This is a genomic window from Edwardsiella piscicida, from assembly GCF_001896205.1.
Lineage (GTDB): Bacteria > Pseudomonadota > Gammaproteobacteria > Enterobacterales > Enterobacteriaceae > Edwardsiella > Edwardsiella piscicida.
The window spans coordinates 788660-846330 of sequence record NZ_MPNU01000001.1 but is presented as its reverse complement, the minus strand read 5'-3'; the positions used below and the strand labels follow the sequence as shown (position 1 = coordinate 846330).

Below are 57671 nucleotides of genomic sequence, written 5' to 3'. Positions count from 1 at the left end.
CCCAGGCTGCGCTGCGCCAGCAGATAGTCACGGCGGCGCCGGCTTTGCAGCCGCGCCAGAAAGGCATAATCCTGAATATCGCCCCAGTAGTAGCGACAGGGGTTAGTGAACATCAAATGCACATCGATGTGCTCACCCAGCGCGCGTAGCGCCTCAAGATAGACCGGCGGCAGCGCCGAGATCCCGCAGATAAATACCCGGCGCGGTAGCCCCGGCGGGGCGCGATCGCTCACCTTCAGCGCCTGAATGAAGCGCTGATACAGGTTAGCGCGGTGCCACTGGGGCTGGCCCAGCTGCTCGGTATAGTCACGCAGCGCCACCCACAGCGGCGCCTGCCACTGCTGCGCGCTGTCCAGCCCCTCTATCAGTCCCCCCTGCTCCCAGCGCTGCAGCCACTCGGGGCGGTAGACCAGATACTGGTCATACAGGTCGGCAATCCGCGCCGCCAGCTGAAAATGCTTGCGCCGATCCGTATCGTCGCTCAGATAGTGCGCCAGCGGGGCAAACGCCGGGCGATCGAGGAACTGCGGTAGCAGCCACATCAGCTTCCAGGTCATGGCATCTTTGCTAAAGGCGCTGCGCTGCGGAATATCCGGCAGCACCCGGGTAAACAGATCCCAGATAAAGGTGGCCGGCAGCGGAAAGTCGATATTGGCGGCGATGCCGAAGCTGCGCGCCAGCTCCATCTGCAGCCACTGGGACATCCCCGGGCTTTGCACCAGGATCACCTCGCGTTCAAAGGGCGTCTCCAGCGGCTGCCCCTGCATCAGCGCCGCCATCAGCTGCGTCAGAACATCCAGTTGATTGGAGTGATAAACGGTAAACATAGCCTCTCCGGTGGGGCCCGCCCTGCTGCGCGGCCAGTTGGGTGTGCGCCAAAGCTACCGCGATCGCCCGCTAAGGGCAAATCAACTTTGCCAGGCTGACAGGGCGCCCCCGCGGCGGGGAGAGATCGCACACCAGCAGACGACAGGATCCGGCGTCGCGCAGCCCCAGCGTCCGGCTCCACCCCGGCGGTACCCCCTCTTCCGACGGTGTCTGCAGCGGCAGCGTCGCCTGTGCCAGCGCGCCGCGCGCATAGCGCCAGGCCTCCAAACGCTGCTCCTGCGCCCGCTGCGCATGCAGCAGCGTGCGCTGGGTCTGCACCAGCCCCATCAGTCCGACGCTGGTCAGCAGCAGCGCCAGCATCACCTCAACCAGCGCGCTCCCCCGCTGCAGGACAGGCGATCCCCGCGGGCAAAAAGTCGATCCAGCCGTCGGGCAGCGCCCGATATCGTTGCGCCCGCTCATGCGTCTCTCCCTCTAGATAGCGTACCCGAATCAGCGAATAGGTCAGCGGAGACGGCTGACCAGACACACACAGCAGCGCCCGCTGCACATCCAGCGCGCGAATGCAGGCGTGCCACGACGGCGCCAGCGTCCGGCATTGCCAGTGCGGGCTGGCCTGCCAGAGCAGGCGCTGCGCCCGCGCCAGCCAGAGATCGGCCTGTGCCTCGGCGTACCAGTATCGCTGCTGCGCCGCGCTACGCTGCAGCAGCGCCGTGGTCTGCGCCTGCTGCGCCAGCACCCAGCCCAATGCCAGCGCCAGCGCGGCCAGCAGGGTGCCCAACAGCGCCGCGCCGCGCTGACGCCTCACGGGGCAGCGATCCGCGCCAGATTCGGAGCGGGCAGCCACTGCCGCAGCACCAGCGGCGCATCGGGGTATCGCCGCTCCGCCAGGCTCAGGGTCAGGTGGAAGGTCGCCGCGCGACGGACAATATGCAGCGCGTCGATCCGCCAGCGCCGCTCATCGCTCACCCGCTCCCAGCCGCCGTCGTCACAGTGCGTGACGCCGCGCCGCGCCTCCAGCGCCCCCTGTCGCAGACGCCAGCCAAAGCGCTCGGCCGCCTCGACGGCGCCATCGCCGTCCAGATCGTAGGCCAGCAGCACGCAGGAGCCGCCCGGCTCCCCACGCATGGCGGCGATCTGCACCGGCGGCGCCGGACGGCGACAGGGCGATGCGCAAAATCCGCTGCGGCGCAGATCCTTCTCCAGCCGATCCAGCAGCCCCTCGGCCTCCGTCATGCGCTGCAGCTGACGCTGAGCGACCAGCCCCTGACGCCGCAGTTCACTGACCAGGCGCAGGGCGGCCGACATCACCAGCGCGCCGAGAAACAGCCCCACCATGATCGACAGCAGGCTCATTCCCCGCTGGCATCGCACGCCGTCAGCGCCGACAGTCCATACTCTGCGCACAGTCTCACCCTCCCCTGCGCCGACCAGATCACCCGAACGGCGTGCCGCTCATCGCTCAGGCTGAGGTGCCCCGGGCGCGCCGTATTGCGTAGGCCGTAAAACCCGGCGTCTGAAGACATCTGCGCCTCCAGGCGCAGCGGCGCGATCGGCATAAAGGCCGCGGCGGCGCGACAGTCGTCCTGCGGCTGCACAACCAGACAGGCCTCGCCCCCTCGGCCGCGACGGAACAGGATAGGACGCACCCCATTGCTGCGAAAGGCCTGCTCGCGCAGCGTCAGCAGATACGTCTGCAGGCGTTGCCCCTCTGCCAGCATCCGCTGCTGATCGCGGCGCGGTAGCCAGAAGGGCAGCGCCGCGGCGGCCAGCATCGCCAGCAGTCCGCAGACCAGCATCGTCTCCAGCAGGGTGTATCCCCGCTGCGTTTCTCCCATGACCGCCCCCGTTCACACGATGGCACGGCGGCCCTCGCCGTGACGGCATCCAGCCTAAGCCGACGACGACGGCGGACCAAGCGCTACTGCGGCGGGATACGGCAGGCGCCAATAAAAAACGCCGGCGCAGGGCCGGCGTTTACAGAGGCGTGAGCGTCGCTGCGCATCACACGGCGACGGGGGCCTTAATCGCCGGGTGTGGATCATAGCCTTCGATGATGAAGTCCTCGAAGCGATAGTCGAAAATCGACGCGGGACGGCGCGCCAGCACCAGGCGCGGCAGCGCACGCGGCTCACGGGTCAACTGCAGCGCCGTCTGCTCCATATGGTTGCTGTACAGATGGGTATCCCCGCCGGTCCAGACAAAGTCGCCCACCTGCAGATCCAGCTGCTGCGCCATCATATGAACCAGCAGCGCATAGCTGGCGATATTGAACGGCAGCCCCAGGAAGACGTCGCAGGATCGCTGATACAGCTGGCACGAGAGGCGGCCGTCGGCGACATAGAACTGGAAAAAGGCGTGGCAAGGCGCCAGCGCCATCTGATCCAGCTCGCCCACGTTCCAGGCCGACACGATGATCCGCCGCGAATCGGGATCCTGGCGCAGCTGCTCCATCACCTGACGAATCTGATCCACCTGGCGGCCGTCGGCGCAGCCCCAGGCACGCCACTGTTTGCCATATACCGGGCCGAGATCGCCGTTCTCATCAGCCCACTCGTCCCAAATGGTGACGTTATTCTCATGCAGGTACTTGACGTTGGTTTCCCCGTTAAGGAACCACAGCAGCTCATGAATGATCGAGCGCAGGTGGCACTTCTTGGTGGTCACCAAGGGAAAACCCTGCTGCAGATTGAAACGCATCTGATGGCCAAAAATCGACAGGGTGCCGGTGCCGGTACGATCGGCCTTGGGTGTCCCCTCTGCCAGCACTTTTCTCATCAAATCCAGATACTGTTTCATGTCACCTCTAACTCTCTACGTAAAAAAATCAGGACGCCTGCGCGCGCGGCGAATGACGATAGGCCCACACCATCATGATAACGCCGACCACGATCATCGGTATGGAGAGAATCTGCCCCATGCTGATCACCCCGTCAAACAGGCCGAGCTGCGCATCCGGCTGGCGGAAAAACTCACAGATAATACGGAAGGCGCCGTAGCCCACCAGGAACAGCCCGGAGACGCTGCCCATCGGGCGCGGCTTGCGAATAAACAGGTTCAGGATAATAAACAGCACGACCCCTTCCAGTAACAGCTCATACAGCTGCGACGGGTGGCGCGGCAGCAGGCCAAAGTGGTTATACACCGCCTGCCACTGCGGGTGGGTCGCCGCCAGCTGCATATCCTCGCTGCTGGAGCCAGGGAACAGCATCGCCCAAGGCGTATCCAGGGTGACGCGGCCCCACAGCTCGCCGTTAATAAAGTTGCCCAGACGCCCCGCGCCCAGACCAAACGGCACCAGCGGCGCAATAAAGTCAGAAACCTGGAAGAAGGTGCGCTTGGTACGACGGGCAAACCACAGCATAGCCAGGATCACCCCGATCAGACCGCCGTGGAAAGACATTCCGCCATCCCAGACCTTAAACAGATACAGGGGGTTATCAATAAACAGCGGCAGGTTATAGAACAGGACATAGCCGATACGCCCACCGAGGAATACCCCGAGGAAACAGGCGTACAGCAGGTTTTCGACTTCGTCTTTGGTCCAGCCGCTGCCCGGCCGGTTGGCCCGACGCACCGCCAGCCACATGGCAAAGACAAAGCCCACCAGATACATCAAGCCATACCAGTGCAGCGCTACCGGACCGATGGAGAAAATCACCGGGTCAAAACTGGGAAAATGCAGATAGTTCGTCATCTGTCACCACAATACTGTCTGAGAAACCGTATAAAATGCTCAAGTGGCGCATCATAACATAGGAAAGTGGGGTGACCGGTGTATGCGTAACGATAAAGTTATGTAAAAAAGCGTATCGCCCCACGACGGATCGCGGCCGAAAGGATCGACTTACCACGCATCATCCGACGCCGTGGCGCAAAAGTCTGCGCGGCCGGGTCGCGATCCGCCGTCGCGCTCGGCGTAGGCTAGATATATACGTCGACCGCACGCCCCGCTCGGGGGCGGTTTACGCCATCGCCGCGCCGCGCAGGATCGGCGCCGTTCTCGGCGGAAAGGCTGCCCGTCATCTGCTGCGCCTCGCTCGCCTGCTGACGCAGACGGGCGATCTCCGCCTGCAGCATCTTGATCTGATCTTGGATCATCTCCTGCTGGCGCCGCTTATCTTCCAGCGGCAACGGTGAGTCCGCCAGCTTGCCCAGCTGTTTCTGTAGCCCCGCTATCGCTTTCTGCAGCTGAGCGATACGTCCCGCAATACCGCCGCCTGCCGCCGCGCTGGCGCCGCTGCCCTGCGTATCCGCCGCAGGCGAAGGGGCCGCCATAGTAATGGCCGTCATGCTCTCTTCCTTATCGTGTTTTGATCGTCACGGGATATATCCATCCCAACGCATTATCGGAAAACGGCGAGAGAACTTGATAGCCGGCGAGCGGCGCGAACGTAGGACAACCTCCCCCGCTTACCAGCCACTCAGCAGAGAAAAGGTTTGCCAGAACAGGGTGACCACCAGCAGGGCGCACAGCGGCACGCTGAACAGCAAACGGCCGGAGAGCAGACGGTGGATCAGAATCCCCACCAGCACCGACACCGGCAGCAGCGCCAGGAAGAAGGGCCAGGTGTACAGCATAAACAGCAGCGTATTGGTGCCGTAAACGACAAAGGGCAGCGCGAACGCCAGCCAATAGAAAACAAACCCCAACACGCCACCGCTGAAGGCGTAAGAGGGCTCTTCGCGTTCGGCGGTGGTCAGTTCATCGGCCGACCTGTTGGCGGCATTAATCAGCATACCCGTATCCTGCGGCAGCAAAGCGTTCACATACGCGGAAAGGCGATCGGCCTTACCGCTGCGCGCCGGGCAAAACAGGGCCGACAGGCGCAACACCGAATGCCAGCGCCGTACGGCCTCAGACTCACGCTGGCATATGCGCTGATGATACCGCCGAAGGCCAAAACGTCTAACATTTGCACGGCCAAATTTGTTACCAATTGTTCCCCTTCGCGCGGCGCCCGGCGGCGGTCTCCGCCGCCTCAACGGTGCCGTACGGAGGCATCGCGCCCGGGGGAAACGCCCTCTCCCCTTTACGCCCGCCCGACGCCCGCGATTTTTCCCTCTTTGTCTGCGCAAGAAATTGTTTAATCCCCTGCCACAGGCGATAATATTTGGCAGATGAATGCCCCTGCCGACGTGTGACGCGCCATCGACAGACAGATACAAAGGACGCCCGACTCATGCTTTCCCGCTGCAGAAACTCTCTCTCCCTGGCCGCGCTCTGCCTGGGCTGCGCGCTCGTCGCGCCGGTCAGCGCCCAGACCCACCAGCCCATTGGAAAAATCGCCGATCAGGAAGTGCGCCATATCGCCACCTATTTTCCCGGCCGCATGGCGGGCAGCCCCGCCGAGCTGATGATGGCCGACTATGTCAACCAGCGCTTCCGTCAGATGGGCTACGACAGCAACCTGCGTGACTTTAAGACCCGCTATCTGTACCGCGACAGCAACGGTAAAAACAGCTGGCACAACGTTACCGCCACCTCGGTGATCGCCGCAAAAGCGGGCCACGGCGATAAGCAGATCCTGATCGTCGCCCATCTGGATACCTTTACCCCGCAGAGCGATGACGACGTTAACCATAATTTGGGTGGGCTGACGCTCCAGGGGGTCGATGATAACGCCTCCGGCGTCGGCGTCATGCTGGAGCTGGCCGAGCGCCTACGCCCGGTAAAAACCCAGGTCGGCATCCGCTTTCTGGCGCTGAGCGCGCAGGAGCTCGGCGGCAAGGGGATCGAAAACTACCTTAGCCGTATGACGCCGGAGGAGAAGAAAAATACCCTGCTAGTGATCGGCATAGATTCGCTGATCAGCGGCGATAGGCTGCTCGCCACCAGCAACAGCCAGGCGCTGGCCGAGCGCAGCCGCGATCGTCTGCTGCAGCTGGCCAAACGCGACGGCATCCGCATCGCGCGCGGCGACAGCGCGGCGCTGGGTCAGTCTACGCCCCAGAACGAGGGGATGGCGCTGTTTTCTCAGGCCGGGCTGCCGCTGCTGCTGCTCTCTGCCGCGGATAGCCAAGATCCGACGCGTCAGACCCGCCACGGCGGCAGCCTGTTTGCGCAGGGCACCAGCTGGCATCAGCCCCAGTACGACAATATGAAATATTTGGATCGGCACCTGCCGGGGCGGATCCGAGCCCGTACCCGCGAGGGGGTCCGGATCCTGCTGCCGCTGCTGGAGCAACTGGCCCGCTGATCTCACCGCCGCGGTATCCGATGCGGGCATCCTAATGTAGAGAAATATCAGGCAGTGTGGCTTTAGGTAAAGAGGGATTGCGTTGCTGTATCTGGGCATTACATTACTCAGAGAGCCGGCGGCCGTTCGCCCCTGAGCACGGTGCGCTGCAATACCGCCCGGATCCGCCGGGAGGTTTTTGTTCGCCCCCTGTCCGCTTTACCGGTCACCAACGTTATCGACCCCGCTACGGCGGGCGCTGTGTTGAGGCAGAGTATGCAAACTGAAGAACAACGTATCATTGAAGGTCTTTTTTCCCGTCTGCAGCAGGCTGAGGCCGGCAGCGGTCCCCGCGACGCCGACGCACAGCGGCTGATCCAGGCCTGTCTGGCCAAGCAGCCGGCCGCCCCGTATTACATGGCGCAGGCGATGCTGATCCAGGAGGCCGCGCTCAAGCGCCTCAATCAACAGGTTGAACAGCTGCAGCAGCAGGTCAGCCAGCTTCAGAGCCAGCCGCGCAGCAGCGGCGGCTTCCTCGCCGGCCTGTTCGGCGGTGGCAGCCAGAGCGGCGGCGATGCGGCGGCATCCGCTGCGCCGGCCCCTGCCCGTACGCCGCTGGGCAGCCAGCCGATCCCTGGCGCAGCCAACTATGCTCAGCCCGGCTATGGCCAGCCGGCGCCTGGATATGGCCAGCAGCCGCCTGCCGCCCCCTCTCGCGCAGGCAGTTTCCTGGGCGGAGCGCTGCAGACGGCGGCCGGCGTCGCCGGAGGAATGGTGATGGCCAATATGCTGACCGGCCTGTTCCACCAGAGCCGTCCGGAAGAGATCGTCAATATCATTGAGGACAACCCCGCGCCGGAGGCCGCCAACAGCGACGCCGATCGGGGCAATGATCCCCAGAACAATGACGCTCAGAACACCGATGCACAGGACAGCGGCCAGGACAACGGTCAGAACGATGCCGATTGGCAGAACGCCGACTGGCGTCAGGATAATAACGGCGGCTTTGGCCAAGATAACGGCTTTTCCGATCCGCAGGACGGCGGCTTCTTTGGCGGCGGTGACGACGACGACTCCTCCTTTTTCTAAGGCATAGCGCCTGCCGGGAAGATCACCCGCTTCCCGGCGAACGCCTGCGCACCATTGTAACAAAATGTAAACTTAAATATATTCACCAGAATTTTAATCATCGACAGAGATAAAATATAAACGCCACATTTAAGCATTACTCAAAATTTATCACCAAAAAATGCGGCAAAATAAAGTATAACATCATCAATCAATCCATTATTTTCATTAATAGCAAAAACCATGGTAATATATACGCAATGACTAAAACCTAATTTTGATATTTAAATATTTATATAATTAATTCATTCAAAAATAGCATTCACCAAAAAATAACCATCCCTATTTTAGCCGCGCCATCAGCGAAACATCCCTATCGACTGGGCGGCCACCCCCACGCCGCCGCGACAAAACAATCAATAAAATAAATCCATTCGAATTTAAATCAATACAATAAATAGATACCCCCAGAGCCACAGGCATATAAATTACATTATGCAATAAGATTGAAGTGAGTCATCGTGCCATTTTTGGTGTCCGGCGATTATCCTGCCCTTGGTTATAACACCCTCATTAACCATCCATTTAAAATAATTATTATTCATCAAGGATAAGATATGAAATATAAATACCTTGCAGTGGTTATTCCGGCATTACTGGCGGCGGGCGTGGCCCATGGGGCTGAGGTTTATAATAAAAATGGCAATAAGGTCGATATCTATGGCCGCCTCGCCGGAGAGTTCTACTCCGGTGACGGCGCGGGAGATGACAGCTATGCGCGTATCGGCTTTAAGGGGGAGACCCAGATTAACACGATGCTGACGGGCTATGCCCGTTGGGAATTCCAGGCGAAAGCCAGCCGCCACGAAGGCGAACCCGAAAGCTATACCCGTCTGGGCTTCGTGGGACTGAATATCGCCCAGTTTGGCTCGCTGGACTATGGCCGCAATAACGGCGTACTCAAAGATGTAGAGAACTTGACCGACGTATTCCCGGTCTACGGCGGCGACTCCTATGCCATGACCGATAACTACATGACCGGGCGCGCCAATAACCTGCTCACCTACCGCAACCGCGACTTCTTCGGTCAGATCGAGGGGCTGAATATCACCCTGCAGTACCAGGGCAAGAACGAGGGGACGATTAAAGACAACGATATTCAGAGCGGCACCGGCAACCGCGGCGACGCCTCTGTGCGGCGCGACAACGGCGATGGCGCCGGGATCGCCGCCACCTATGAACTGCCCTTCGGCATCGGTCTGGCGGCGGGCTATAGCAGCTCCGATCGCACCACGGCCCAGGCATCGGGAACCCAGGGCGGCGCAAGGGGCGAGCACGCCGAGGCTTGGACCATCGCGGCCAAATACGATGCGAATAATATCTACCTGGCGGCCATGTACGCGGAAACCCGCAATATGACCCCCTTCAACAAAAATAGCCTGATCGCGAAGAAGACCCAGAACATTGAGGCGGTGGCCCAGTACCAGTTCGACTTCGGCCTGCGCCCCTCTCTGGGCTATGTGCTGTCGCGCGGCCTCAATCTGGATAGCGACAACGCAGCGCAGAAAAATGCGTCTGGCGATCTGGTCAACTACATCAGCATCGGCACCGAGTTTGCGCTGAACAAAAACATGGTGACCTATATAGAATATAAGGTGAATCTGCTGAAAGATAACGAGTTCAGCGGCTATAACAACATTGATACCGATAACCAGCTGGGCGTCGGCATTCAGTATAATTTCTAATCTCGCCCATGATAAACAAGGCCTCCCGCGGGAGGCCTTATGCTCTTATGCTCTTGTGCTATCCGGCTCAGTTACGACCAAACATATCCTTGATCCAGCTGGCGACACCGTCGCTGCCCTGCCCCTGGCCAGCGGCAGCCGGCGGCGGCGCACTGCACAGCGACTGCGGATCGTCGGTCCAGACCGGCAGGGTACGCCCGCTGCCGCACTGGAAATTACCGGCGTCATCGATCCCTACCATGCTGATCCCCTGCGGCGGCACCAGATCCAGCGCCAGCGGCGTCTGATTCTCCAGATAACGGCGGTACAGGGTCAGGGCACCGCTGGCCCCGGTCAACTTGGAGGGGCCGTTATTATCGCGCCCAACCCAGGTGATCGCGACCTCCTTCCCGTCAATGCCGGCAAACCAGCTGTCGCGCAGATCGTTCGTGGTACCGGTCTTGGCCGCCAGATGGTAGCGCCCAAACTTACCCGACAGCGACCGCGAGGTTCCGCTCACCACCCCCTGCTGCATGGCATACAGCGTCAGGTATGCTGCCTGCGGAGCCACCACGCTCTGCGCCTGGGGCAGGCTCTGATACAGTACGGTGCCGTCCTCGGCGATCACCGAACGCAGCGCCGACAGCGTCGCCCGATTACCGCCGGCGGCGATGGTCTGATAGGCCTGAGCCACCTCCATCGGCGTCAGGTTAATCGCGCCCAGCAGCATGGCGGGAACCGGATCAATGACGCTTTTCGGGACGCCCAGCTGTTGCCAGGTCGCACTGATCTTATCCAGCCCCAGCGCCATGCCCAAATTCACCGTCGGTACGTTGAGCGACTGCGCCAGCGCGGTCATCAGCATCACCTGCCCACGGTACTGACGATCGTAGTTCTTCGGCTCCCAGTAGGTGCCGTTGGAGAGCTTGATCGACACCGGCTGATCCGTCAGCGGGGTATTCAGACGGTAGCTCACCGGCTCACTCAGCGCCGTCAGATAGGTCGGCGGCTTGGCCAGCGAGCCGATCAGACGACGGGCGTCCATCGCGCGGTTAAAGCCGGCAAACTGGGTCTGCGCGCCGCCCACCATCGCACGCACCTCGCCGCTAAAGCGATCGACCACCACCATGGCGGCCTCCAGATCGTCGAGGTGGCGCGCCGCGCGCAGCGCCGGAATACCGGCCTCGACGGCTTTTTCCGCCGCATCCTGCGAGACAGGATCGAGGGTGGTAAAGATCTTCACCCCGGAGAGGTCCTGTACCTTATCGCCCAGCTTAGCCTGCAGCTCCTGACGCACCAGCTGCATAAACGCAGGCTGAGGCGAGATGACGCCCCCCTTGGGCTGGACCCCGAGCGGACGGGCGCTGAGCATGTTGTACAGATCCTGATCGATGATCTTCTGCTCCAGCAGCAGGTGCAGCACCACATTGCGCCGCTCCAGCGCCAGCTTGGGATTGCGCCACGGGTTATACAGCGATGCCCCCTTGACCATGCCCACCAGCAGCGCCTGCTGATCCAGGCTCAGCTCCTCTACCGGGCGGCCAAAGTAATACAGGCTGGCCAGCGGGAAACCGCGGATCTGATCGTTACCGCTCTGCCCCAGGTACACCTCGTTGAGGTACAGTTCCAGAATGCGATCCTTGCTGTAGCGATAGTCGAGGATCAGCGCCATATAGGCTTCGTTAAGCTTGCGCCACAGGGAACGCTCATTGCTCAGGAACAGGTTTTTCACCAGCTGCTGGGTCAGGGTACTGCCCCCCTGCACCGTACGGCCGGCCGTCAGGTTGGCCAGCAGCGCACGACCAATGGAGTAGAAGCTGATGCCGTCATGCTGATAGAAGTGGCGATCCTCCGTCGCCAGCAGGGTATCCACCAGCAGCGTCGGGAAGCCGTTGCGCGGCACAAACAGACGCTGCTCGCCGTTGGGCGACTGCAGCATCGTGATCAGCCGGGGATCGAGGCGGAAAAAGCCAAACTGGCGCTTATTCTCCAGATTGACAATTTCGCTCAGGCCATCCGCGTCAAACACCAGGCGAGCGTGGATCTGCCCCTCTTTTCCATCAGGAAAATCAAAGGGACGACGCAGCATATCGATACTGCTGCCCGAAACGGTAAACTCGCCGGGACGGGTGATGCGGCTCACCTCCCGGTACTGCATGCCCTCCAGCAGATTGACCATCTCTTTTTTGCTGTAGTTCATCCCCGGCTCAAGGCTGACCATCCGGCCATACACGGCGGCCGGCAGCTGCCAGACTTTACCGTCGATACGGCTGCGGATCTGCTGATCGAGATAGACCCCATAGGCGCCGATGACGATCAGCGCGACCAGCGCCAGACGGAACAGCAGCCACAGCACGCGGCGCCGACGGGAACGTTTTACCTGTTTGCGCGCCACATCACCCTCATCATCGTCATCATATCCGTCATCATCACTCTCCTCACGCGCCTGGTCATCCTCGTCGTAGTCATCCTCGTCATAACGACGGCGGCGGCGCGCAGGCTCTCCGCGTGGCGGCTGCGCCGCCCGTTTTTTACCTTTACGCCCGATTGGCTGGCGATCGTCCCCAGACATATCCTGTTTCTCCGGCTGTAATGCGGCCTAAGCCGCCTAATATGCGCCTGTGTCCCCCGCTAACAACAGGGGAACGCTCTGAAAATTAATGTCGCTTGGTGCGCCGGGTCGGCTGCGCGTTGGCCGGATCGTCCGGCCAGACGTGCTTGGGATAGCGCCCCTTCATCTCTTTCTGTACTTCACGATAGGCGCCCTGCCAGAATCCCGCCAGATCGCGGGTGATCTGCAGCGGCCGCTGCGCCGGAGACAACAGCTCCAGCACCAGCGCAACGCGCCCCTGTGCGATACGCGGGCTCTCCCGCTCACCGAACATCTCCTGCAGACGCACCGCCAGCGCCGGCGGTTTATCGCTAAAGTACCGAATCGCCAGACGCGATCCGGTCGGCACAGTGTAATGAGTCGGCAGCTCACTATCCAGCCGCTGACGCGTGTTCCAGTCGAGCAGTCGCAGCAGCGCCCCGGCCAGATCGATCTGACGCAGCCCCCGCAGATCGCGGACGCCGTGCAGCGCGGGCAGCAGCCACTGCGCCAGCGACGCCAGCAGACTCTCATCATCCACCGCCGGCCAGGCATATTCGGGCAGCCAGCGCTGGGCACAGATCAAACGCAGACGCAGCTGCGTCGCCGCCTCGTCCCACCCCAGCGCGGCCACCCCCTGCGTACGCACCCACTCCAACAGCGCCTGCGCCAGCGTCGCCTCATCGGGACGGGCCAGCGGCTGCGCACGCAGCACCAGACGCCCCAGTTGGACGCGACGCCAGGCGCGCAGAGTTCCTTTGGCCTCATCCCACTCAACGCCGGTGCCTTCGCTGACCAGGTGCGGCAGCTGAGCCGCCAGCGACGCCAGATCGCAGGGCAGCGCCAGCAGAATCCGCGACTCGCCGCCGGAGGCTCCCTGCAGCAGCGAGGCGGCGATCAGCCCCGGCATCCGCCCCAGCGCATCGTCCGCCTCCAGCGCCGCGCCCAGTCCGTTGGCCAGGAGATAGCGCCCATCCTGCCCGCGCGCGGCGGCGATCCGGTCGGGATAGGCATGCGCCAGCCACAGCGGCGCCTGCGCCAGATCGGCCTCCGCCGTCCGCCCCCCCATACGCTTAACCAGCTGCGCCGCACGCTGACGCCAGTGCGACTGCGGATGGTAGAGCGCCTGGCGCATATCGGCGCTCCCCTGACGCGGCGGCTCCTCGACAATCGCCGCCAGCAGGGCGGCACAGGCCAACGCCGCATCGCCGGCGTCACGGGCGGCGCACAGCATCGCCGCCAGGCGCGGATCGCTGCCCGTGCGAGCCATCTCTCGCCCCAGCGGACTCAGCGTCCCCTGCGGATCCAGCGCATCCAGCTGTTGCAGCAGGCGCTGGGCCGCCCCCAGCGCCGCGGACGGCGGCGCATCCAGCCACGTCAGCTGCTGGGCATCCCGGCAGCCCCAACTGAGCAACTCCAGCCATAGCGCGCTCAGATCGCTGCGCAGGATCTCGGCCTGGGCATAGTCGCTGGCCCGCTCGGCCTGCTCAGCTGATACCAGATGCCAGCAGATCCCCTCGCTCAGACGTCCGGCGCGCCCAGCGCGCTGGGTCATCGACGCCTGACTCGCCCGCTGGGTCACCAGCCGCGTCAGCCCGCTGCGCACGTCAAACTGGCTGACGCGCTCCAGCGCGCTATCGACCACCAGACGAATGCCATCGATGGTGAGGCTGGTTTCCGCAATATTGGTCGCCAGCACCACTTTGCGCCGCCCCGTCGGCGCCGGCGCAATGGCCAGCTGCTGCTCGGCCAGCGACAGCGCCCCGTATAAGGGACAGATGTCGGTATCCGCGGCGACGCTCTCCTGCAGCAGCGCCGCGCAGCGGCGGATTTCGCCCACCCCGGGTAAAAACAGCAGCAGCGAGCCGCTCTCCCGGTTCATCAGGCTCAGCACCGCGGCGGCGGCCGCCTGCTCAATGCGTTCATGGGGGGAGATGGGATGATAGTGACGCACCACCGGATAGCTGCGCCCCGCGGAGACAATGGTCGGCGCATCGGGCAACAGCGTCTTCAGACGGGCATCATCGAGGGTCGCCGACATAATCAGCAGCCGCAGATCGTCCCGCAGCCCGGCCTGCACATCCAGCAGCAGCGCCAGCGCCAGATCCGCCTGCAGGCTGCGCTCATGGAACTCATCGAGGATCACCAATGCCACCCCTTCCAGCATCGGATCGCGCTGCAGCATGCGGGTCAAAACCCCCTCCGTCACGACCTCCAGACGGGTATGTTTACCGACCCGATGCTCTCCGCGCATCCGGTAGCCAACCGTCGCGCCCAGCGGCTCGCCCAGCTGCTGCGCCAGCCGGTGCGCCACCGTCCGCGCGGCCAAACGCCGCGGCTCCAGCATCACGATACGCCCATTCAGGCAGGGAGACTGCAGCAGCTGCAGCGGCAGCCAGGTGGATTTTCCCGCCCCGGTCGGGGCGTTAAGCAGCACCCGGGAGGCAGACTGCAGGGCGGCAAGCAGATCGGGCAGCACCGCGGCAACGGGTAATAAGGACACTGTGGACTCCACTCTCTTTCGCGACGGGGTAAACGGCGCCGACGCCATTCGCCCCAGCGTATTAACAATTTCTGCCGCGCATTGTAGCATCGGGCGATGCGCTTAACGGGAAACCACCATGCAGCAACGCCTTTTTTTTGCCATTCCGCTACCGCCGCCGCTGCAGCAAACGCTGATCCAGTGGCGAGCCGAGCACTTTTCTTCCCAGGCAGGACGACCGATCGCCGCCGCCAACCTGCATCTGACGCTGGCTTTTCTTGGCGACGTCGGCAGCGCACAGCAGCAGCGTCTGCAGACGCTGGCCGGGCGTATCCGTCAGGCGCCCTTTAGCCTGACGCTGGATGACGCCGGTCAGTGGCCGCGCCCCGGCGTGGTCTGGCTGGGTATGCGCCGGGCGCCGCGCGGACTGATCCAGCTGGCGGAGCTGCTCCGCTCGCAGGCGGCGCGCAGCGGCTGCTACCAGAGCCCGCTCCCCTTTCATCCGCATATCACGCTGCTGCGTCACGCCTATCAGGCGGTCGCGATCCCCGCGGCGACCTTTCGCTGGTCGTTTGACGTAACGCACTTTTCCCTGTTCAGCTCGCAGCAGTCCCAGGGACGCACCCGCTATCAACCGCTGGCCAGCTGGCCCCTGCGGCGCGATGACTAACCCACAGGAGCCCCACCATGCAGTTCACCCCTCCCCTGCAGAGCGCCATCCTGATCAAGCGCTATAAACGTTTTCTGGCCGACGTACGCCGTCCCGACGGCCAAATCATCACCCTGCACTGCGCCAATACCGGCGCGATGACCGGCTGCGCCACGCCGGGCGATACGGTGTGGTACTCCACCTCGGACAACCCTAAGCGCAAGTATCCGTCAAGCTGGGAGCTCACCCATACCCAGGCTGGAGACTGGATCTGCGTGAATACCCTGCGCGCCAACGCGCTGGTGCACGAGGCGATTGCACAGCGGCAGATCGGCGAAGTATCCGGTTACACTAAAATACGCAGCGAAGTGCGCTATGGGGCAGAAAATAGCCGCATCGACTTGTTATTACAGGCAGAAGATCGCCCCGACTGCTATATTGAGGTGAAGTCAGTCACGCTGCTGCAGGCGGCGTGCGGATACTTCCCCGATGCGGTCACCGAGCGGGGGCAAAAGCATCTGCGTGAACTGCAGCATCAGGTGCAAAGCGGTGTGCGGGCGGTGCTGTTTTTCGCCGTGCTGCACAGCGGGATTACGCATGTGCGGGCGGCCCGCCACATCGATCCCCGCTATGCGCAACTATTGGCCCAGGCGAGCGATCTCGGGGTAGAAATTCTCTGCTACGGCGCGCAGATAAGCCCCGCCGGCATCCGGCTCACGCAGCCGCTGCCGGTAACGGTTTAGGCGCGCCACGCGGCGGTAAATCGTCGGCATTACGCGGTGGGAAAGGATGAAACGCGGCTAAATACGCCGCCCTTCACACCCTTGTCAAGCCGTAGACAGGAATAATTGCCAACCTCTACCGCATCTGTTATTTATAGCGGCCTGATTTTTTCCCCCGTTTGGGGATCGCTAATGCGTGTTATTAGGAGAAGCAGCATGCAAGAAGGGCAAAACCGTAAACCGTCGTCCTTGAGCATTCTCGCCATTGCTGGGGTGGAGCCATATCAAGAAAAGCCGGGCGAGGAGTACATGAACGACGCCCAGCTGGCGCACTTTAAGCGAATTCTTGAGGCATGGCGTAACCAGCTCAGGGATGAAGTGGATCGTACCGTATCCCATATGCAGGAAGAGGCTGCCAACTTCCCGGATCCCGCCGACCGCGCGACCCAAGAAGAAGAGTTCAGCCTGGAGCTGCGTAACCGCGATCGCGAGCGCAAGCTGATCAAAAAAATCGAGAAAACGCTGCAGAAAATCGAAGATGATGACTTCGGTTTCTGCGAATCCTGCGGCGTTGAGATCGGCATCCGCCGTCTGGAAGCCCGTCCGACCGCCGATCTGTGCATCGATTGTAAGACCCTGGCCGAAATCCGCGAAAAGCAGATGGCAGGCTAAAGCCCTAACGGGGGGGCCCGCATCTCCGGGCCCCGTTTCCTTTGTACGCTGTCGGCCAGCGGACACCGGCGGGCGGCGTGCGCACCCACGATCCGGAGCGTTTCCGGCGTAAACGTCGCAGTTAACCATGTCATATTCCCTGCCCACTCCCCCGGAGTACGTCGGCCGCTTTGCGCCCTCCCCCTCCGGCGATCTGCACTTTGGTTCCCTGATTGCCGCCCTCGGCAGCTATCTGCGCGCGCGCGCCTGCGGTGGCCGCTGGTTGGTACGGATTGAAGATATCGATCCGCCGCGCGAAGTCCCCGGCGCCGCCGACCGTATCCTGCGCGCCCTGGATCACTATGGCCTACGCTGGGATGGCCCGGTGCTATACCAGTCGCAGCGCCACGAGGCCTATCGCGCCATCCTGGATCAGCTGCACCGCCAGGGGCTGGCCTACTACTGCACCTGTACCCGCCAACGCATTCACGCGCTGGGGGGATTGTATGACGGACACTGCCGCGATCTGGGGCGAGGCGCGCCCGGTGCGGCGCTGCGCCTGCGCCAGACGCAGCCGGTATACGGCTTTCACGATCGCCTGCGCGGCTGGCTCGACGCCGATGCAGCGCTGGCGTGCGAGGATTTTATCATCCACCGCAGAGATGGCCTGTTTGCCTATAATTTAGCGGTGGTGGCAGACGATCACTTCCAGGGCGTCAATGAAATCGTCCGCGGCGCCGATCTGATCGCGCCGACGGTGCGTCAGATAGCGCTGTATCGCCAGCTGGGGTGGCAAGCGCCGGCCTATCTGCACCTGCCGCTGGCGCTCAACGATGACGGCAACAAGCTCTCCAAGCAGAATCATGCTCAGCCGATACCGCTGGGCGATCCGCGCCCGCTGCTGCTGCAGGCGCTGACGTTTCTGGGGCAGACGCCCGACGCGGCGCTGCGCGATCTGAGCACAGAGGCGCTGTTAACCCAGGCAGTCGCCCAGTGGCGACTGGAAAAAGTGCCGCTTCAGGTCACTCAGCCGACAACGATTCCGTCTGCACCATTCTCAAATTCCCCTGCGTGAGCTATGATTAGCCGCTTATTTTTCTGCACACCATGCCCCATCGGCCTCAGCGCGCCCACGTTGGCGCGATCGCCTGAGCGATGACGGAGCTATTTACTAGACACTATCGAGGTGTACCATTTTTACCCGAGTCGCCAACTTTTGCCGTAGAGTGCTAAATCGCGAGACGGACAGCGTACCGGAGCAGGAGTCCGCCCATCTGAGCGTGATCCCGCGTGATCAGCATACAATCTCGCGCCAGCAAATCAGCGAAAATGCGCTGAAGGTTCTGTACCGTCTGAATAAATCAGGCTATGAAGCCTATCTGGTCGGCGGCGGCGTCCGCGATCTGCTGCTGGGCAAACGCCCGAAAGATTTCGACGTGACCACCAACGCCACGCCGGAACAAGTGCGTAAGCTGTTCCGCAACTGCCGCCTGGTCGGACGCCGTTTTCGTCTGGCGCACGTCATGTTCGGGCCGGAGATCATTGAGGTCGCCACCTTCCGCGGCCATCACGAACATGCCGATGAAAGCAAAAACATTGCCCAGCAGGGCAAAAATGGCATGCTGCTGCGCGATAACGTCTACGGCAATATTGAAGAAGACGCCCAGCGGCGTGACTTTACCATTAACAGCCTCTACTACAGCGTGGCCGACTTCAGCGTCCGTGACTATACCGGTGGCCTGAACGATCTGCGCGCCGGGCAAATCCGGCTGATCGGCGATCCCGAGACGCGCTACCGAGAGGATCCGGTGCGCATGCTGCGGGCGGTACGCTTCGCCGCCAAGCTGCAGATGTCCATCAGCCCGGAAACAGCGGCGCCCATCGCCCATCTGGCATCGCTGCTGCGCGATATCCCCGCCGCGCGCCTGTTTGAAGAGGCGCTGAAGCTGCTGCAGGCGGGCTATGGCTATGAAACCTATCTGAAGCTGCGCGAATACCAGCTGTTCCAGCCGCTGTTCCCGGTGATCTGCCGCCACTTTACCCCTAACGGCGATAGCCCGATGGAGAAGATCCTGGCCCAGGTGCTGAAGAACACCGATCACCGTATTCAGAACGATATGCGGGTCAACCCGGCGTTTCTGTTTGCCGCGATGCTGTGGTATCCGCTGATCGAGCTGGCGCAAAAGCTCACTCAAGAGGGGGGGCTGACCTATCACGATGCGTTCGCCCTGGCGATGAACGACATCCTGGATGAGCAATGCCGCTCTCTGGCGATCCCCAAGCGCATCACCGCCCTGATCCGCGATATCTGGACGCTGCAGCTGCGCCTATCGCGCCGTCAGGGTAAGCGCGCCCATAAGCTGCTGGAGCAGCCCAAGTTCCGCGCCGCTTACGATCTGCTGGCGCTGCGCGCCGAGGCCGAACACAGCGCCGAGCTGCAGCGCCTGGCGGACTGGTGGGGCTCCTTCCAGGCCGCCAGCGTCTCCCAGCAAAAGGCCATGGTTAATACCCTGGACGACGATAGCGACGGTAACGCCGCCCGCCGTCGCCGCAGACCGCGCCGGAGAACGCCGCGCCGCGAAGGCAGCGGTGCATGACCCCGGTCTACCTCGCGCTGGGCAGCAACTTAGCCGAACCGCACCGTCAGGTGCGGCAGGCCATTCATGCGCTGGCGGCGCTGCCGCAGTGCCGTCTCCTGGCCGCCTCGTCCCTGTACCGCACCCGTCCCCTCGGGCCGCAGGATCAGCCTGACTACGTCAACGCCGCCGTCGTGCTGGAGACCGCGCTATCGCCCGAGGCCCTGCTGGACTGCACCCAGCGCATTGAGCGTCTGCAGGGGCGGGAACGCAAGGCCGAGCGCTGGGGACCGCGTACGCTGGATGTGGATATCATGCTGTTTGGTGAGCAGGTTATCCACAGCGAGCGCCTGACGGTGCCCCACTACGACATGAAAAACCGCAGCTTTATGCTGGTGCCGCTGGCGGAGATCGCCCCCGATCTGCGCTTTCCCGACGGCGAGGCGCTGCGCGATGTCATCGCCCGCCTGCACGATGCGGATACCCTGATCGTCCTACCCGCGCAGGACACGCCGGCCTGAACCGCGCGGTCCGCACCGCGGGCCGCCTTTCTCTCCGCCTCTCCCACTGCGCGCGCCGCGCGTAACGCATTTGCTTGATCTTCCTCCACCGCAAACGATTTTCTTGCAGTAGAATACGCCACAGTGGTGCCCGCAGTGCACCGCCCAACCTTACCAGTCCGGCCCGCGGCCGGTCGACAATGGGAGAGAGTGATGACGCCAACCACGCTATCACACCTGCGCAAACGTAAGCAGGAGAAGCACAAGTTCGCCACGATCACCGCATATGATGCCAGCTTCGCCCGGCTGTTTGCCGAGCAGGGTATCGACGTTATGCTGGTCGGAGACTCGCTGGGGATGACCCTGCAGGGCCACGAGACCACGCTGCCGGTGACCGTAGCGGATATCGCCTACCATACCCGCGCGGTGCGCGCCGGCGCGCCGGCCTGCCTGCTGATGGCCGATATGCCGTTTATGTCCTATGCCACGCCGGAGCTGGCCTGTACCCATGCCGCGGAGCTGATGCGTGCCGGGGCGAACCTGGTCAAAATGGAGGGCGGCGCCTGGCTGTGCGACAGCGTGCGTACGCTGACCGAGCGCGCGGTGCCGGTGTGTGGACATCTGGGGCTGATGCCGCAGTCCGTCAATATCCTCGGCGGCTATCGGGTGCAGGGGCGCGATCAGGATGCGGCGGATCAGCTGCTCTCCGATGCCCTGGCGCTAGAGGGCGCCGGTGCCCAGATGCTGGTGCTGGAGTGTGTGCCTGCCCAGGTCGCCAAGACGATCACCGAGGCGCTGCGTATTCCGGTAATCGGCATCGGCGCCGGCAGAGATACCGACGGCCAGATCCTGGTCATGCACGATGCGCTGGGGATCAGCAGCGGACGCATGCCGAGCTTTGTAAAAAATTTCCTCGCGGTCGAGGGCGATATCCGCGCGGCGGTGCGCCGCTATATCAATGACGTCGAACAGGGGCTGTTCCCCGCCGACGAACATACCTTTAACTGACCCGAATTCTGGACGGCGGCCCGGGCGGGCCGCCCGACTTTTCTGCTGGAGAACGAGCTGTGCTGATTATTGAGACTGTCCCTCTGCTGCGCCGCGAAGTACGCCGCTGGCGCCAGGAAGGGAAACGTATTGCGCTGGTGCCGACCATGGGCAACCTGCATGAGGGGCATATGACCCTGGTCAACGAGGCCCGCGCCCGGGCCGACGTGGTGATCGTATCGGTGTTCGTCAACCCGATGCAGTTCGATCGTCCGGACGATCTGGCGCGCTACCCGCGCACCCTGCAGGAGGACTGTGAAAAGCTGAACCGTCACGGGGTCGACCTGGTCTTTGCCCCGGCCGCCGAGGAGATCTATCCCCAGGGCGTATCGCAGCAGACCTACGTCGACGTTCCCGCGCTCTCGACCATTCTTGAAGGGGCCAGCCGTCCGGGTCACTTCCGCGGGGTCGCCACCATCGTCAGCAAGCTGTTTAACCTGGTACAGCCGGATCTGGCCTGCTTTGGTGAAAAGGATTATCAGCAGCTGCAGCTGATCCGCAAGCTGGTCGCGGACATGGGCTATGGCATCGAGATCGTTGGCGTCCCCATCGTCCGCGGCGAGGATGGGCTGGCGCTCAGCTCGCGCAATGGCTATCTCGATAGCGATGAGCGCCGTCTGGCGCCGCGCCTGTACAACATCATGATGCAGCTGGCCAGTCAGCTGGAGAACGGCGAGCGCGATCTGGAGGCCCTGCTGGAGCAGACCGCCAGTCGTCTGCGTCAGGCCGGCTTCCGTCCCGATGAGCTGTTTATCCGCGACGCCGACACGCTGGGCGACGTCAACGTCGATACCCGTACGGCGATCGTGCTGATCGCGGCCTGGCTTGGGCAGGCACGGCTCATCGACAACGTGCGCGTTGCCTTTAACGCCGACGCCTAGCGTCCGGCGGCTAGACAGCGACGACGAAATGCGCAACCATAACGTCAACCGCCGCAGACCCGTGGTGGTTGACGTTATGCTATTTTACCGGGCCGCACGTCGGCTCCATTACGATGATTACAGGTATTACACTATGGTACGTACAATGCTGCAGGGTAAGCTGCACCGCGTGAAAGTCACCCAGTCCGACCTGAATTACGAAGGCTCCTGCGCAATCGATCAGGATTTCCTGGATGCGGCCGGTATCCTGCAATATGAGGCTATCGATATTTATAACGTCGACAACGGCCAGCGCTTCTCCACCTACGCTATCGCCGCCGAACCCGGCTCCAAGATTATCTCGGTCAACGGCGCCGCCGCCCGCTGCGCCTGCGTCGGCGACACGCTGATCATCTGCAGCTATGTTCAGATGCCCGATGAGCAGGCCCGCACGCACCACCCCAAGGTGGCCTACTTCGAAGGCGCTAATCAGATGAAGCGCCTAGCCAAATCCGTTCCGGTACAGGTCGCCTGATCCCCCTCCGCTGCGGCATGAGTCCGCAGCGGTTCGTTTTTCGCTTTTCCCGCCCCCCTCACCCATAATTAACAGACTGCTTCCCCCGCGAATGCACCGTCCCGCGACGCCACGGCGCCGCAAAGAGCAACATCGGATATTCAGGGATCGCCCGTCATGACAACCTCTCGCTGGCCGCATACCGCCCCTCCGCTACCGCTGATCCTGTGGCTATTCCTCTATGCCGCGCTCTGGACCTGCGCCGCGCGATGGTTGAATCCCGCGCTCCCCTATGATGCCGTCGAAGCGGTGAATTGGGCGCAAAGCGGCGAGTGGGGATCGCCGAAAAACCCGTGGCTCGTCGGGGTGATGATGAAGCCGCTGCTCTCTTTCTCCACGCTAGCGCCGGACGGCTACTGGTACGCAACCCACTTCATCGCCGTCGCCTTCGGCATGCTGGGCGTCTGGATGCTGGCGCGCCGCCTCAGCGGGCGGGACGATCTGGCCTGGCTGGCCCTCATGGCGCTCAATCTCTCCGGCATCATTAACTTCGACATACTGCCCTATAACGATAACTACCTCTTAGTCGCCCTGTGGCCGTGGCTGTTTTTCATCCTTGCCCGGGCGCTTGATAGCGATCCGCCCCGCTGGGCGTGGCCGCTCTTTGCTCTGGTTGCCGGCTTGGCGACCATGGCAAAATACTCTACGCTGGCGTCGCTGGGCGCGCTGTTCTGGCTAACCCTGCTCTGCGCCGAGCACCGACGGCTCTACCGTCAGCCCACGTTCTGGCTGGCCATTGCGCTCTATCTGCTGCTGGTTATTCCCAACGTCCTGTGGCTGGTGACCCATGAATACTCCGCGTTCCACTGGGTACGCGTGCAGATACGGCCAGAACTCAATCTGCGCGCCACCGTCGCGCTGCTGTCGGTCTTTTACCCCTGTCTCCTGCTGGCCCTTCTGGTCTACCTGTGCGGCGGGCGGCTGCGCTGGCCCTCATCGGGCCCTCTTCGTAGCCTGCTCCTGCTCTTTCTGCTCCCGCTGGCGCTGATCTACCTGTGGCTCAGTCTGTATCGCGGCGAGCCGGTCACCGAGTGGCTACAGCCTTTCGTGATCCTGGCTATCCCTCTGCTCTGCGCGACCATCCACGAGCTGCCGACGACGCCTCTGCGCCGGCTGACCCGCGGTTTACTGGCGCTGGCGCCGCTGGTTCTCCTGGGATACGTTCTGGTCTATCACCTCAATCTACGGGACTGCCGCGAGCGGTGGAGCGGCGTCAAGACGTTCAGCGCCCAGGCCCAGCAGTTCTGGCATCAGCACAGCGCGGCGCCGCTGCGCCTGGTGGGCGGAGGCTATCTGCACCAGTGGCTGATCCTCTACGGCACCGATCGCCCTCGGACGATTCAGCCTTGGGCGGTGGACACGCCTCGGCCGCCCAACGTCTATACCCCCGGGCTGACCCTGGCGGAGATCCGGCGCAGCGGCGTGCTGCTCGTAGGCGAGATCGGCATGCGCTGCACCCGGGAGGCCTTTATGCCCGTATGGCAATACTGGCCGACGCTGCAGCCGCAGATCTATCATCAGACGGTGTTTATCGCCCAGCCCGGCGCGGCGGCGCAGCCCGTATGTCTGGCCATCATCGCCCCCGATGCCACGGACTCAATCCCGCGGGATCAGCGCCTGCATTAGCGGCGGCAGGCGAATCGGCACCGGCGTATCGACCGGCGGCACATCCTGTGGCTGATTGGCGATCAGACGCGCCATGGTCTGAACAGAGTCGGTGCGCAGGACATACAGCCGCTTCAGGGTGTAGGGATTATCGCCGCGCCGCACCTTGCCGCGCACCGTGGTCACCGCCATGTGATAACCGGCCCGGTGAGCGGCCTCGATCGCCTGACGGTTAAAGCCGCCAAAGGGGTAGGAAAGATAGCGCACCCGCGGAGTAAACTGCGTCAACGCTCGGCGCGAACGCTCGAAATCAAACAGGATATTATGCTGGCTACGGCGAAACAGGATCGGCCGTTTATCCGCGGAGAGACGGTGCAGAAAATGGGTATGGGACTGAATATCGAATACCGACTGAATCGTGCGCAGCTCCGCCAGACTCATAAACTGCAGGCCGTTGGGATTCCAGGGCTGCGGGTGGCGCTTAATCCGCGACGAGATAATAAATGCGGTCGCCCGCTGGCCGTTTTTCTTCAGGATCGGATAGGCATAGCGGTAGACCGACTTCAGCCCGTCGTCGAAGGTCAGCGCGACCGCGCGCGCCGGCAAATTTTCATTGCCGCGCAGATACCCCTCCAGCTGGTACAGCGAAATGGTCAGGTAACCCGCCTGGCGCAGATAGGCCATCTGCGCATCAAACGCCTGGACCGAGGTGGTGGTTGAAGTGTGGCGAAAACGGTGATTTTCCTCGTTTTTCAATATGTGGTGATAGGTAAGGATCGGAATGCCGTTGTCCAGTTCAACCCGATCGGCGCGCACATAGGCCAGCCGTCCGCCCAGGTTGATCACCAGCCAGCGCCAGCCCGCCGCGTCTGTCTCTCTGGCCAAGATAGGATAGCGTAGATTCTCCGCCAGACTCGCGACCGGCGCAGCCGTTCTCTCCGGGCGGTCATATACCATGACCGGGTGCAGGGTCAGCAAATAGTCCGGGCTTTTTTATGCAGCAGGGCGACGTCACGGGCCGCCGGCAGCGGCGGCGTCGCCGCAGCCAGGCTATCGCTGGCGATAAATCCGCTGGCGTTGCCGAAGCGAAAGATGAAATAGCCGTTGTCAGCGGGCTGTACATTGAGCAGCAGCCCTCGGTTCAGGCGCCCTACCGGAATGATCCGATCGCCAACCGGAGAGTAAATCTCACTGTCACGTAGCGTCACCATATAGCGCGCCGCGTCAGCGTCTGCCGCTCTCTGTCCCCGAGCGACAGAGAGCGTGGTCAGCAGCAGCAGACCCGTCAATAATAAGTGCTTATACATGAAAAAATCAGCGCGGGGCATCCGTTGCCCGGTGGGTGATATCTTCAGCATAGCACGCGCAACGACGGGCGGCCAAAGCGACAACGCCTTTTCAAATCAAGATGCTGCGAGCCCCCCTGCGCGAGCGCAGCGGAGAACATCAGGGGCCACGACCTCACGCACGGCCGGTTTCCCCCGCGCATCGATTGCCGCGGATCGTTAGCGTCTGGGTTGTCGGCGGCATAACGCCGCGACGCCGCGACCGATGGCGAAACCCCGCGCCAGCACAATCTCCCACGCCAGCACAATCTCCCGCGCCAGCACCCGCTCTGCCGCCCGCCGCATATCCGCATAGGGACTCCGGCCAGAGGCGAATCGCCGCAGCGCGGCATCTGCACCAACGTCGGTGCACGCCCCTCCGGACGCATGCCGTCGGGAGCATCGACCGCCGCCCCCTGCGCCAGGGCGCCGCCCCCCGACGCAACGCCCTGTCGCAGGCCGCGGGCGACACCGCCGCGGCCGCTCCCCAGCATACGCGCCTCTTACAGAAAGCCCACCAGTTTGCCCACGATACCCACGGCCACCGTCACACCGATCAGCTTGATCGGCGAATAGCCGCGCTTCATCAGCCAGTACACCAGCAGGGTGAAGCACAGGGGCAGCAGGTTGGGCATCAGCTTGTCCAAGACATCCTTCTGCAGCGCCACCGTCGCCTTACCGGCGTGCATCACCAGCGGCGTCGAGAGGTGAACATAAGAGGCCACCAGCGCGCCAATCACCGTCATGCCCACGATCGAGGCGGCGTGAGAGATGTTTTTGGTATGGGTCTTCAATAGCGCCAGCGCGCTGGTTCCCGCGCTGTAGCCATAGTGTGCCAGCCCAAAGCGCAGGGCGAAGTGCACCGCGTTGAACAGCAGCAGGAACACCACCGGCCCAAACAGACTCCCCTCCAGCGCCAGCGAGGCGCCGATGCCGGCGCAGATAGGCAGCAGCGTCAGCCAGAACAGCGCGTCGCCGATGCCGCCCAGGGGCCCCATCAGCGCCACCTTCACCGCGCGGATGGTCGAGACACGCTCTTTGCCGCGCTCCATCGCCAGCACCAGTCCGGACAAAAAGGTGACGTCAAAGGGGTGCACATTGATAAACTCCATGTGCATTTTCATTGAGTTGGCAAGATCCTGTGGATTGCGGTGGATCTTGCGCAGGCTGGGGATCAGGGTATACAGCCAGCCGCCCGCCTGCATACGTTCATAGTTAAAGGAGGCCTGCAGCAGCAGGGAGCGCAGCGCCATAATGTTGATATCGCGGCGGCTCAGCGCCTGCCCCGGCGTTTTATCCACATACTCGTCGCTCTCGACCTGGCTGGTGGCCAGCGCCTGCGCCATCCGCTTTTCTGCCTTGGCTACCAGTGCGTCATCGCTATCGTTAAATGCCATCTTCTTCCATCTCCTTGTTCTGGCGCACGGCAGGACGCTGCGCCGGTGCGGCTTCATTGCGGGTACGGTTAAAGAAATCGATCAGGGCGATAGCCAGCGCGCCCAGCGCTACCGCGATAATCGGCATATTCAGGAATGTCACGGAGATAAAGCCCAGAATAAAGTAGGCCACATAGGTCTTCTTCATCATAATCTTCATCAGCAGAGAGAAGCCGATGGCCGGCATCATTCCCCCCGCCACGGCCAGCCCGTCCAGCAGCCAGGTCGGCGCCTTTTCCACCATGGCGCTGGCGGCATCGGCCCCGAAATAGACCGGCAAAAAGGCGACAATAAAGTAGAAGCAGAACAGGATCAGCAGCCCGGCGTAGTTCACCCACTCCACCCCACGCCAGTTCAGCCGCTTCACCATCTCATCGCAGCGGTGCATCATCGGCGAATAGGCGGTAAACAGCAGGGTAATGCAGCCCTGCACCGCGATGGAGAAGGGTACCGCGACCCCGATGGCAACCTTGGGATCGGCGTGGGTCAAAATGGCGAACGCGGTGCCGATGACGCCGCCGATCACCACGTTGGGGGGCTGAGCACCGGCCAGAGGCACCATTCCCATCCACACCAGCTCCAGCGTCCCGCCGACCAGCAGGCCGGTCTGTATATCGCCCAGGATCAGCCCGACCAGCGGCCCGATCACCACCGGACGGTGCAGGTGGGTCAGTCCGTCGAACAGGTCGATACCGGCGATACCGGCCAACAGCCCTATCAACAATGCATCGGTTAACATGGTTTACCTCCTGCGTTCAGTCCAACAGCGGGTGAATCGACTCCCCCGCCTCATCCGGCACCCGGCGGATCTCGCAGGGAATGCCAAGCTGCGCCAGCGCGTGGAACGCCGCGATATCCTCGCCGTCCACCGACACCGTCTTGTGGATCTGGCGCTTTCCCTGCGCAAAGTGCATATTGCCGACGTTGACGAAGTGAATGGGCACCCCGCCGCGCACCAGCGTCAGCACATCCTGCGGCGTTTTGCAGACGATGAAGATCTTCTGGCGATCCGCGGCCCGGTGGATCACCTCGATGGTTTTCTGCAGGGTGAAATAGCGGGTCTGCACGCCCTCTGCCACCACCATATCCATCAGGTTCTGTTGGACGGGGTCAGCGGCGGCGGCGTCGTTGGCGACCAGCACCAGATTGGCGCCCAGCGTATTGGTCCAGGTCACCCCGACCTGTCCATGCACCAGCCGGTTATCGATACGGGTCATCAGGATGTTCGGGTTTGACATATATCACACCTCCATCGTGGCTATGGTTGAATGCGCTACGGGATACTCATAAATGACGACGCCCTGCACCACCCGATTAACCTCTCCGCTCGGGCAGGGGTTATCCGGCGTGATCCCCAGCGCCAGAGCGGTCTCTAGCGCCAGCGTCTGCAGGTAAAGCAGGAACGGAAACATCAGCCACAGATCGTCCAGATCGCACGTCAGCGCCAGCGCGCCCGTGCCATCGCCGCTCAGCGCAACGCAGCGCAGGGCCAGCGCGTCACGCTGCAGCTCCTTGAGCAGATCCTGGTCATAGCGGCGGCAGTAAGGCTCTGCGCTCAGCATCGCGACCACCAGCGTCTGGGGCCCGACCATAAACTTGGGCCCGTGACGCAGCCCCATGGTGGAGTCATGGCGGGTCGCGATGCGTCCGGCCGTCAGCTCCAGCATCTTCAGCGCCGCCTCCTCCGCCACGCCGTTAAAGCTGCGGCTACCCAGCACCACCAGCCGCTGAAAACCACCGTTGGCCAACGTCTTGATCGTCGGCAGCCACTGCGGCAGCGCGCGCTGACACAGCGCCGCCGTCCGCTGCAGCGGCGCCGCGCTTTGGGCCAGCGTGAGCGGACCGAGCAACAGCGCGCCGGCCAGCATCATACAGCTGAAGCTGGAGGTCATCGCAAAGCTCCGATCGCAGGATCCCGGCGGCATGATCAGCGAGCATGCGTTAGCGCGCCCTTCGGCATAGCGCGCCAGGGCGCCGTCCGGATTACAGGTCAGCAGCAGATGATGGCAGCGCGGCAGTAAACGATCGGCCAGCGCCAGCGCCGCAACGCTCTCCGGGCTATTGCCGGAGCGACCAAAGGAGACCAGCAGCGTGGGACGCCCGGGGTCCAGATACTGCCGCGGCGATGGCACAATGTCGGTCGTGGCGTAGGCCACGACGTCGCGGCCGCACTGCTCTCGCAGCCAAGGGGCCAACGCCCGCCCGACAAAGGCAGAGGAACCGGCTCCGCACAGTACGATTTGCAGCGCAGGCTGCGCCAGCACGGCCTGAAGAAAGGGATGCCAACGCGACTGAGCCTCGCTCAGTTCGCGGTGTAACGCCTGCCACAGCGCCGGCTGCTGCGCGATTTCACGGGCCGTATGCCAGGCGCCATGCGCCTGCAGCCACGCGGGGGAATAGCCGAGTACCTCATCACTCATGCGTTTACTCCTCAGATTGAGTCAGGGCGCAGCGGCGGGCTTCGCCAGGGTAAAGTCTCCCCGGCACAGCCGGCGTCCGGCTACGCTGCATAACGAAAACAGAGACGGTGGGGCTGGCGTCGTCACCCGTCGGCGATGATCACCTCCACCCCTAAATCGCACAGCGCGCGGTGATAGCCCTCCGGGATCCGACTGTCGGTGATCACTCGGTGGATCTGTGCGGCGCCGCGAATGGTGCAAAAGCTTTTCCGGCCAAACTTACTGGCATCCACGACGGCGATGATCTCGCTGGCCACGTCGCACATGACCCGGTTAAGCTGAGCCTCTCCCGCATGGGGCGTGGTAATACCGCAGCGCAGATCAAAGCCGTCGACCCCCAGAAACAGCCGGTCGAAATGGTACTGGCGCAGCTGCTGCTCCGCGGCCTGCCCATACAGGGAGTAGGAGTTTGGCCGTACGCTGCCGCCCAGCACCAGCACGTCAATCTGCTCATACCCCGTCAGCTCACAGGCGATATTCAGGGCGTTGGTCACCACCACCAGATGGCGGTGTGCCTTAAGAAAGGGGGCGATTTGGGCCGTGGTGGAGCCGGAGTCGAGGATCAGCGTATCGCCGTCCTGCACCAGCTCCGCCGCCCGTGCGGCAATACGCGACTTTACGTCGCGGTTCAGACGCCCTTTATCCTGCAGCGGCCGATCGAAGACAAACTGCTGATTCAGCATGGCGCCGCCGTAGGAGCGCAGCGCACACCCCCGCTGCTCCAGGTAGCGCAGATCGTTACGGATAGTCACGCTGGAGACGCCAAAGTGGTGACGCAGCTGCTCCACCCGTACGCTGCCCTCAAGGCATAGCCTGTCGATGATCTGTTCACGGCGCCTTACGGTGTCGATGCCCATACTGCCTCCCAGTGCGGTCAAGGTCGGAGATAAACCTTCTCGTACCGCGACCATCGAATTACAGCAAAGGAATCACCGATCCGGTGTGATCGCAGTTACACCTTATTTTTCCAACAGATAGCGACAGAAATACTTTCGGTTAATTGCCAACCGAAAGCCTTGGCCGATGGCCGCGCCGCGGCGTTGAGCGGTGAGTTATCCCGCATGACGCCTTTGTTAAGCGAACGATTGCGCAGAAACCGAAAGGAAAGCGGGGAGAAATGAGGGAATGAAAGTTGTGTTGTTTGACCGATCAATGTCACATTTTTGCATATTAAGGTGAGTTGTCTATCGCAACGCAAGCAAAGGCAATCTCTGCGGTAACGACGCAGAGATTGCCGACGGCCGACCGCGCGGCGCCTACGCGTCGGAGGACGGGGGCGTAAACAGCGCGGCCTGACGACGCTGCTCATGCCACAGGCTGGTGGCGTGACGCTGGGTCTGCGCCAGCAGGGCCTCGCGAAACACGGCGGCGTCGCTCTGCGTACGCTGCGGCCACAGCGCCGCGAGCGCCGACAGGCTCACCCCGACCACCACCTCACAGTGCGGATGTTTATGGCACATTAGCGCCGCGGCGCGAAACGGCGGGGCGCCGAGAATATCCGTCACGATCACCACGCCATCGCCGCTGTCCACCTGATGCAGCGCATCGCACATCATACGGCTGAGCATGTTGGCGCTCACGCCGTCGCTGTACTCCACGCCCACGCACTGGGGCGGACGGGCCCCCTGCAGATGGGTTAAGGCCTTCAGCATTCCGCTGCTAAAGCCGCTGTGTCCGGCGAATACGATCCCCAGCATGCAGTCTATCCTCTCATCACCGCCCACCGGCGCACCGGTCGAGCATAAGCACCCTTGATGATGATGGTGTAACAGGAAACGGCAGCGCAGGCAGCAATCGGTGATAACGGCGGTTCAGGAGTGTGAGGTTAGACAGAAATGATGAATTTTACGGCACCGTCTCCAGGATATACGGTAGGTGCCGTATGATACCGCGCGATCAGCTGCGCAGGCCGCGCCCCCGCTCAATCAGGTACCAGGCCATAAGATACAGCACCGCAATGAATCCCAACAGAACGGCAAACGTCTGCGCCAGCGGCACATCGTGAATGCCCAGAAAGCCGTAGCGGAACCCGCTGATCATATACACGATGGGGTTAAGCTTGGAGACCGCCTGCCAGAACGGCGGCAGCAGACTCAGGGCGTAAAAGACCCCGCCGAGATAGGTCAGCGGCGTCAGCACGAAGGTCGGCACCAGGCTGATATCGTCAAAGGTGCGCGCATACACTGCGTTGATCAACCCGCCAAGGGCGAACAGCACCGCCGTGCACAGCAGGGTCATCACCACCGCCAGCCAGCTGTTTACCACCAGCGGCACGAAGAACAGCGAGACCAGCGTAACCAGAAAGCCGACGCAGACCCCGCGCGCCACGCCACCGCCCACGTAACCGGCGATGATCACATGGGTCGGCACCGGCGCCACCAGCAGTTCCTCAATGCTGCGCTGAAACTTGGCGCTGAAGAACGATGCGGCCACGTTGGCATAGGCGTTGGTGATCACCGACATCATGATAAGCCCGGGCACGATGAACTGCATGTAGCTGAATCCGTGCATCTCACCGATGCGCGAACCGATCAGGTTTCCAAAAATAATGAAATACAGCGTCATGGTGATCACCGGCGGCACCAGCGTCTGCACCCAGATGCGGCCGAAACGGTGAACCTCCTTGCTCCAGATGCTGCACAGCGCCACCCAGTACAAACGCCTCATGACTGCTTCTCCTGTTCACCGTTGAGCAACGACACAAACAGCTCCTCCAGCCGATTGGCCTTATTGCGCATGCTGAGCACCTGGACTCCCTGGGCGCTCAGCTGGCTGAATACCCCATTAAGTCCCTGCTCGCGCAGGACCTCCACCTCCAGCGTCGTGGTATCACACAGCCGGTGCTGGTATCCCTCCAGATGGGGCAGCGGACTTTTGGCCGCCAGGTCGAGGATGAAGGTCTCCGACTTCAGCTGCGCCAGCAGCGCCTTCATCGAGGTGTTCTCTATCAGCAGGCCGTGCTGGATGATGCCGATGTTACGGCACAGCATCTCCGCCTCTTCCAGGTAGTGGGTGGTCAAAATAATCGTGGTTCCCTGGGCGTTAAGCTCTTTTAGAAATCCCCACATCGCCCGGCGCAGCTCAATATCGACCCCGGCCGTCGGCTCATCCAGGATCAAAAGCTTTGGCTGATGCATCAGGGCGCGGGCGATCATCAGGCGGCGCTTCATCCCCCCCGACAGCATCCGCGCGCGTTCATTGCGCTTTTGCCACAGATCCAGTTGACTCAGGTAGCGCTCGGCGCGCTGCATCGCCTCGCGGCGCGTCACGCCGTAGTAACCGGCCTGATTCACCACGATCTGTAATACGGTCTCAAACGGGTTAAAGTTAAACTCCTGCGGCACCAGCCCCAGCTGGCGTTTAGCATTGACCAGATCGCGGTCAATATCATAGCCAAATACGCTGACCTGCCCGCCGCTCTTATTCACCAGCGAGCTGATAATGCCAATGGTGGTGGATTTTCCTGCCCCGTTTGGCCCCAGCAGCGCATAAAAATCGCCGGCCTCTACGGTTAAATCGATGCCGCGCAGCGCCTGCACGCCGCCGGCATAGGTTTTGGTAAGCTGAGATAGCTCAAGAGCATTCGTCATGGCGATGGGTTAACCTTACATCAAGCGTTTTGCCTTGGACGCAGCGCGGTGCACGCAGATACCCCTAGGGCGCGGCAAAACGGCTCCCCCCACGGGTTCTCTCTGCATGATTATATGTTACATGGCGTGTTGTCTGAAATCACCTGCTGCCACTGGCGGGTCGACTTTGCTATGATGCAACGATTCATCCTGTCGTGGAAGACATCCTGTGCCACCGTTAATTTGGCTTATCGAAGATCGGGCCACCGCCGCTGACCCGCTGATCTATACGCTGGAAACGGAAGGGTTTAACGTATGCTGGTTTAACCATATCCAGCCCGCCCTTGACGCCCTTAAACAGCAAACCCCGCATTTGGCTATCATTCAGCTAACGTTGCCCGACGGCAGCGGTCTGGCGTTGGGACGCCACCTGCAGGAGCGCCATCCCGCGCTGCCGCTGCTCTTTCTGGCCAGCGCCCCCGAGGAAGCATCGCAGGTCAGCGCTGCCGCGCTGCCGCACAGCGCCGTCATTCTCCCCCCCTTTTCCGCCCGTGAAATCTGCGTGCGTATGCGTACGCTGCTGCCGCATCCGGAAAAGATCGGTGCCAAGGCGACCCGCCTGGAGTGCTATGGCAACTTTACCCTCAACGATAGCCGCGGCTGCGCCCACTATTTTGGCCATGCCCTGCAGCTGAACCACTGCGAATACCTGCTGCTGAAAACGCTGCTCCAGGGACGGGGAAAGGTGTTCTCCCGCAGCCAGCTGAACGATCTGCTGCGTCCGCTGAATGAGAAGGGCGGCGAACGCAGCGTCGAGCGCCATATCAAGACGCTACGGGCCAAACTGCAGCGGATCACGCCCCACGATATCCCGCTCAATGCGCACCACGGCGTCGGGTTCAGCATCGAGTAAACGCCCGCGTGGCCCACTGTTCCGATTTCCAAAGCCCGTGGATTGGCCTATATTAGGCCTCTTTCCCGTTACAGCTGATTAACCTTCATGAAAGAAATCGAGAAACTGATCGCCAACAACCAGGCATGGTCACAGCAGGTAAAGGAGGATAATCCGACCTTCTTCGCCAAGCTGGCAGAGTCCCAGCGTCCGCGCTTTCTGTGGATTGGCTGTTCGGATAGCCGGGTGCCGGCGGAGCAGTTGACCGGTCTACAGCCGGGGGAGCTATTTGTACACCGCAACGTCGCCAATCTGGTGATCCATACCGACCTGAACTGCCTCTCGGTGGTGCAGTATGCGGTCGACGTGCTGCAGGTTGAGCACATCATCATCTGTGGTCACCTGGGCTGCGGCGGCGTCGAAGCCGCCGTCACCAATCCAGAGCTGGGGCTTATCGACAACTGGCTGCTGCATATTCGCGATATCTGGTACAAGCACAGCACCCTGCTGGGCGAACTGCCGCCGGAAAAACGCATGGATACGCTGTGCGAGCTGAACGTGATTGAGCAGGTCTACAATTTAGGCCACTCCACCATTCTACAGTCGGCGTGGAAACGCGGGCAGAAGGTGATGATCCATGGCTGGGTCTATGGTCTGCAGGACGGGCGTTTGCACGATCTGGACATTACCACCATCAGCCGTGAGAGTCTGGAAGTGCGCTACCGCAACGCCATGGCTAAGCTGCTACAGCAGCAGAACCAGGAAGGCTAATCCGCGCGGGTTAATAAAAAAACGCTGTCCGGTCAACGAATTAATTATTCACCGACCGGCGCAATTTCCGTACAGATGACCGTGCGCACAGCAAAAAGGCGACCCGAGGTCGCCTTTTTCACCGCCGTCGGCGTTACTCTTCCAGCATGGTAACTTTGCCGATATAGGGCAGATAGCGATAGCGCTGAGCGTAGTCGATACCAAAGCCCACCACGAATTCGTCGGGGATCGAGAAGCCGATATACTCCACCGGAACCGCGACCTCGCGACGGCTCGGTTTGTCCAGCAGCGTGCAGATAGCCAATGAGTTCGGGCCACGCAGGCTAAACAGCTCGCGCACCTTGCTCAGGGTATTGCCGGAGTCGATGATATCTTCAACGATCAGGACATCCTTATCGCGGATATCCTCATCCAGATCCTTGAGGATCTTGACATCACGGGAGCTGTTCATGGCGTTGCCATAGCTGGAGGCCGTCAGAAAGTCGACTTCATGCGGTACGCTGATCTGGCGGCACAAATCGGCCATAAAGATGAAGGAGCCGCGCAGCAGCCCCACCAGCACCAGCTCTTTGCCACTGTTACGGTAATGATCGGAGATCTGGCGTCCCAGTTCAGCTACGCGTGCCTTGATCTCCTGTTCAGAGATCATGACTTCTACGGTATGTTTCATCGCTTTTACCCTGCGTGCGTGCCGTCGCGTGGGCGGACGGCAAAATCAATCTGTCCTGCACCCGGCGGATGACTCCACTCCACGGCACAACACAGCGCGGTTTGTTAAGGGCGCAGAGTATAGCAGGCCGAGGGGGCTACTTAAACGGGTCTGCCGCCCTAAGGTACGAAAAGCCCTCCGACATACCCGCGGCCCGCATGGCATAGAATCCGTCCCAATTACATATTAAAAGTGAATATCAGACTGTAGTCATACCGATGAAATATGATACCGTCATAGCACAATAACAAATCGTGTTTTCCGGTATGAAAAAAACCTCTCTGCTAGTGCTATTGTTGGGCTTACTGAGTATCACGACCTCCAGTCGGGCGCTGGATGAGATGCAGGCGGAAGATCTGGCTGATTTAACCGCCATTTTCGTCTATTTAAAAAATGACTGTGGCTACCACGACCTTCCCAACAATCAGATTAAGCGGGCGATTGTCTTCTTTGCCAGCCGTAACGGCTGGGATATGAGTAATTACAACACCAAGAAGATGAAAAAGCTGGGTGAAGAGAGCTACCACGATTTAAGCCGCATCGCCATGCCGGTGGAAACCAAGTGCAAATACCTGGCCCGCGATTCGCTGGGCCTGCTGGCCTACGCTAACTGATCACGCGCCGGCGCACGATACGCCGCCAGGCGTTCACCGCACGCCCGCCTATGTGAAATCATTTCACCTCGCCTCCTCCTGCGCCAGATAACATAAACATGTTACAGTCAGCGCCTGGGCACAACAGGGAGGATGGCCATGAAACACCGAGCGACGTTACTGGGCGTGTGCGCCATTCTGCTGTGGAGCATGAGCGTCGCCCTGACGCGCAGCCTGGCGGAGACCCTGGGCCCGACCGCCGCGGGTGCCGCTATCTACTCCCTGAGCGGCCTGCTGGTATGGTGCGCAGCGGGAAAGCCCGCCGTACGCGGCCAGCGAGCGGGATACCTGTTCGGCTGCGGCGCCCTGTTTGTGTTCTATATGGTGGCCTTCGCTCTGGCCATCGGCCTGGCGGATAACCGAGCCCAGACGCTGGAGCTGGGGCTGATCAACTACCTGTGGCCTAGCCTGACGCTGCTGTTCGCCGTCCCGCTGCTGGGGCTGCGCGTACGCTGGTGGCTCTGGCCCGGCGCGCTGCTGGCCTTCAGCGGCGTCGTCTGGGTCGTCGGCGGAGACGCCGGCGTCGATCCCGTCGCCCTGTACCGCAATCTGAGCGGCAATCCGCTGGCCTATGCCCTGGCCTTCGGCGCCGCCTTTGCCTGGGCCATCTACTCCAACCTGCTGCGCTACTATCAGCCCAGCCGCGGCGCCCTGCCGCTGTTTCTCTTGATGACGGCCCTGTGTCTGTGGCTGCTATGGCTGCTGACGCCGCAGCCTCCGCTGCGCATCACCCGCGCGGCGCTGGGCGAACTGCTGCTGATGAGCGGCAGCACCGCCATCGCCTATCTGTGCTGGGATCAGGCCATGAAAAAGGGCAACGCCACCCTGGTCGCCGCCCTCTCTTACTTTACGCCGCTGTTGTCCATTGCCATTGCCGCGCTGTGGCTGGCGGCGCCGACCCCGAGCAGCCTGTGGTCCGGCGTGCTGCTGGTGGTGTTGGGATCATTGCTGTGCTGGAGCGCCAGCCGCCGGACGAGCGCGACGGCCCGCCGCGATTAGCGCTGCTGAATAAAACTGCGGTAGCGCGCCAGCACCTGTAGAAAATCCTCCAGCCCGCACAGCGAGAGGCTCTCCTCATCGTAATAGCGCATGCCGTCATCCAGCTCATCGCCCTCCAGCGCCAACTGGTTAGCGCGCACCATCACCTCTTCACTGTCCAGCCACAGGGTGTACTCATGCCCCTCTAGCTGCCACTGCCGTTCGCTGCCCTTCAGCGCCGCGGCCTCCTGCTCGATGCGCGACAGCAGCGCCAAATCCCCTTTGACCTCTTCGTTAAGCCAGTGCCCGACGGCCTCATGTCCCATCGAAAACAGCGCGATCACCTGGCCTCCAATATCATGGCGAAATTCATAATCCACAGCCAGCCCTCCCTCTCTGCCCCATCAGGGGACTCTTTTTCAGTGTAACCCAGCGCCACGATGCGACCTGAAATCCGGCTCGCAATCTGCAAAAAATAACGCGGAGACTGGGTCTCCGCGCTGTGTGGCGAGCGATTTCAGCAAAAAAGCCCCAGAGGGTCAATAGGCGCGGGATGCCCTGCGCTATGCGCTCCCGGCGCCAATATTACGCTCCAGGCCCTGCGCCACGTCCGATGGAATGCCCAGCGCCTGCGCCAGCGCATCCAGGTAACTGCGCTCCATAAAATGGTCGATGTCGATGACCGTACAGCTCACAGCATAAATCTCCAGCGCCTCCTCTTCGTCCTGCACCTCACGGGACAGCAGATGCGGATCGAGAGGGCTATCCAACGCCTGGCGCACCCACTCGCGCGCCTCATCGCCCAGCGCCAGGCGCGTCAGGGCATCGTCGATGGCCTGCTGCTCCCGAGCATCAATGTGGCCGTCGCTTTTCGCGGCAAACACCAACGCCTGCACCAGACGCCGCGCGCGCGCATCGGGCTGCGCGCTCCGCTGGCCGTACTGCGGCTCATCGCGGTGAGTCTCCCGCACCCGCTCGCGGTATTTATTCCACAGCAGGGCGCCGATCGCCGCGCCGCCGCCGAGCAGCAAGGCGTTCTTACCCAGCTTGCCCGCCTGCTTACGCACGGATTTATTCCCCAGCAGCACGCCGGCCAAGCCACCGAGCGCCGCCGGCGCCAGCAGTTTACCCAGCCCGTCGCCGCCGCTGCCGCGCTTAGCGTCGCCCAGCAGCGACTGCAGTTGATCCATCCAGCCTTTTTTCATCTCCACTCCCCCAGGATCGGCACAATAGCGTTAGGTTACGAGGTTAAACGTCAAGTTATGTCGACCCCATGCAAGGCTATGTAACACCCATAAAAAGGGGGAGTCCGCACAGACGGACTCCCCCGCGAAAGCCCTGGGGGCGCGATTACACCGCGGTCTGGAAGATCACCTGCCCGGCCTTCTCGGTGTATGGCGTCAGGCGATTAAAGTTGAGATAGCGGTAGGTGTCTGCCGCCGACGCCCCACCTTCGCCATAAACTGCTGATACTGCGCGACGTCCGGCAGCTGACCCAGCAGGGCCGCCACCGCCGCCAGCTCGGCCGATGCCAAATAGACGTTAGCGCCGGTGCCGAGGCGGTTCGGGAAGTTACGCGTCGACGTCGATACCACCGTCGCCCCGTCGGCCACCCGCGCCTGGTTGCCCATGCACAGGGAACAGCCTGGGATCTCAACGCGCGCGCCGCTCTTGCCGAACACGCTGTAGTACCCCTCCTCCGTCAGCTGCGCGGCGTCCATACGGGTCGGCGGCGCCACCCACAGCCGCGTCGGCAGCTGACCCTGATGGCTATCAAGCAGCTTACCGGCGGCGCGGAAGTGGCCAATATTGGTCATACAGGAGCCAATAAAGACCTCATCGATCTTCGCCCCGGCCACCTGTGACAGCAGACGCGCATCGTCCGGATCGTTGGGGGCGCACAGAATAGGCTCTTTAATCGCGTCGAGATCGATCTCGATCACCGCGGCATACTCGGCGTCACCGTCCGCCACCAGCAGCTGCGGATCGGCCAGCCACTTCTCCATGGCGCGGATGCGGCGCTCCAGGGTACGGCGATCGCCGTAGCCCTCGGCGATCATCCAGCGGAGCAGCACGATATTGGACTGCAGATACTCCACGATCGGCTCACGATCCAGCTTAATGGTGCAGCCGGCCGCCGAACGCTCCGCCGAGGCATCGGCCAGCTCAAAGGCCTGCTCGACCTTCAGCTGCGGCAGCCCTTCGATCTCCAGGATCCGTCCGGAGAAGATGTTCTTCTTCCCCTGCTTCTCGACGGTCAGCAGACCCTGCTGGATCGCGTGATAGGGGATGGCATGGACCAGATCGCGCAGGGTGATCCCCGGCTGCATCTGCCCTTTAAAACGCACCAGGACGGACTCCGGCATATCCAGCGGCATCACCCCGGTCGCGGCGGCAAATGCCACCAGGCCGGATCCTGCCGGGAACGAGATCCCGATAGGGAAGCGGGTATGGGAGTCGCCGCCGGTACCCACGGTGTCCGGCAGCAGCATTCGGTTCAGCCAGGAGTGGATGATGCCATCGCCTGGACGCAGCGCCACCCCGCCCCGGTTCATAATGAAGTCAGGCAGCGTGTGGTGCGTCTGCACATCGATAGGCTTGGGATAGGCAGCCGTGTGACAGAAGGACTGCATCACCAGATCGGCGGAAAAACCCAGGCAGGCCAGATCCTTCAACTCATCACGCGTCATCGGGCCAGTGGTATCCTGCGAGCCGACGGAGGCCATCCGCGGTTCGCAGTATTGGCCGGGACGCACGCCGGCTACGCCGCAGGCGCGCCCCACCATTTTTTGCGCCAGGGTATATCCCTTGCCGCTGTCGCTGACCGCTTTGGGCTGGCGGAAGACATCGCTGGGCGGAAGATCCAGCGCCTCGCGCGCGCGCGCCGTCAGCGCCCGGCCGATGATCAGCGGAATACGCCCGCCGGCGCGCACTTCATCCAGCAATACCTCGGTCTTCAGGGCAAAGGTCGCCAGCAGGGCGCCGTCGGCATGACGGCGGATCTCCCCCCGATAGGGGTAGATATCGATAACCTCACCGGTCTGCAGCTGGCTGACGTCCACCTCGATCGGTAGCGCACCGGCATCCTCCATGGTGTTAAAGAAGATCGGCGCGATTTTACCGCCCAGCACGACGCCACCGGCCCGCTTATTGGGCACGAAAGGGATGTCCTCCCCCATCAGCCACAGCACTGAGTTGGTCGCCGATTTACGCGAGGAGCCGGTGCCCACCACATCGCCGACGTAGGCCAGCGGGTATCCCTGCTCAGCCAGCGTCTGCAGCTGACGGATCGGCCCCACGGCGCCGGGCTGATCCGGGATGATGCCGTCGCGCGGGTTCTTCAGCAGCGCCAGCGCGTGCAGCGGAATATCGGGGCGGGACCAGGCGTCCTGTGCCGGGGACAGGTCGTCGGTATTGGTTTCACCGCTGACCTTGAAGACCGTCACCGTCAGCGTGTCCGCCAGCGCCGGACGGGACAGGAACCATTCGGCATCGGCCCAGGACTGCAGCACCTGGCGGGCAAACGCATTCCCGGCGCGCGCGCGCTGCTCAACGTCGTGGAAGCTATCGAAGACCAGCAGAGTATGGGACAGTGCGCCGACGGCGATCGGCGCCAGCGCCGCGTTATCCAGCGCCTCAATCAGCGGATGAATGTTATAGCCACCCTGCATTGTTCCCAGCAGCTCCAGCGCCTTGGCGGCGCTGACCAACGGCGAGTGGGCCTCGCCCTTCACCAGCGCGGCCAAGAAGGCCGCCTTCACATAGGCCGCCTCATCAACGCCCGGCGGTACCCGGTTGGTCAAGAGATCCAGCAGCAGGGCCTCCTCGCCCGCCGGCGGTGACTTAAGCAGCTCAACCAGCGCTGCCATCTGCGCCGCGTCCAGCGGCTTAGGAACCACACCCAGGGCCGCCCGCTCGGCGACGTGCTCACGGTATTCTTTTAGCACGACTCGACTCCTCGCTCTCATTGTCATTGTAGATACCGGGATGCCGGTAGCGTGCCGTGCCCTAACCCATCGCCTGACCGCCTGTCGGATACCCGGATAGCCTTTTCAGCATATCAGCATTTAGCCACCGTGTTAAACGGTTTACAAAAAAGCAACATAAGCGCATAAAACCACTTTTGGCCGGGCAAAAACGTACGATTAACGCACAGATCTGACCTGTTTTACGTTTACCCTCGGTGATTTTTCTGTATCATGCCACGCTTTCAGCGGCCTGGGAGGCGACGATGTCATTGACGACCACGCACTCGCGCTGCCTGACCCTGCTGCAAATCCTCTCCCTAATACTGGCCGTCGGCGCGCTGTTTTATCTTATCGACCTCAGCCACAGCGAAAACGCGCTGGCGCTGGACAGCGGCCTTAACGGGCAGGAAATGCTGGATCACGACGGCTTTCTGTGGGGAATGAACTACTTTCTCTGCTCACTGGGACTGGGGATCTGCATACCGGCCCTCGCCTTTTTTATCGGCTTTCGGTATGACTGACGGCAGCGACTGGCCAAAAAAAAACGGCTCCCGCAGTAGGGAGCCGTTTTTACTGGCGCTCACTCAGCGCGACGCTTTCTTCGCCTTCGGATTCGGCAGGTCGGTGATGCTACCTTCGTAGACTTCCGCCGCCAGGCCAACCGACTCATGCAGGGTCGGGTGGGCATGAATCGTCAGGGCAATATCCTCCGCATCGCAGCCCATCTCGATCGCCAGACCGATTTCACCGAGCAGCTCGCCGCCGTTGGTGCCGACAATCGCCCCGCCGATGATGCGGTGGGACTCTTTGTCGAAGATAAGCTTGGTCATGCCGTCGGCACAGTCAGAGGCGATGGCGCGCCCCGAGGCCGCCCACGGGAAGGTGGCGGTTTCGTAGCTGATCCCTTTCTCGCGCGCCTCTTTTTCCGTCAGACCGACCCATGCAACCTCTGGCTCGGTATAGGCGATAGAAGGGATCACCTTCGGATCGAAGTAGTGCTTCATCCCGGCGATCACCTCGGCGGCAACGTGCCCCTCGTGAACCCCTTTGTGCGCCAGCATCGGCTGACCGACGATATCGCCGATGGCGAAGATGTGCGGCACATTGGTACGCAGCTGCTTATCCACGTGAATAAAGCCGCGCTCATCCACCTCAACCCCGGCCAGACCGGCGTCGATCAGCTTACCGTTCGGCACGCGGCCGATGGCCACCAGCACAGCGTCATAACGCTGTGCCTCTGCCGGAGCCTTCTTGCCTTCCATGGAAACATAGATCCCGTCTTCTCGGGCCTCCACGGCGGTGACCTTGGTCTCCAGCATCAGGTTAAAGCGTTTGCCGATACGCTTGGTAAAGACTTTCACCACGTCCTTATCGGCGGCCGGGATCACCTGATCGAACATTTCAACCACGTCGATCTCGGAACCCAGCGCATGATATACCGTCCCCATCTCCAGGCCGATAATCCCGCCGCCCATCACCAGTAGGCGCTGCGGCACGCTGTTCAGGGCCAGCGCGTCGGTCGAATCCCATACGCGCGGATCGTCATGGGGGATAAACGGCAGTTGGATGGGACGAGAACCGGCGGCGATGATCGCATTATCAAAGTGGATCACCGTCTGCCCGGCTTCCCCGTCAACAGTCAGGGTGTTGGCCGAGGTAAACTTACCCAGCCCGTTGACCACCCGCACCTTACGGCCTTTAGCCATACCGGCCAGGCCGCCGGTCAGCTGACCAATCACCTTCTCTTTCCAGGTGCGGATCTTGTCAATGTCGGTCTTCGGCTCGCCGAACACGATACCGTGCTCCGCCAGCGCCTTGGCCTCTTCAATCACTTTAGCCACGTGCAGCAAGGCCTTGGAGGGGATACAGCCGACGTTCAGGCACACCCCGCCCAGGGTGGAGTAACGCTCGACAATCACGGTTTCAAGCCCTAAATCCGCGCAGCGGAACGCCGCAGAATACCCTGCCGGGCCCGCCCCAAGTACCACGACCTGAGTTTTGATTTCAGTACTCATCATGACCTCTTTATTGTTTTTCCGGCGGCGTGGATGCACCGCTATGGCATCCAGACCGACCGTCCGCCGCCCCACGGGCTGATATCACCGCGGCGCCGCGGCCTCCGCCGGGACACCCGTCGCGTCCCACAGTTTACAGAAATGTTAATAATTCTGTAAAGGGATGATCCGCCGACGTCTGTCTCTGGCGGTATGGCTGACGCGAGCCAGCGCCCGCCATACCGCGAATTCAAGAAAAAGGCCGGCGCATGCGCCGGCCCTCGGCTTACATCACCAGGCGGCGGATGTCGGACATCACGCTGTTGATGAAGCTGATAAAGCGGGCGCCGTCGGCACCGTCGATCACCCGATGGTCATAGGAGAGCGCCAGCGGCAGCATCAGGCGCGGCGCAAACTCTTTCCCATTCCATACCGGCTTCATCGACGACTTGGATACCCCCAGGATCGCCACCTCCGGTGCGTTGACGATCGGCGTAAACGCCGTGCCGCCGATACCGCCCAGGCTGGAGATAGTGAAGCAGCCGCCCTGCATGTCCGCGGCGGTCAGCTTGCCGGCGCGCGCCTTGGCTGAGATCTCCGCCAGATCGCGCGACAGCTCGATGATGCCCTTCTTGTTGACGTCGCGCAGCACCGGAACCACCAGGCCGTTCGGCGTATCGACCGCGACGCCGATGTTGATGTACTTCTTCAGCGTCAGACGCTGGGCATCCTCAGACAGGGAGCTGTTAAAGCGCGGCATCGCCTCTAACGCCTTGGCCGCCGCCTTGATGATAAACACCAGCGGGGTAATTTTAACCCCCAGCTTGCGCTTCTCGGACTCCACGTTCTGCTGTTTGCGGAACGCTTCCACCTCGGTGATATCGGTCTCATCAAACTGGGTGACATGCGGGATCATCACCCAGTTGCGGTGCAGGTTGGCGCCGGAGATCTTCTGGATACGCCCCAGCTCAACCTCTTCCACCTCGCCGAACTTGCTGAAGTCCACCTTCGGCCACGGCAGCAGACCCGGCAGAGAGCCCCCGGTTGCCGCCGCTGGCGCGGTTTCAGCGCGCTTAATCAGCTCTTTGACATAGGTCTGTACGTCTTCGCGCAGAATGCGGCCCTTACGCCCGCTGCCTTTTACCTTGGCCAGGTTAACGCCAAACTCACGCGCCAGACGGCGGATCACCGGCGTCGCATGCACATAGGCGGCGTTTTCGGTGAACTCGCTCGTCGTCTGTACCGCCGCAGGCGCTGCAGCCGCGGAGGTGGCTGGCGCACTTACCGGCGCCGCGGTCGCTGGCGCAGATGCCGACGGCGCAGGCGCGCTGCCCGCCACGCTGAAGGTCATGATCGGCGAGCCGGTTTTCACCTTATCGCCCACGCTGACTGCGATGGCGCTGACAACCCCGGCAAACGGCGCCGGCACCTCCATCGAAGCCTTATCGCCTTCGACGGTGATCAGCGACTGTTCAGCGCTGACGCTGTCGCCCACCTTGACCAGAATTTCGGTGACTTCAACCTCATCACCGCCGATATCCGGCACGCTGACCGGCTGGCTGGCGGCAGCCTGGGCCACCGGCGCGGCAGGCGCGACGGCCGCCGCTGTCGGGGCCGGAGAGGCGGCGCCCGCGATGCTAAAGGTCATGATCGGCGAACCGGTCTTCACCTTGTCTCCGGTGGCGATAGCGATGGATTGAACCACCCCGGCGAACGGCGCCGGCACCTCCATCGAGGCTTTATCGCCTTCGACGGTGATCAGCGACTGTTCAGCGCTAACGCTGTCGCCGACCTTCACCAGGATCTCGGTGACTTCCACTTCATCGTCACCGATATCCGGCACCTGAACGTCACGCACCTGTGCAGCGGCAGCCTGAGCCGCTGCCGGTTGCACTTGGGCCGCCGGCTGGGCCGCAGCGGCATCGGCCGCCTCGAACTCCATGATCAGAGAGCCGGTCGTGACCTTATCGCCCACCGCAACCTTGATAGCGCTGATAACGCCGGCCTGCGGCGAGGGGACCTCCATTGAAGCCTTGTCGCCTTCAACGGTAATCAGAGACTGCTCCGCATCAACCCGGTCACCGACTTTCACCAGAATTTCAGTGACTTCTACTTCATCCGCACCGATGTCCGGTACATTGATTGCAATTGCCATTATTCCGTACCTCTTATGCCAGACGCGGGTTTACTTTTTCCGGATCGATATTGAACTTGCCGATGGCGTCCGCCACCACGGAAGCGGCGATCTCCCCGCGTTTTGCCAGTTCACCCAGTGCCGCCACCACCACGTAGGAGGCATCGACCTCAAAGTGGTGACGCAGGTTTTCACGGCTGTCGGAGCGGCCGAAGCCATCGGTGCCCAGCACGCGGTAATCGCTGGCCGGAACATAGGTACGTACCTGCTCGGCAAACAGTTTCATATAGTCGGTAGACGCCACGGCCGGCGCATCGTTCATCACCTGAGCGATGTACGGTACGCGCGGGGTCTCCAGCGGATGCAGCATGTTCCAACGCTCGCAGTCCTGGCCATCGCGCGCCAGCTCGGTGAAGGAGGTCACGCTGTACACATCGCTGCCAACGCCATACTCTTCAGACAGAATACGCGCGGCCTCGCGGACGTGGCGCAGCATGGAGCCGGAGCCCAGCAGCTGGACCTTGCCCTTATCGCCGGACTGCGTATCCAGCTTGTAGATCCCGCGGCGGATGCCCTCTTCAACGCCCTGCGGCATCGCCGGCATGTGGTAGTTTTCGTTCAGCGTGGTGATGTAGTAGTACACGTTCTCCTGCTTCTCACCGTACATGCGCTCCAGACCGTCGTGCATGATCACGGCCACTTCATAGGCATAGGCCGGATCGTAGGAGATGCAGTTCGGGATAGTCAGGGACTGAATATGGCTGTGGCCATCTTCGTGCTGCAGACCTTCCCCGTTCAGGGTGGTGCGTCCAGAGGTGCCGCCGATCAGGAAACCGCGCGCCTGCTGGTCGCCCGCCGCCCAGCACAGGTCGCCGATGCGCTGGAAGCCGAACATGGAGTAGTAGATGTAGAACGGGATCATCGGCAGATCGTTAGTGCTGTAAGAGGTCGCTGCCGCCAGCCAAGAGGCCCCGGCGCCCAGCTCGTTGATCCCCTCCTGCAGAATCTGTCCTTTCTCGTCTTCTTTGTAGTAGGCCACCTGCTCGCGATCCTGCGGGGTGTAGCGCTGGCCGTTCGGGCTATAGATCCCAATCTGACGGAACAGCCCTTCCATACCGAAGGTACGCGCTTCGTCAGCGATGATCGGCACCAGACGATCCTTGATGGACTTGTTCTTCAGCATTACGTTCAACGCACGTACGAAGGCGATGGTGGTCGAAATCTCTTTGTTCTGCTCTTCCAGCAGGGCGGAGAAGTCCTCCAGCGCCGGCAGTTCTAGACGCTCGCTAAAGGTCGGGCTACGGGTCGGGACATAGCCCTGCAGCGCGGCGCGACGCTCATGCAGATAGCGCGCCTCTTCGGAGTCGGCGTCAAAGGTGACGTACGGCAGCTTCTCCAGATCGGCATCGGCCACCGGCACGTTGAAGCGATCGCGGAAATGGCGCACGCCATCCATGTTCATCTTCTTAACCTGGTGAGCGATGTTTTTGCCTTCGGCGGTGTCGCCCATGCCATAGCCCTTGATGGTATGCACCAGGATCACCGTCGGCTGACCTTTGGTCTCTTCGGCTTTCTTAAAGGCGGCGTAGACTTTCTTCGGATCGTGGCCGCCGCGGTTCAGCGCCCAGATCTCATCGTCAGACATATCCTTGACCAGCGCCGCGGTTTCCGGATAACGGCCAAAGAAGTGTTCACGCACATAGGCGCCATTCTTTGACTTGAAGGTTTGGTAGTCGCCGTCCAGGGTTTCATTCATCAGCTGGATCAGCTTACCGCTGGTATCTTTACGCAGCAGCGCATCCCAGCGGGAGCCCCAAATCACCTTGATCACGTTCCAGCCCGCACCGGCGAAGATGCCTTCCAGTTCGTTGATGATCTTGCCGTTCCCCGTCACCGGGCCATCCAGACGCTGCAGGTTGCAGTTAATGACGAAGCACAGGTTGTCCAGCTTATCGCGGGTGGCGATGGTGATGGCGCCCTTGGATTCCGGCTCATCCATCTCACCGTCGCCGAGGAAGGCGTAAACGCGCTGCGCCGTGGTGTCTTTCAGACCGCGGTGATTCAGGTATTTCAGGAACTTAGCCTGATAAATCGCCCCCAACGGCCCCAGCCCCATGGAAACGGTCGGGAACTGCCAGAACTCCGGCATCAGCTTCGGATGCGGGTAAGAAGAGAGCCCCGTGCCGTGAACCTCCTGACGGAAGTTATTCAGCTGCTCCTCGGTCAGGCGTCCTTCCAGGAAGGCGCGCGCGTAGATCCCCGGAGAGATATGGCCCTGGAAGTAGACCAGATCGCCGCCGTCCTTCTGGTTACGGGCGCGGAAGAAATGGTTAAAGCACACTTCATACACCGTCGCAGAAGACTGATAGGAGGCCATGTGACCGCCCAGCTCCAGATCTTTCTTCGACGCATGCAGGACGATCATCACCGCATTCCAACGCATGGCGATGCGGATACGACGCTCCAGCTCCAGATTCCCCGGATAGGCCGGCTCATCTTCCGGAGCAATGGTGTTCACGTAATTGTGGGCCAGCGCAGCGGAAGGCAGATTAACGCCGCCCTGACGGGCGGAATTCAGTACCTGATCGATCAGATACTGCGCGCGCTCTACGCCTTCTTCACGGATGACCGATTCTATCGCCTGCAGCCAATCGCGGGTTTCGATCGGATCCACGTCATTGAGTAAACGATCTGACATGGTGGTATTCCTTATCTGTCTAAATGGGTTGTCTGGAGCCTGTCTTCCTGCGCTCTGCGGTCAAAACGCACGAAGACAGGCCCAATCGGTGAGTTGCCTAGTGTTAACATCGGCGCGCGCGCCCCGGAGGGCTACGCGCGAACCAATTTTCAATCCTTACGCTGCTGGAGCAGCCGCAGCGAGCGCTCGCGGCGGCTGTGCTCGCGGCTCATCTCCAGCAAAATATCTTCAATAAAGGCCAGATGGCGGTGTGATGCCTCACGCGCCCGCTCTGGCTCCCGGGCGATGATGGCCGCAAAGATACTGGCTCGATGATCGCTGACCAGGGCCAGCATTTCGCGACGCGCATAGAGCAGCTCGAAATTCTGTTTTACGTTCTTTTCCAGCATCGGCGCCATGCAGCGCAGCAGGTGGAGCAGCACCGCGTTATGAGCCGCTTCGGTCACCGCCACCTGATACTGCATCACCGCATCGGCCTCGCCGTCCAGATCGCCCGCGGCCTGCGCGCTTTCAATCGCCAGATGACACTCGCGCAGACGAACAAAATCCTCATCGGTGCCGCGCAGCGCAGCATAATAGGCCGCGATCCCCTCCAGGGCATGGCGGGTTTCCAACAGATCGTATTGGGATTCCGGGTGGGCCGCGAGCAGCTCGGCCAGTGGGTCGCTAAAGCTTTGCCAGAGATTGGCCTGTACGAAGGTGCCACCGCCCTGACGGCGCAGCAGCAGCCCTTTGGCTTCGAGACGCTGAATGGCCTCGCGCAGAGAGGGGCGGGATACATCGAACTGCTTCGCCAATTCGCGCTCCGGCGGCAGCTTTTCCCCGGGACGCAGCGTTCCTTCCAGGATCAGATATTCCAACTGCTGTTCGATCACATCTGATAGTTTGGGCTGGCGGATTTTGCTGTAGGCCATGTGGCAATGTCTTCTCTGAGCGTAGATGACGTTCTCATCGGAGAACCGCAAAGTAAATTGGTATTACCAATTTCAAAAACATGACCTCAAAGTAACAAAATCTTCACCACTTGTCCATACAACTATTGATGTAAATCATGAAATGCCGCCTTTGTTAACAATCAATAACCAATAAAACACCAGCGTGATAACCAAGCAAGGGTATTACTTTTTACCTTTCCGCGGCCGAAGTTAACGTTTTATACACGACGACTCACGCGAGCTGAAGCGTGAAAGCCAATCATAATAAGCATTTATATGCAAAATAAATGAATATAAAAATGAAATACGTCAACGCGCATATCGCCCATCATCGTGATACGAGCGTGGACGCTCTGCGCACCCAATGTGCAGAGTGTCCACAGCGTAGGCCCCGCACGTCTTCTCCGACCCAAAACGCAGCGGCACAAGAAATCGGATGCATTTTTTTGCGCATACCATTATTCTCAGTGCGTTGGTAGATTAATAACAGATTTGAATTAGAACATGATGTAAAAATAAAATTACGATTTTCGTATCATTATAATGACAGAATGGCGCTGGCAGTGCCCCTGAACAGAGCCGGATGAGGGTAAGAGATATGAGTGAGCAACACGGCGAGCAGTTACACCGTGGCCTGAAGAATCGCCACATACAGCTGATCGCCCTAGGCGGCGCCATCGGTACTGGGCTGTTTCTGGGGATCGCACAAACCATTAAAATGGCCGGGCCATCGGTGCTGCTGGGCTACGCCATCGGCGGATTTATCGCCTTTTTGATCATGCGCCAGCTGGGTGAGATGGTGGTCGAGGAGCCGGTGGCCGGCTCATTCAGCCACTTTGCCTACAAATACTGGGGGGACTTTGCCGGTTTTGCCTCCGGCTGGAACTACTGGGTGCTGTATGTTCTGGTCGCCATGGCCGAGCTAACGGCCGTGGGTATCTATGTACAGTACTGGTTTCCGGACATCCCGACCTGGGTATCCGCCGCGGTCTTCTTCCTGCTGATCAACGCCATCAACCTGGCCAACGTCAAAATCTACGGCGAGCTGGAGTTCTGGTTCGCGATCATCAAGGTGGTCGCCATCATCGGGATGATCCTGTTTGGCGGCTGGCTGCTGTTCAGCGGGCACGGTGGCCCCGAGGCCTCGGTGAGTAACCTGTGGGATCAGGGCGGATTCTTCCCCAATGGGGTCATGGGGCTGGTCATGGCAATGGCGGTGATCATGTTCTCCTTCGGCGGTCTGGAGCTGGTTGGGATCACCGCCGCAGAGGCCGACGACCCGCAGCGCAGCATTCCCAAGGCGACCAATCAGGTTATCTACCGTATTCTGATTTTCTACATCGGCGCTTTGGCTATCCTGCTCTCCCTCTACCCCTGGGGTAAGGTGGTCGAGGGCGGCAGCCCGTTCGTCATGATCTTCCATGCGCTGGACAGTAACCTGGTCGCCACCGTCCTCAATATCGTGGTGCTGACCGCTGCGCTGTCGGTCTATAACAGCTGCGTCTACTGCAACAGCCGCATGCTGTTCGGTCTGGCCCAGCAGGGGAATGGCCCGCGGGCGCTGCTCAAGGTAGACGGACGCGGTGTCCCGGTGGTCGCGATCGGCCTCTCGGCGGCGGCCACCCTGCTGTGCGTACTGATTAACTACCTGATGCCGGGCAAAGCCTTCGAGCTGTTAATGGCGCTGGTCGTCTCCGCGCTGGTGATTAACTGGGCGATGATCAGCGTCGCGCATCTGCGCTTTCGAGCGCAGAAAAACCGCGAAGGCGTGGTTCCCCGTTTCCGCGCCTTCTGGTACCCGGCGGGTAACTATCTGTGCCTGCTGTTTATGGCTGCCATCCTGGTCATTATGTTCCTGACCCCGGGGATCCAGATTTCGGTACTGTTGATCCCGCTCTGGCTGATCGTACTGGCTGTCGGCTATGCCATTAAGCAGCGTTCGCAGAAGCACAGCGCACGCCTCCCCGGCTAACGCGCGACGCCTCCAAATAAAAAACCGGCGCTATCGCTCGCGCCGGTTTTTTTTCGCCTATCGCACGCGGCCACTAATCCCGCTAGAGCAGCGCGCCATAAATGGTCAACAGCGCCACCGCCACGATCAGCACCAGCGTAATGCGCCGCGCCAGCGTCACCGCCGCCAGCGGCGTCTTTAACGCATCCAGCTGCGGATCGCGCGCCAGCGAAAGCTGCGCCAGCCCCGTCAATACCTGGTACTGACCGCTGCGCAGATCGCCCAGCGACGCTAGCCAGGCCGGCAGCGCACGCTCACCGTGCCCCAGCAGAGCGTAGGCAATCCCGGCCAGCCGCACCGGGATCCAGTCGACCCAGTGCAGCAGACGATCGATCCCCGCCTGCGCGCGCGCCAGCGGATCGGCCTGACGGCTCAGCCAAGTCTGATAGGCCCGCAGCAGCGCATAGCCCCCCAGCGCCACCGGCCCGTAGGGCCCGGCTATCACAAAATAGAACAGCGGCGCCAGATAGAAGCGATAGTTGATCCACACCAGTACGCTCTGCAGCTCACGCAGACGGATCTCCGGGCGCATATCGGCCGACAGCCCCGGGATCAGCGCCAGCTCCGCCGTCATCTGCGTCATCGCATCCTGTTCTCCCCGCCGCGCCGCTTTCATATAAGCGCGATAGTCGCGGCGAATCGCCCCCGCGCCAAAGCACAGCAGCCCGATGAAAATCCACATCAACAGCGTCGGCAGGCCGAAAAGCAGCCCCTTAAACCCCTGGAGCAGCGCGCCGATCAGCAGCATCCACAGCAATAGCAGCAGCAGCGTTTTGGCCAGCGATACCCGCTTTACGCGAGCAAACAGCGGAACCAGACAGCGATCCAGCTGCCAGCGATCCCCCAGCTTAAACAGCCGCTCCCAGCCCAAAACCAGCAGTAGCGAGAATAACGTCATCTCCGGTAGCTCTCTCTTCAGTGACGATCGGGGGTGGCGACGGATCCGGCCAACGCCGTCCGCAGTAAACGATGGTACTCATCCCAGCGGAACGCCGGGCCGGGATCGGTTTTACGCCCGGGGGCGATATCGCTATGGCCGGTCACCCGCGTCGGTGACATCGGGTAGTGACGCATCAACAGCGCGCTGATCTCTACCAGCGCCCGATACTGCGGCGGGGTATACGCCAGCGTATCCGTCCCCTCCAGCTCAATACCCACAGAAAAATCATTACAGCGCTCGCGCCCTTGATAGCGTGATACGCCGGCATGCCACGCCCGACGATCAAAAGGCACATACTGGACAATCTCGCCATCGCGCCGGATCAAGCAGTGCGCGGAGACCCGCAGCCCCTGCAATCCGACAAAGAAGGGATCATCGTCACACGCCAGCGTACCGCTGAACAGGCGGTCGATATAGGGACCGCCGAACTTTCCCGGAGGCAGACTGATATTGTGGATCACCAGCAGGGAGGGCAGCTCCCCCTGCGGACGCGCATCACAATGTGGCGACGGCACGCGCCGCGCGCCCGTCAGCCACCCCTGCTCTAATTGCATCACTAACGCGACCTCCCGCGATTCAAACTGCCTACAGGGTAGCATGATTCGTCGTTCGCGCCGCCCCCTCTCCGCGAGAAGCCGCTGAAAAGCGACGCCCCATTCTATAGCATACGCCGCACCCCTGACGGACACCGGCGCAACCGATGCCGCTAAGCCTCGGCGCGGCGCGCAGCCTGCGTCGGCGCGACTCGTCGGCCGCGGCTCGCTCAGGCACACTCACCTGACGCAACCCGTGGAGGTGTCTATGTCATCACAGCACGGCTTCACCCTGCTGGAGCTCATGATCGTAATCGCCATCATCGCCATTCTCGGCGCCATCGCCGTGCCGGCCTATCAACGCTACCTGCAAAAAGCGGCCATGACGGATGTTCTACAGGCGGTCACCCCCTACCGCACCGAGGTCGAACTCTGTGCGCTGGAGCAGGGCAGCCTCTCCGCCTGCAGCGAAGCGCAGCTGGGGCTGGCGGCATTTCCGCCCTCGACCTACGTCAGCACCCTGAGCGTCGATGCGGGCATTATCTCACTGAGCGGCCAGCAAACGCTGGCCGGTCTGCGGGTGACGCTAACGCCAACGCTGGATCGCCGCGCGGGGACCCTGCGGTGGCAGCAGCGCTGCCAGAGCGAAGAGAATAACGCCGCGCTGCTGGAGGCCTGTCGCAGCGTCCTGCGCGAGACCGACGACGGAGAGAGACCATGAGCGATCTCCAGCGGCTCTGCCGCCGCTATCGCTGCCGTCTGCTGCATCAGGATCAGCACAGCATTATCGTCGGCGGGCTGAACGAGGCACCCGTCGCGCTGCTGGAGGCCATCCGCTTCGCGACCGGTCTGGATGCCCAGTGGCGCCCGCTGAGCCGCCGGCAGTCAGAGGAGGAGGAGGCGCTGTATCCCGCCACGGAAGATACCCAAACTGCCCCACAGCTGGAGCAGCTGCTGCTACATGCGCTGCGGCGACGCGCCTCTGACATCCACCTGGAACCCCTGGAGACACGGGGGCAAGTACGGCTGCGTATCGACGGGGTACTGCACCCGCTGGCAGACTACCCCACGCTGCAATTCACCCGTTTAGTGACTCGCCTGAAGGTATTAGCAGGTCTGGATATCGCCGAGCGACGCCTGCCTCAGGACGGTCAGCTGCGCATCCCCCTGAGCGAGCAAACGCACAGCTTTCGCCTCTCTACGCTTCCGACGCTGCACGGTGAAAAAGCGGTGCTGCGCCAGGTCAGCACGCGGGAAACGCCCCGAAGCCTAGCCCGACTGGGGCTGAGCCCCGCACAGCGTCAGACGCTGGCTCAGGCGTTAGCGCAGCCCCAGGGGCTGATTTTAGTGACCGGGCCAACCGGCAGCGGAAAAACCGCGACCCTCTACGCGGGACTACGCCGGCTTAACGCGCAGACGCTCAATATTTGCAGCGTTGAAGATCCCATTGAAACACCGCTGGAAAACATCAATCAGACCGCGATAGCCCCGCGCGCCGGGCTGCAGTTTGCCACCGTACTGCGCGCCCTGCTGCGCCAAGATCCCGACGTCATCATGATCGGGGAGATCCGCGATGAAACCACCGCGCATATCGCCGTTAACGCCGCCCAAACCGGGCATCTGGTACTCTCGACCCTACACACCAATAGCGCCGCCCAAACCCTGACCCGCCTGCTACAGCTGGGCATCGCCCCCTATCTACTGGCCGATAGCCTGCTGTTGGTCATCGCCCAGCGACTGGTGCGTCGCCTGTGCCGCCACTGTCGCCAGCGAGAGACTGACGCCGGCCGTCCCAGCTGGCTGCCGGGCGAGTGTGCCCACTGCAGCGGCGGCTACCGCGGTCGGCGCGCCCTGTTTGAGCTTCTGACGCCGACGCCCACCCTACGCCAGGCCATGCGCAGCGGCGCTGACAGCGCCCGACTGCAGCAGTTGGCCGAAGCGCAGGGGATGCTCCCGCTACACACCACGGCCCAACGTCTGGCCGAACAGGGAAAGACCTCCTGGGGGGCAAGTTCTACGGGTGCTGGGACCGCAGGCGTGAAGCCCCGGCTGTATCACTGCCGGCTCATCGATCGGGATGGACGGGGATGGATGGAAACGCGGCTCGGGCTCAGCCGTCGTCATCTGCGCCGCGAGCTTGCGGCGCGTGGCGTCCTGCCGCTCGCTATCGTCTCCGCCCGCCGCCCGCTGCGCTATCGCTGGCATGGTGGCGCCTGCAGCGACTTTATTGCCCAGTTGGCCGATCTGCTGGAGGCGGGGGTACCGCTGCTCTCGGCGCTGGATCTGATGGCTAACGGCCACCCCCACGCCGAGTGGCGGGCGCTGATCCACCAACTGAGCCACGAGGTTGCCGATGGGCTGACGCTCTCCCAGGCGCTGCGCGGGCAGTCCGCCATTTTTCCGCCGCTGTACGGTCGAGCCCTGGCGGCGGCGGAGCAAAGCGGCGCGTTGGCCGAGGTCTGCCGCCAGCTGGCCCGCCAGCAGCAGCAGGCGCACGCGCTGCGCCAACGCCTGCTGCGCGCGCTGCGCTATCCACTGTTCCTGCTGTCGGTCGCGCTACTGATCGCGCTGGGCATGCTGTTAACCCTGCTGCCGCAGTTTGCCCAGCTGTACGCCTCGCTCGATGCGCCGCTGCCCTGGCTGACCCAGCGGCTCCTAACGTTGGCCGACGCGCTGCGTCAGGGCTGGCGCCGGATGGCCGTGGGTATCCTGCTGGCCGGACTCGCTCTGCTCGCGCTGCGCCGTCGCGGCCCGCGGCTGCAGCGCACGCTGCAGCACCTCGCCCTGCGCCTTCCGGGCTACGGCGCTCTGCTGCGCGATGTCACCCTCGCGCAGCTGTTTCAAATGCTGGCACTGATGCTACAGGCCGGGATCACGCTGCCGGCGGCGTTAAACTGCTGCCGCCGCTCTCTACCGCTGGCGGCCTATCGCCGCGCCCTGCATAGCGGCGTGCTGCGCCTACGTCAGGGAGAGCTGTTATCAGCGGCCCTGCGCGATCCGCACCTTTTCCCGCCCCAGTGTCGACAGCTGATCCGCCAGGGAGAGGCCGCGGGGCGCCTCGCCGCCGTCAGCCGCCATCTGGGAGAGTTCTATCGCCACAGCGCACAGCGGCGCGGTGAGACACTGGCCACGCTGGCGGAGCCGGCCATGCTCATGATAAGCGCAGCCCTGATAGCCCTGCTGGTGCTGGCCATGTACCTGCCCATTCTGCGTCTGGGCAACGTTATGCAATAACGCCGGCAATCGCCGGCGTTATTGATACGGAGCAGAATTCTCTACGCAAGCGCTCAATCGGCTTGGCCAAAGACTCGGTTCTCCTGCTCGGCCACTCGGATAAAGGTCGTACGCTTGGTCAGCTCTTTGAGGCGAGATGCCCCGACGTAGGTGCAGGCAGAGCGCAGACCGCCCAAAATATCACGCACGGTATTTTCCACCGGACCACGCAGCGGCAGGCTAACGGTCTTCCCCTCCGCGGCGCGATAGTCTGCGACGCCGCCGACGTGGCGGTTCATCGCCGAGGCCGAGCTCATACCGTAGAACAGCATCATCTTACGCCCCTGCTCTTCAACAATGCGCCCTTCGCACTCCTCATGGGCCGCCAGCATACCGCCCAGCATCACGAAGTCCGCGCCGCCGCCAAACGCTTTAGCCACGTCACCCGGCACGGTACAGCCGCCATCGGACACGATCTGCCCGCCCAGCCCGTGTGCGGCATCGGCGCACTCAATGACGGCGGAGAGCTGCGGATAACCGACGCCGGTCTTGACCCGGGTGGTGCACACGGAGCCGGGGCCAATTCCCACCTTAACAATATCGGCGCCGGAGAGGATCAGCTCCTCCACCATCTCACCGGTGACCACGTTGCCGGCGCAGATCACTTTATCCGGGCAAGCGTCGCGCGCCTTGCGCAGAAAATCTACGAAGTGTTCGGAGTAACCGTTGGCGACATCGATACAGATGAACTTCAGGGACGGCGAAAGCGCGAGGATCTGACGCAGCTTGATAAAGTCCGCCTCGGAGGTCCCGGTCGAGACCATCACATGGCGCAGCGTTTCTTCGCCAACGCTGGAGACAAAGGCCTGCCACTGCTCCACGCTGTAGTGCTTGTGCACGGCGGTCAGCACATCAAAACCGACCAGCACGCGCGCCATGCTGAACGTGCCGACGGTGTCCATGTTGGCGGCAATCAGCGGAACGCCCGACCACTGCCAGCCGCTGTGCTTAAAGTGATACTCGCGGGCGAGCTCAACATCAGAGCGGCTTTTCAGCGTAGAACGCTTCGGACGGATCAGGACATCTTTAAAACCCAGCTTCAGATCTTCTTCAATGCGCATGAGATACTTTCCTGGTTAATGGCGGCAATATTAGAGAAAATGTGATCATACAAACGATTGGCTGCCGTATGACGCCAGTTCCAGTGACGTTATCATACGCAGGAATAACGCGGCGACAAGTCTGCTTTTTCAACAAAATTTCAGGTAAACTGATCTGAATTTACCCACGATAATCGGCCTTAGCATACCCTCGGTATCGCCTTCTGCCGCACGCGTGACTTGCACTTACCGTCAGGTCCATTATGATCCGCAGGTTCGCCGATTTTTCCGCGCAGCTCACGCCCGCGCACAGTCTCGCAGGATCTCCTCATGGCATACACAGTTGCTCTCACCGGCGGTATCGGCAGCGGTAAATCCACCGTGGCTGAGGCCTTTGCCCGCCTCGGCGTGCCGCTGGTCGATGCCGACGTCATCGCTCGCCAGATGGTCGCGCGGGGACAGCCGGCGCTGGCGCAGATTGCGGCCCACTTCGGCGCGCGGGTTTTACGGGCAGACGGCAGCCTAGATCGCGCCGCCCTACGCCATATCGTTTTTGCCCAGCCGCAGGAAAAGGCCTGGCTTAACGCCCTGCTGCACCCGCTTATCCAGGCGGAGACCCAGCGCCACCTGGCGCAGATAGCCGCCCCCTACGCCCTGTGGGTGGTGCCATTGCTGATCGAAAATCACCTCACGGCGCAGGCGGATCGCATCGCGGTCGTCGATCTGCCCGTCGACCTGCAGCTGACGCGCACTCAGGCGCGCGATGGCATCAGCCCTGAACAGGCGCAGCGTATCCTGGCCGCCCAGACCACGCGGGAGCAGCGCCTGGCCTGCGCCGATGATATTATTGATAACAGCGGGTCCGCCGATGCGCTGGCCCCACAGGTCGCCGTCCTGCATCGCCGCTATCTGGCGCTCGCGCAGGCGGCGGCCGCCTCGACAGGATCACAAGCATGAGTGACGCCGCTCCGACCATACTGTTTGAATACCCGCTCAATGAAAAAATGCGCACCTGGCTGCGCCTGGAGTTTCTGCTGCAGCAGCTGTTGCAGCATCGGCCACAGCGCGATACCAGCGGTGCCCTCACCTTCTTTCGTACCCTGTCCGACCTGCTCGACGTGCTGGAGCGGGGCGAGGTGCGCACCGATCTGCTCAAAGAACTGGAGCGCCAGCAGCGCAAGCTGATGCAGTGGCTCAACGCGCCGGGCGTCGATCAGGAGATGATCCATGCGCTGAGCCAGCGTCTCAAGCAGCAGGCCGCCGTCCTGATGGCGGCACCGCGTATCGGCCAGACGCTG

The 57671-nt window shown here is 61.9% G+C and carries 52 protein-coding genes and 3 pseudogenes (2 of these 55 running past the window's edge); 24 read left to right on the top strand and 31 right to left on the bottom strand.

Annotated features, from left to right (window positions below; translation table 11 throughout):
- From recC to BRD58_RS03720, 9 genes are all read right to left on the bottom strand, one after another.
- Positions 1–827 carry the 5' end (the start) of an exodeoxyribonuclease V subunit gamma gene (gene recC / locus BRD58_RS03760; RefSeq protein ID WP_015460989.1) on the bottom strand. It extends 2560 nt beyond the left edge of the window, so only the first 827 of its 3387 coding nucleotides appear in the window; its start codon is at positions 825–827; its stop codon lies beyond the left edge, outside the window.
- Between the two features lie 70 nt (positions 828–897).
- Positions 898–1188, bottom strand: coding sequence for a prepilin-type N-terminal cleavage/methylation domain-containing protein (locus BRD58_RS03755; protein WP_173790601.1), 291 nt, complete (start codon positions 1186–1188; stop codon positions 898–900).
- 4 nt (positions 1189–1192) lie between these two features.
- Positions 1193–1636 carry a DUF2509 family protein gene (locus BRD58_RS03750; RefSeq protein WP_073381598.1) on the bottom strand — a complete coding sequence of 148 codons (444 nt, stop codon included), beginning with the start codon at positions 1634–1636 and terminating at the stop codon, positions 1193–1195.
- On the bottom strand, positions 1633–2235 hold the full coding sequence (locus BRD58_RS03745; RefSeq protein ID WP_226064176.1) for a peptidase: 603 nt from the start codon (positions 2233–2235) through the stop codon (positions 1633–1635). The genes BRD58_RS03750 and BRD58_RS03745 overlap by 4 nt, the downstream gene beginning before the upstream one ends.
- Positions 2181–2666, bottom strand: coding sequence for a prepilin-type N-terminal cleavage/methylation domain-containing protein (locus BRD58_RS03740; protein WP_015460985.1), 486 nt, complete (start codon positions 2664–2666; stop codon positions 2181–2183). Before BRD58_RS03740 ends, BRD58_RS03745 begins: the two co-directional genes overlap by 55 nt.
- Positions 2667–2832: 166 nt before the next feature.
- Positions 2833–3627 (bottom strand): thymidylate synthase, encoded by a 795-nt coding sequence (gene thyA, locus BRD58_RS03735; RefSeq protein ID WP_012847574.1) that lies wholly within the window; start codon positions 3625–3627, stop codon positions 2833–2835.
- A gap of 28 nt (positions 3628–3655) precedes the next feature.
- Positions 3656–4525, bottom strand: coding sequence for a prolipoprotein diacylglyceryl transferase (gene lgt / locus BRD58_RS03730; RefSeq protein ID WP_012847573.1), 870 nt, complete (start codon positions 4523–4525; stop codon positions 3656–3658).
- Positions 4526–4752: 227 nt separating this feature from the next.
- Complete coding sequence (locus BRD58_RS03725; RefSeq protein WP_012847572.1) at positions 4753–5121, bottom strand: FlxA-like family protein; 369 nt, start codon at positions 5119–5121, stop codon at positions 4753–4755.
- A 120-nt stretch (positions 5122–5241) separates the two neighbouring features.
- Positions 5242–5568 (bottom strand): DUF3561 family protein, encoded by a 327-nt coding sequence (locus tag BRD58_RS03720; RefSeq protein WP_034168753.1) that lies wholly within the window; start codon positions 5566–5568, stop codon positions 5242–5244.
- 443 nt (positions 5569–6011) lie between these two features.
- On the opposite strand from BRD58_RS03720, the gene BRD58_RS03715 reads away from it, so the two are divergent.
- The 3 genes from BRD58_RS03715 to BRD58_RS03705 all read left to right on the top strand — a co-directional run bounded on the left by BRD58_RS03715 (position 6012) and on the right by BRD58_RS03705 (position 9820).
- A complete protein-coding gene (locus tag BRD58_RS03715; RefSeq protein WP_012847570.1) occupies positions 6012–7028 on the top strand; it encodes an aminopeptidase in 1017 nt (338 codons plus the stop codon).
- Positions 7029–7283: 255 nt separating this feature from the next.
- Positions 7284–8096 (top strand): DUF2076 domain-containing protein, encoded by an 813-nt coding sequence (locus BRD58_RS03710; protein WP_015460983.1) that lies wholly within the window; start codon positions 7284–7286, stop codon positions 8094–8096.
- A 596-nt stretch (positions 8097–8692) separates the two neighbouring features.
- Positions 8693–9820, top strand: a complete 1128-nt coding sequence (locus BRD58_RS03705; RefSeq protein ID WP_015460982.1) for a porin — start codon at positions 8693–8695, stop codon at positions 9818–9820.
- Between the two features lie 67 nt (positions 9821–9887).
- Here BRD58_RS03705 and mrcB read toward each other — a convergent pair whose 3' ends face one another.
- Positions 9888–12371 (bottom strand): bifunctional glycosyl transferase/transpeptidase, encoded by a 2484-nt coding sequence (gene mrcB, locus BRD58_RS03700; protein WP_012847566.1) that lies wholly within the window; start codon positions 12369–12371, stop codon positions 9888–9890.
- An 85-nt stretch (positions 12372–12456) separates the two neighbouring features.
- Positions 12457–14940, bottom strand: a complete 2484-nt coding sequence (hrpB, locus tag BRD58_RS03695; protein ID WP_236721616.1) for an ATP-dependent helicase HrpB — start codon at positions 14938–14940, stop codon at positions 12457–12459.
- Between the two features lie 70 nt (positions 14941–15010).
- Between hrpB and thpR the strand changes: the two genes are divergently transcribed.
- The 10 genes from thpR (at position 15011) to BRD58_RS03640 (ending at position 24076) form a co-directional block, all read left to right on the top strand.
- Complete coding sequence (gene thpR / locus BRD58_RS03690) at positions 15011–15541, top strand: RNA 2',3'-cyclic phosphodiesterase (RefSeq protein ID WP_012847564.1); 531 nt, start codon at positions 15011–15013, stop codon at positions 15539–15541.
- Positions 15542–15558: 17 nt separating this feature from the next.
- Entirely contained in the window at positions 15559–16263 is a 705-nt protein-coding gene (gene sfsA, locus BRD58_RS03685; RefSeq protein WP_012847563.1) for a DNA/RNA nuclease SfsA, read from the top strand.
- A gap of 195 nt (positions 16264–16458) precedes the next feature.
- The gene (gene dksA / locus BRD58_RS03675) at positions 16459–16914 is read left to right on the top strand and encodes an RNA polymerase-binding protein DksA (protein ID WP_012847562.1); all 456 of its coding nucleotides are present in this window, start codon (positions 16459–16461) and stop codon (positions 16912–16914) included.
- Positions 16915–17041: 127 nt separating this feature from the next.
- Positions 17042–17968, top strand: coding sequence for a tRNA glutamyl-Q(34) synthetase GluQRS (gene gluQRS, locus BRD58_RS03670; protein ID WP_073381594.1), 927 nt, complete (start codon positions 17042–17044; stop codon positions 17966–17968).
- Between the two features lie 118 nt (positions 17969–18086).
- Entirely contained in the window at positions 18087–19490 is a 1404-nt protein-coding gene (pcnB, locus tag BRD58_RS03665) for a polynucleotide adenylyltransferase PcnB (protein ID WP_071840951.1), read from the top strand.
- A complete protein-coding gene (folK, locus tag BRD58_RS03660; protein ID WP_073381592.1) occupies positions 19487–19990 on the top strand; it encodes a 2-amino-4-hydroxy-6-hydroxymethyldihydropteridine diphosphokinase in 504 nt (167 codons plus the stop codon). Before pcnB ends, folK begins: the two co-directional genes overlap by 4 nt.
- Positions 19991–20182: 192 nt before the next feature.
- Entirely contained in the window at positions 20183–20977 is a 795-nt protein-coding gene (gene panB / locus BRD58_RS03655; protein ID WP_012847558.1) for a 3-methyl-2-oxobutanoate hydroxymethyltransferase, read from the top strand.
- Between the two features lie 59 nt (positions 20978–21036).
- Positions 21037–21897, top strand: coding sequence for a pantoate--beta-alanine ligase (gene panC, locus BRD58_RS03650; RefSeq protein WP_012847557.1), 861 nt, complete (start codon positions 21037–21039; stop codon positions 21895–21897).
- Positions 21898–22030: 133 nt separating this feature from the next.
- On the top strand, positions 22031–22411 hold the full coding sequence (panD, locus tag BRD58_RS03645) for an aspartate 1-decarboxylase (protein ID WP_015460975.1): 381 nt from the start codon (positions 22031–22033) through the stop codon (positions 22409–22411).
- A 156-nt stretch (positions 22412–22567) separates the two neighbouring features.
- A complete protein-coding gene (locus tag BRD58_RS03640; protein ID WP_073381590.1) occupies positions 22568–24076 on the top strand; it encodes a glycosyltransferase family 39 protein in 1509 nt (502 codons plus the stop codon).
- Here BRD58_RS03640 and BRD58_RS03635 read toward each other — a convergent pair.
- From BRD58_RS03635 to BRD58_RS03595, 9 genes and pseudogenes are all read right to left on the bottom strand, one after another.
- A pseudogene (locus BRD58_RS03635) lies at positions 24047–25362 on the bottom strand (polysaccharide deacetylase family protein). The gene BRD58_RS03640 and the pseudogene BRD58_RS03635 overlap by 30 nt on opposite strands.
- A 521-nt stretch (positions 25363–25883) precedes the next feature.
- Complete coding sequence (locus tag BRD58_RS03630; protein ID WP_012847552.1) at positions 25884–26777, bottom strand: PTS system mannose/fructose/sorbose family transporter subunit IID; 894 nt, start codon at positions 26775–26777, stop codon at positions 25884–25886.
- Positions 26767–27555: a PTS N-acetylgalactosamine transporter subunit IIC gene (gene agaW, locus BRD58_RS03625; protein ID WP_012847551.1), complete on the bottom strand. Its 789-nt coding sequence runs from the start codon at positions 27553–27555 to the stop codon at positions 26767–26769. The genes BRD58_RS03630 and agaW overlap by 11 nt, the downstream gene beginning before the upstream one ends.
- Before the next feature lie 16 nt (positions 27556–27571).
- Complete coding sequence (gene agaV / locus BRD58_RS03620) at positions 27572–28054, bottom strand: PTS N-acetylgalactosamine transporter subunit IIB (protein ID WP_034163175.1); 483 nt, start codon at positions 28052–28054, stop codon at positions 27572–27574.
- 3 nt (positions 28055–28057) lie between these two features.
- Entirely contained in the window at positions 28058–29236 is a 1179-nt protein-coding gene (locus BRD58_RS03615; protein ID WP_069578228.1) for an SIS domain-containing protein, read from the bottom strand.
- Between the two features lie 122 nt (positions 29237–29358).
- Positions 29359–30132, bottom strand: coding sequence for a transcriptional repressor AgaR (gene agaR, locus BRD58_RS03610; protein ID WP_012847548.1), 774 nt, complete (start codon positions 30130–30132; stop codon positions 29359–29361).
- 399 nt (positions 30133–30531) lie between these two features.
- Entirely contained in the window at positions 30532–30972 is a 441-nt protein-coding gene (locus tag BRD58_RS03605; RefSeq protein ID WP_012847546.1) for a PTS sugar transporter subunit IIA, read from the bottom strand.
- A 199-nt stretch (positions 30973–31171) separates the two neighbouring features.
- A complete protein-coding gene (locus BRD58_RS03600; RefSeq protein ID WP_015460969.1) occupies positions 31172–31942 on the bottom strand; it encodes an ABC transporter permease in 771 nt (256 codons plus the stop codon).
- Complete coding sequence (locus BRD58_RS03595; protein WP_012847544.1) at positions 31939–32865, bottom strand: ABC transporter ATP-binding protein; 927 nt, start codon at positions 32863–32865, stop codon at positions 31939–31941. The genes BRD58_RS03600 and BRD58_RS03595 overlap by 4 nt, the downstream gene beginning before the upstream one ends.
- Before the next feature lie 208 nt (positions 32866–33073).
- Between BRD58_RS03595 and BRD58_RS03590 the strand changes: the two genes are divergently transcribed.
- Positions 33074–33757, top strand: a complete 684-nt coding sequence (locus tag BRD58_RS03590; RefSeq protein WP_012847543.1) for a winged helix-turn-helix domain-containing protein — start codon at positions 33074–33076, stop codon at positions 33755–33757.
- An 87-nt stretch (positions 33758–33844) separates the two neighbouring features.
- Positions 33845–34507 carry a carbonate dehydratase gene (gene can / locus BRD58_RS03585; protein WP_012847542.1) on the top strand — a complete coding sequence of 221 codons (663 nt, stop codon included), beginning with the start codon at positions 33845–33847 and terminating at the stop codon, positions 34505–34507.
- Between the two features lie 133 nt (positions 34508–34640).
- Here can and hpt read toward each other — a convergent pair whose 3' ends face one another.
- On the bottom strand, positions 34641–35177 hold the full coding sequence (gene hpt, locus BRD58_RS03580; RefSeq protein WP_012847541.1) for a hypoxanthine phosphoribosyltransferase: 537 nt from the start codon (positions 35175–35177) through the stop codon (positions 34641–34643).
- 305 nt (positions 35178–35482) lie between these two features.
- Between hpt and BRD58_RS03575 the strand changes: the two genes are divergently transcribed.
- Complete coding sequence (locus BRD58_RS03575) at positions 35483–35830, top strand: YacC family pilotin-like protein (protein WP_015460968.1); 348 nt, start codon at positions 35483–35485, stop codon at positions 35828–35830.
- Between the two features lie 138 nt (positions 35831–35968).
- A complete protein-coding gene (yddG, locus tag BRD58_RS03570; protein ID WP_015460967.1) occupies positions 35969–36868 on the top strand; it encodes an aromatic amino acid DMT transporter YddG in 900 nt (299 codons plus the stop codon).
- Here yddG and yacL read toward each other — a convergent pair.
- From yacL to acnB, 3 genes and pseudogenes are all read right to left on the bottom strand, one after another.
- On the bottom strand, positions 36865–37227 hold the full coding sequence (gene yacL, locus BRD58_RS03565) for a protein YacL (protein ID WP_012847538.1): 363 nt from the start codon (positions 37225–37227) through the stop codon (positions 36865–36867). The genes yddG and yacL overlap by 4 nt on opposite strands.
- Positions 37228–37410: 183 nt before the next feature.
- Complete coding sequence (locus BRD58_RS03560; protein ID WP_073381588.1) at positions 37411–38052, bottom strand: tellurite resistance TerB family protein; 642 nt, start codon at positions 38050–38052, stop codon at positions 37411–37413.
- A gap of 145 nt (positions 38053–38197) precedes the next feature.
- Positions 38198–40794: pseudogene (gene acnB, locus BRD58_RS03555) on the bottom strand (bifunctional aconitate hydratase 2/2-methylisocitrate dehydratase).
- 284 nt (positions 40795–41078) lie between these two features.
- Between acnB and BRD58_RS03550 the strand changes: the two are divergent.
- Complete coding sequence (locus tag BRD58_RS03550) at positions 41079–41336, top strand: hypothetical protein (protein ID WP_069578223.1); 258 nt, start codon at positions 41079–41081, stop codon at positions 41334–41336.
- A 63-nt stretch (positions 41337–41399) separates the two neighbouring features.
- Here BRD58_RS03550 and lpdA read toward each other — a convergent pair whose 3' ends face one another.
- The 4 genes from lpdA to pdhR all read right to left on the bottom strand — a co-directional run bounded on the left by lpdA (position 41400) and on the right by pdhR (position 48555).
- Positions 41400–42830 carry a dihydrolipoyl dehydrogenase gene (lpdA, locus tag BRD58_RS03545; RefSeq protein WP_015460964.1) on the bottom strand — a complete coding sequence of 477 codons (1431 nt, stop codon included), beginning with the start codon at positions 42828–42830 and terminating at the stop codon, positions 41400–41402.
- Positions 42831–43095: 265 nt separating this feature from the next.
- Positions 43096–44964 carry a pyruvate dehydrogenase complex dihydrolipoyllysine-residue acetyltransferase gene (gene aceF / locus BRD58_RS03540; RefSeq protein ID WP_073381586.1) on the bottom strand — a complete coding sequence of 623 codons (1869 nt, stop codon included), beginning with the start codon at positions 44962–44964 and terminating at the stop codon, positions 43096–43098.
- Positions 44965–44977: 13 nt separating this feature from the next.
- Positions 44978–47641, bottom strand: coding sequence for a pyruvate dehydrogenase (acetyl-transferring), homodimeric type (gene aceE / locus BRD58_RS03535; protein ID WP_012847530.1), 2664 nt, complete (start codon positions 47639–47641; stop codon positions 44978–44980).
- A gap of 149 nt (positions 47642–47790) precedes the next feature.
- Positions 47791–48555, bottom strand: a complete 765-nt coding sequence (gene pdhR, locus BRD58_RS03530; RefSeq protein ID WP_012847529.1) for a pyruvate dehydrogenase complex transcriptional repressor PdhR — start codon at positions 48553–48555, stop codon at positions 47791–47793.
- Positions 48556–49174: 619 nt separating this feature from the next.
- Here pdhR and BRD58_RS03525 point away from each other — a divergent pair.
- Positions 49175–50548 (top strand): amino acid permease, encoded by a 1374-nt coding sequence (locus tag BRD58_RS03525; RefSeq protein ID WP_012847528.1) that lies wholly within the window; start codon positions 49175–49177, stop codon positions 50546–50548.
- Between the two features lie 82 nt (positions 50549–50630).
- Here the strand turns inward: BRD58_RS03525 and ampE are convergent, their stop codons facing one another.
- Complete coding sequence (gene ampE / locus BRD58_RS03520; protein ID WP_073381582.1) at positions 50631–51485, bottom strand: beta-lactamase regulator AmpE; 855 nt, start codon at positions 51483–51485, stop codon at positions 50631–50633.
- Between the two features lie 17 nt (positions 51486–51502).
- The gene (ampD, locus tag BRD58_RS03515; RefSeq protein ID WP_073381575.1) at positions 51503–52081 is read right to left on the bottom strand and encodes a 1,6-anhydro-N-acetylmuramyl-L-alanine amidase AmpD; all 579 of its coding nucleotides are present in this window, start codon (positions 52079–52081) and stop codon (positions 51503–51505) included.
- A 247-nt stretch (positions 52082–52328) separates the two neighbouring features.
- Here ampD and ppdD point away from each other — a divergent pair, with 247 nt between their 5' ends.
- The 3 genes and pseudogenes from ppdD (at position 52329) to BRD58_RS18355 (ending at position 55294) form a co-directional block, all read left to right on the top strand.
- Positions 52329–52781, top strand: a complete 453-nt coding sequence (ppdD, locus tag BRD58_RS03510) for a prepilin peptidase-dependent pilin (protein WP_034168162.1) — start codon at positions 52329–52331, stop codon at positions 52779–52781.
- Positions 52778–54101: pseudogene (locus tag BRD58_RS18360) on the top strand (GspE/PulE family protein). The gene ppdD and the pseudogene BRD58_RS18360 overlap by 4 nt, the downstream one beginning before the upstream one ends.
- A 50-nt stretch (positions 54102–54151) precedes the next feature.
- Entirely contained in the window at positions 54152–55294 is a 1143-nt protein-coding gene (locus BRD58_RS18355) for a type II secretion system F family protein (RefSeq protein WP_034168160.1), read from the top strand.
- 53 nt (positions 55295–55347) lie between these two features.
- On the opposite strand, the gene BRD58_RS03495 is transcribed toward BRD58_RS18355, so the two are convergent.
- Complete coding sequence (locus tag BRD58_RS03495; protein ID WP_073381573.1) at positions 55348–56394, bottom strand: GMP reductase; 1047 nt, start codon at positions 56392–56394, stop codon at positions 55348–55350.
- Positions 56395–56703: 309 nt separating this feature from the next.
- Between BRD58_RS03495 and coaE the strand changes: the two genes are divergently transcribed.
- Both coaE and zapD read left to right on the top strand, forming a co-directional pair.
- Positions 56704–57330: a dephospho-CoA kinase gene (coaE, locus tag BRD58_RS03490; RefSeq protein WP_073381570.1), complete on the top strand. Its 627-nt coding sequence runs from the start codon at positions 56704–56706 to the stop codon at positions 57328–57330.
- Positions 57327–57671, top strand: partial view of a cell division protein ZapD gene (gene zapD, locus BRD58_RS03485; protein ID WP_073381569.1) — the 5' end (the start) only. The gene runs 408 nt beyond the window's last position; only the first 345 of its 753 coding nucleotides appear in the window; it begins with the start codon at positions 57327–57329; its stop codon lies beyond the right edge, outside the window. Before coaE ends, zapD begins: the two co-directional genes overlap by 4 nt.

Bases quoted from the DNA above. Each gene is read 5' to 3' on its own strand.
- BRD58_RS03755 (WP_173790601.1), bottom strand. From the start codon at position 1,188: ATGCTGGCGCTGCTGCTGACCAGCGTCGGACTGATGGGGCTGGTGCAG.
- BRD58_RS03740 (WP_015460985.1), bottom strand. From the start codon at position 2,666: ATGGGAGAAACGCAGCGGGGATACACCCTGCTGGAGACGATGCTGGTC.
- thyA (WP_012847574.1), bottom strand. From the start codon at position 3,627: ATGAAACAGTATCTGGATTTGATGAGAAAAGTGCTGGCAGAGGGGACA.
- lgt (WP_012847573.1), bottom strand. From the start codon at position 4,525: ATGACGAACTATCTGCATTTTCCCAGTTTTGACCCGGTGATTTTCTCC.
- BRD58_RS03725 (WP_012847572.1), bottom strand. From the start codon at position 5,121: ATGACGGCCATTACTATGGCGGCCCCTTCGCCTGCGGCGGATACGCAG.
- BRD58_RS03720 (WP_034168753.1), bottom strand. From the start codon at position 5,568: ATGCTGATTAATGCCGCCAACAGGTCGGCCGATGAACTGACCACCGCC.
- BRD58_RS03715 (WP_012847570.1), top strand. From the start codon at position 6,012: ATGCTTTCCCGCTGCAGAAACTCTCTCTCCCTGGCCGCGCTCTGCCTG.
- BRD58_RS03710 (WP_015460983.1), top strand. From the start codon at position 7,284: ATGCAAACTGAAGAACAACGTATCATTGAAGGTCTTTTTTCCCGTCTG.
- BRD58_RS03705 (WP_015460982.1), top strand. From the start codon at position 8,693: ATGAAATATAAATACCTTGCAGTGGTTATTCCGGCATTACTGGCGGCG.
- mrcB (WP_012847566.1), bottom strand. From the start codon at position 12,371: ATGTCTGGGGACGATCGCCAGCCAATCGGGCGTAAAGGTAAAAAACGG.
- hrpB (WP_236721616.1), bottom strand. From the start codon at position 14,940: ATGGCGTCGGCGCCGTTTACCCCGTCGCGAAAGAGAGTGGAGTCCACA.
- thpR (WP_012847564.1), top strand. From the start codon at position 15,011: ATGCAGCAACGCCTTTTTTTTGCCATTCCGCTACCGCCGCCGCTGCAG.
- sfsA (WP_012847563.1), top strand. From the start codon at position 15,559: ATGCAGTTCACCCCTCCCCTGCAGAGCGCCATCCTGATCAAGCGCTAT.
- dksA (WP_012847562.1), top strand. From the start codon at position 16,459: ATGCAAGAAGGGCAAAACCGTAAACCGTCGTCCTTGAGCATTCTCGCC.
- gluQRS (WP_073381594.1), top strand. From the start codon at position 17,042: ATGTCATATTCCCTGCCCACTCCCCCGGAGTACGTCGGCCGCTTTGCG.
- folK (WP_073381592.1), top strand. From the start codon at position 19,487: ATGACCCCGGTCTACCTCGCGCTGGGCAGCAACTTAGCCGAACCGCAC.
- panB (WP_012847558.1), top strand. From the start codon at position 20,183: ATGACGCCAACCACGCTATCACACCTGCGCAAACGTAAGCAGGAGAAG.
- panD (WP_015460975.1), top strand. From the start codon at position 22,031: ATGGTACGTACAATGCTGCAGGGTAAGCTGCACCGCGTGAAAGTCACC.
- BRD58_RS03640 (WP_073381590.1), top strand. From the start codon at position 22,568: ATGACAACCTCTCGCTGGCCGCATACCGCCCCTCCGCTACCGCTGATC.
- BRD58_RS03630 (WP_012847552.1), bottom strand. From the start codon at position 26,777: ATGGCATTTAACGATAGCGATGACGCACTGGTAGCCAAGGCAGAAAAG.
- agaW (WP_012847551.1), bottom strand. From the start codon at position 27,555: ATGTTAACCGATGCATTGTTGATAGGGCTGTTGGCCGGTATCGCCGGT.
- agaV (WP_034163175.1), bottom strand. From the start codon at position 28,054: ATGTCAAACCCGAACATCCTGATGACCCGTATCGATAACCGGCTGGTG.
- BRD58_RS03615 (WP_069578228.1), bottom strand. From the start codon at position 29,236: ATGAGTGATGAGGTACTCGGCTATTCCCCCGCGTGGCTGCAGGCGCAT.
- agaR (WP_012847548.1), bottom strand. From the start codon at position 30,132: ATGGGCATCGACACCGTAAGGCGCCGTGAACAGATCATCGACAGGCTA.
- BRD58_RS03605 (WP_012847546.1), bottom strand. From the start codon at position 30,972: ATGCTGGGGATCGTATTCGCCGGACACAGCGGCTTTAGCAGCGGAATG.
- BRD58_RS03600 (WP_015460969.1), bottom strand. From the start codon at position 31,942: ATGAGGCGTTTGTACTGGGTGGCGCTGTGCAGCATCTGGAGCAAGGAG.
- BRD58_RS03595 (WP_012847544.1), bottom strand. From the start codon at position 32,865: ATGACGAATGCTCTTGAGCTATCTCAGCTTACCAAAACCTATGCCGGC.
- can (WP_012847542.1), top strand. From the start codon at position 33,845: ATGAAAGAAATCGAGAAACTGATCGCCAACAACCAGGCATGGTCACAG.
- hpt (WP_012847541.1), bottom strand. From the start codon at position 35,177: ATGAAACATACCGTAGAAGTCATGATCTCTGAACAGGAGATCAAGGCA.
- BRD58_RS03575 (WP_015460968.1), top strand. From the start codon at position 35,483: ATGAAAAAAACCTCTCTGCTAGTGCTATTGTTGGGCTTACTGAGTATC.
- yddG (WP_015460967.1), top strand. From the start codon at position 35,969: ATGAAACACCGAGCGACGTTACTGGGCGTGTGCGCCATTCTGCTGTGG.
- BRD58_RS03560 (WP_073381588.1), bottom strand. From the start codon at position 38,052: ATGAAAAAAGGCTGGATGGATCAACTGCAGTCGCTGCTGGGCGACGCT.
- BRD58_RS03550 (WP_069578223.1), top strand. From the start codon at position 41,079: ATGTCATTGACGACCACGCACTCGCGCTGCCTGACCCTGCTGCAAATC.
- lpdA (WP_015460964.1), bottom strand. From the start codon at position 42,830: ATGAGTACTGAAATCAAAACTCAGGTCGTGGTACTTGGGGCGGGCCCG.
- aceF (WP_073381586.1), bottom strand. From the start codon at position 44,964: ATGGCAATTGCAATCAATGTACCGGACATCGGTGCGGATGAAGTAGAA.
- aceE (WP_012847530.1), bottom strand. From the start codon at position 47,641: ATGTCAGATCGTTTACTCAATGACGTGGATCCGATCGAAACCCGCGAT.
- pdhR (WP_012847529.1), bottom strand. From the start codon at position 48,555: ATGGCCTACAGCAAAATCCGCCAGCCCAAACTATCAGATGTGATCGAA.
- BRD58_RS03525 (WP_012847528.1), top strand. From the start codon at position 49,175: ATGAGTGAGCAACACGGCGAGCAGTTACACCGTGGCCTGAAGAATCGC.
- ampE (WP_073381582.1), bottom strand. From the start codon at position 51,485: ATGACGTTATTCTCGCTACTGCTGGTTTTGGGCTGGGAGCGGCTGTTT.
- ampD (WP_073381575.1), bottom strand. From the start codon at position 52,081: ATGCAATTAGAGCAGGGGTGGCTGACGGGCGCGCGGCGCGTGCCGTCG.
- ppdD (WP_034168162.1), top strand. From the start codon at position 52,329: ATGTCATCACAGCACGGCTTCACCCTGCTGGAGCTCATGATCGTAATC.
- BRD58_RS18355 (WP_034168160.1), top strand. From the start codon at position 54,152: ATGGAAACGCGGCTCGGGCTCAGCCGTCGTCATCTGCGCCGCGAGCTT.
- BRD58_RS03495 (WP_073381573.1), bottom strand. From the start codon at position 56,394: ATGCGCATTGAAGAAGATCTGAAGCTGGGTTTTAAAGATGTCCTGATC.
- coaE (WP_073381570.1), top strand. From the start codon at position 56,704: ATGGCATACACAGTTGCTCTCACCGGCGGTATCGGCAGCGGTAAATCC.